Consider the following 44,819-nt stretch of genomic DNA (forward strand, 5'->3'; position numbering starts at 1 on the left):
TAACAGCGTGTAGAGTATTAATTGGGCGTAAGGGAGAATGGTGTTCACTGTTCTCATCAATGTTTTTCCACGCCCTTTTTCTCATATTTTCAACCCCTTGAATAGTAGAGCTAATATACTAGTGCAAGATGTGAGTATATCCAGCCACAGCAAGAGATTCCTGCACATCGACATCCCCAGGGACAAGACACCTGGACGATTTTGGCTGGGCGCGGCGAATACTATCTCGATCTAGATGGCACGACAAAATCGATCGAGACGGGGGATATCGTCATCGCGCCAACTGGCTCCGTACATGGTGTATTTAACAACGCCGATGAAGCCCTAATTTTTATATCGGTCGTTTCGCCCCTAGATGCAGGTTATGAGCTGGTGGAGGGTAGAGGGTAGCGATGCGCGATACGTAGGGTTCCCCGAGGGTTAAGCGCATCAAGACAGAGGGTAGAGGATGGTGGATGGTGGATGGTGAATTTGGACGCTTACATCTTTTTTCATGTCTCCCAGTCCCCCGTCCCTTGTAACAAAACTTATCTTTTTTTTAATATTTGCGCCTCAATCCCCTACGATCTTTGATAGACCAAATTTATAGTTTAATTGCTACACACTTCTTCATAAACACGTTAGCGACGAGCGAAACGTTTTAATCTGAAAGCTGTCCTGGTGTTGCTAATGACAATTTTCAGCTCCAGGGAAAATGAGACTAGATATCTCAATAGCCTTGATTATTCAAACTGCGATCGAGTTAGACCAGCGATATTACCCTAGTGGTAGACAATGTGAGTGGGCGCGATCTTTGGCTGAAAATCCTCGGATTGACAACCGATCCCCGAATCCATCCTCACGCCAGCGAGTTCAAAACCCGAACGCTAGCTCGATTAGGCTTAACACAGTAAAAAAATATTCGGTTGGGAGATTTAAGATCTAATGAGTGTTAAGGCAAGTGGTGGCGGCTCTCTATCCCGTCCAAATTTATATCAAACACTGCCAGTTGCGACCATTTCGCAAGCGGAACAGCAAGATCGGTTTCCCGCAATGGGTGAACTGAGCGAGTTAAACAGCTACTTTCAGTCTGGAGCAAAGCGGATTGAAATTGCCAAGATTATTAGCGATAATTCTGAGCTGATCGTCTCTCGTGCGGCTAACCGGATTTTTACTGGTGGTTCGCCGATGGCATTTTTGGAAAAGCCCGCAGTAGTAGCCGAGCCAAAGGTAGCCAGAACCTTTGCTAGTGGCACCCAGCAGAGTGAATCGACACTGGGGACTGTCACCTTCGTCGAAACAAAAGGTAACTTTTTTTCTAACATTGCCTCCCTGTTTACAGCGTCTGGTGGTGCTGGGCTGATTCCCGCTGGCTTTCAGCCGATCAATATCTCCCTGTACGGGCCTGCAAATATGCAGAAGTCGCTACGGGATATGAGTTGGTTTCTCCGCTACGTGACTTATGCGATCGTCGCTGGCGATCCCAACATCATCACGGTGAATGTACGAGGATTGAGAGAAATCATCCAAAAAGCTTGCTCGGTACCTGCAACCATTGTCGCACTCCAAGAGATGCGCGCTGGTTCGATCGGCTACTTTACCAAAGACAAGGAAGCTCTAGAAATCGTCACTCAATACTTTGACGTGACGATCGGTGAGTTCAAAGCCTCTGCGCCAGCCAACAAACTGCGCCAACGGAACTCTGACGACCAACAGGGGCTAGAGCTGCCCCAGATCTACAACGCCGCAGCCGAACGTCGCGTCAAGTACGCGATGAAACCAGGCTTGTCGGGAGTTGAGAAAAATGATGTCATCAAAGCGGCTTATCGCCAAATCTTTGAACGAGACATCACTCGCGCTTACAGCTTATCGGTTTCCGATTTGGAATCAAAAGTCAAAAACGGCGAAATCTCGATGAAGGAATTCGTCCGCCGCTTGGCAAAATCGCCCCTGTATCAGAAGAACTTCTTCCAACCCTACATCAACAGTCGCGCACTAGAACTCGCCTTCAAGCATATTTTGGGTCGGGGGCCTTCCTCACGGGAAGAGGTGCAGAAGTACTTCAGTATCGTCTCTGCTAAGGGCTTGAGTGGGCTGGTAGACGCCCTAGTAGACTCCAATGAGTATGCAGACTACTTCGGCGAAGAAACCGTGCCTTATATCCGAGGTTTGGGTCAAGAGGCTCAAGAGTGTCGCAACTGGGGACCGCAGCAAGACTTATTCAACTACAGCGCACCGTTCCGCAAGATTCCCCAATTCATCACTACCTTTGCGGCTTACGAGCAGCCATTACCCGACCAACACGTCTACGGTTCGGGCAACGATCCGCTCGAAATCCAGTTTGGGGCGATCTTCCCGAAAGAAACTCGCAATCCCAGCAACTCACCAGCACCATTTAGCAAGAATACGCGGCGAATTCTGATCGCGCAAGGCCCTGGCATCAATAACCAAGTCAGCAATCCTGGCGCGAGGGGGATGACACCTGGCACATTGGGAGCCAAAACCTTCAAACTGGATCAATTACCTGGCTTTACTGGGATTGGTAAGAAATCCAAATCTAGCCAAGGTGTAAGTACTTCATTCACCGAAAGTTCTACCCAAGCAGTAATTAAAGCAATTTACCTGCAAGTGATGGGACGAGAGGTATATGAGGGTCAACGGCTCAAAGTCCAGGAAATCAAACTCGAAAACGGTGATATCTCCGTCCGCGAATTTGTCCGCGATTTAGCCAAATCCGACCTATTCCGCAATACTTACTGGACGAAACTCTATGTAACCAAAGCGATCGAATTCATCCACCGTCGTCTACTCGGTCGTCCGACTTACGGGCGTCAAGAGATGAACAAATACTTCGATCTCGCTGCCAAAAAAGGCTTCTACGCGATCGTCGATGCGATGATCGACTCGGCTGAATATAGTGAGAGCTTCAATGAGGATATGGTGCCTTATACCCGCTATCTCACCCCAGCAGGTGTCAGCGGTCAAAATCTCCGCGTCGGTAGCATCGGTGATACTGGCGTCGGGATCTTGACGGAGGCTAAGTCCGAAGCAACACCACGATTTGTCGAACTCGGTGCGGTCGAAAACAACCGTTCCCAACCCGATATCGAGTTCCGCGTCAATCAAGGTGTCACCAAGAAGCGCGAACAAACCAAAACCTTCAAGCTCACTCAAGCTGGTGACAAAACCCAGCTCAAAACTGTCATTCGGGCGGCTTATCGTCAAGTCTTCGAGCGGGATATCGAACCCTATATCGTCGCAAATGAATTCCGTGCCCTCGAAAGCAAACTCGGTAACTCCGAAATCAACCTCAAAGAGTTCATCGAAGGACTCGGCTGCTCTGGCTTGTACCTCAAAGAGTTCTACACTCCTTATCCCAACACCAAAGTGATCGAACTAGGTACCAAACACTTCCTCGGACGTGCGCCCCTAGATCAAGCCGAAATCCGTAAATATAACCAAATCCTCGCGACCGCAGGGATTAAAGCCTTCATCGGCGCAATGGTCAACGGTGCCGAGTATTCCCAAGTGTTTGGTGAAGATGTAGTCCCCTACAACCGCTTCCTGACGCTACCTGCTGCCAACTATCCCAATACTCAAACCCTGTACAACAAACTCACCAAACAGGATAAGCAAGTGGTCGTGCCGAGTTTTGATACCATCAAACCCCGGATGGATATGGCGAAACTCCCGATGACTGGTAAAGCGATCGCGGATAATAACGCCGCTGCTGCCCTTCAGAAGGAGCCTGAGCTAGTGTCGTTGGGTCGCTCTTCTAGTTTGACGATGAGCGAGGCTACCGTGGCTACCACCGCCAATATCACCCGCGAGTCAGCCCGAATTTTTCGGATCGACGCGAGTACGAGCGAAGCAGAAGCGACACTGGGGATCGCAGCTTTATACATCCAAGTGATGGACATCAGTAACGGTCAAATTCCCGAACAGTTCCGCCGTCTGGACTTAGAAAGCAAAATCTGCAATGGTGTCATCACCACCCGCGAATTTGTCACTACTCTTGCCAGCTCCGACGCTTATATCGATCGGTTCTACACTCCATATCCCAATCATAAGGCGATCGAATTTTTATTCCGTCACCTCTTGGGTCGCGCACCGCTAAACTCAGCAGAGATCGCTGATTACCAGCGAGTTATCGCCGAACGTGGTTTCACCGCAGCGGTAAATCTGATGGTCGATAGTGTGGAATATGCCCGCTATTTTGGTGTTGATGTAGTGCCTTACCATCGTTCGCCTTCTTTACCCGCAGGCAACTAGCAAGCTGGATTGAATAGATCGATCGATGCGATCGCCACAGAGGACAGGTAAGATGAATTTCTTGCCTGTCCTTTTCTCTCCAGGTGTGTTTGGGCTGGATCGATCCCAAATTAAATTGAATAAATGACAGATTAGCTCCAACAATGTACGTCCTGAACCAATTTGAAACCCCGATTGTCGATGCACTGCAAGAGTGGATATCTAAATACCACGCGCCTTTTTATACCCCAGGACATAAGCGCGGTAGCGGGATGAATCCGCTGTTAAAAAATGATTGGGGCACGCAGGTGTTTGGCTGGGATTTGCCAGAACTGCCAGGATTGGACAATCTCCACGCTCCCTCAGGCATCATCGCCGCTGCCCAAGTTCTCGCCGCCGAAGTATTTGGCGCACAACAGACCTGGTTTTTGGTCAATGGTTCGACTGCTGGAGTCATCGCCGCAATTTTGGCGACTTGTGGGGAAGGGGAAAAGATTATTTTGCCGCGCAATATCCATTCTTCCGCCATTTCCGGCATCATTCATGCGGGTGCAGTGCCGATTTTTATCGATCCAGAATACGATCGAGCCGTGGATATCACTCACAGCATTACGCCAGAGTCGGTTAAATTTGCCCTCCAGCAGCACCCCGACGCCAAAGCTGTGATGATGGTCTATCCGACTTATTACGGCGTAGGTGGCGATCTGGCAGCCATTGCGGAGATCGTCCACAGTTATGATTTGCCGTTGCTAGTAGATGAGGCTCATGGAGCGCATTTTGGTTTTCATGCCGATCTACCACCTGCGGCAGTGACGATGGGTGCAGATCTAGCGATCCAATCAACACACAAGTTATTAGGTGCGTTGACCCAATCAGCGATGCTACATGTCAACAGTCACCGGATCGATCGCGATCGTCTCAGTCGATCTTTACGGCTAATTCAAACAACTAGTCCGAGCTATTTGCTACTAGCGTCCCTCGATGCTGCGCGTCAACAAATGGCAGTGGATGGTGAAGAGTTGATGTCTCGAACCATCGAGTTAGCCACAAGTGCTCGATCGCAAATCGCGCAGATCGACCGACTAGCGGTGATGGAATTAGACACGCCCACTTCCGGCTCCAAATATCTCGATCCGACGCGTCTAACGGTGACAGTAACGGGTTTAAATCTGACTGGATTTGCCGCCGATGAAATTTTGACCGAGCAGTTGGGAGTCGTCGCCGAATTACCTTCGCTGCGACATTTGACATTTATTATTAGCCTGGGCAATACATCAGCAGATATCGATCGCTTAGTAGCCGCATTTACCCAACTAGCTGCAAATTATGCCAATTCCCAACCACTTAAATTACGATCGATCGATCCACCAGCTCGACTGCTTACAAAGATGGCAATGACACCGCGCCAAGCCGATCGATCGCGTCATACTAGTGTGTCGATCGAGGACGCGATCGGTAAAATCAGTGCTGAATCGATCTGTCCTTATCCGCCAGGAATTCCAGTCCTAGTGCCTGGTGAAACGATCGCCATTGAGGCTCTGGATTACTTGCGGCAGGTGCTCGACTTTGGTGGTGAAATTGTCGGTTGTAGCGATCCAGATTTAGCGACTATTAAAGTAGTCGATCGTTAAGTCAAAAAACGGCTGGCAACTTTACACATTTGCATAGATCCTACCATCAGGCATCTTCGCACCAATGAGGATCGTACCGATCGTACTGGCACTGCTCATCTCAGCACGCATGAGATTGGCACCTGTTAGATTGGCATCTTCCAGATCGGTTTTGGCTAGATGTGCCTCGATCAATTCGACATTAATCATGGTGGAGTAGCACAAAATCGTCCGCGTAAGATCGGCATGGTGCATCCGCGCATCAGTCAGATTGGCATAGCTCAAGTTAGTATTTGCCAACTTGACTTTGGACATGATCGCTTTACTGAGGTTTGCCCCAGTCATATCACAGGCTGTCAAGATCGCCCGTTCGAGTTTGGCTAGAGATAGATCTGCGTGTGGTAGATGTGCTTCGTGCAAATTTGCTTCGGTAAGGATCGCATTATTCAATTTGGCACCTGTCAAATTTGCGCCAGTGAGATCTACTCCCTTCAAGTTTGCTTCTGTCAGGTTGGCATAGCTGAGATCGACTTTTGATAAATTCGCTCCTGCCATGTTCGCGTTGCGGAGATCGGCGCGACAGAGTTTGGCACTGCGGAGATTGGAACTATAGCTCCGTTTTTCTTCTCGAAAATTGGCGGCGCGCAAACAAGCACCGCTGAGATTGGCACCACTGAGGTTGACATTTCGCAAGTCAGCATCCATCAGATTGGCATCGAGGAGATTTACCCATGTCATATCTGCCCCCCGAAAATCGGCAGATTGGAGACTGGCTCCATGCAGATCGGCATCCCGCAGATTGGCACCTTGGAGATCGGCACCGATCAGTGTCGTGCCGCCTAGCTTACAGCTAGAGAGGTTACTCTTGACTAGCTGGGCGCGATTGAGATAGGCGAAAGTGAGATTGCTTTTGCGTAAATCGGCTTGGTTGAGGATGATATCGATCAAGTCTTGAGAGACTAAACTAAATCCACTCAGATCGACTGCGGTAAAATCCCGTTCGCCACCACGATATCGCCACAATAGTTCGTCCGCATCCATAAGTTAGCCAATGCTGTGTTGATGATGTCTTGCTTATTGTTCCCGCATTTACGATCTTTGTTACTGTTCGATCGAGATTATCAGACTACGCTCGGTTGCTAGCAAGACTTCACCACTGTCATAGTTCTGGTGTAATATGAGCGCGATCGACTACTTCGAGTAAATAGGTTGGTAAAATGATTCGGAACATCAATTGCGCCTGAAACCTTTGTGGTGGGCAGTGCCCACCCTACTGGCGTGACTGAAACCCTTGTGGTGGGCAGTGCCCACCCTACACCTATCAACTATTTCCATCGTTGCCATACCTCGAACAGATTGAAGCGGAATAAGGCTGAAACTAGCTTGAGCGTGGCTAATTCCGGCGGTGGCGATGGTAGTCGCTCTGCCATCTCAAAGGCGGTTTCAGCGGCTTGTGGTTGCCAATTATACAGTCTGACAACGCCCAAGTACATCCAAGCATGAGGGTTGTGGGGATCTTGGTGGGAGATGGTTGTCAATGTACTCAGCAATGGTGCGATCTGACGCTGCAAGACTTGAGTGAGCGCGAGGGTGTATTTAAGATCCAACTGCGATTCGCCGCGTGCGATCCGATAGTTGAGGGCTTGTTGTGCTTGAATTAAATAATTCTGGGTCGGATCGTATTGGTTCAAGGTATTCAGTTGACTAAATACTGAATCGATTTTACCTTGAGCAAATAACTTACTTAACTGTTGGAGTTTAGCAATTGGATCTGGCTCGAATAGATTGGTTGCTGTCGATCGCACTTCGATTTTGGGTACTGATAATGGGAATGTCTTTCCAGTTTGGCGATCGAGATAAGTGGCGGTGAGTTGGTATGCTGCTAGTGGCAACTTGACTGGTGGGAGCATCACTGAATTTTCAGTTACGCGAAAACTGTGAATATCTGAATGCTGTAAATATAAGTTGCCCAATCCGATCGCGCGATCGTGCTGCCAGGTACGATCTGCACTCTGCCATGTTAGTAACAATAACCCATGTTGCAGTGAGTCGCGATCGCCGCTAAGTTGATAAGTCGTATTGACTCCTAGCTCGGCAGATGGGGAGATCGTAATTTTCTCCAATTGTATTTTCTGGATATTTGCTGTCAAAGGTGCGACTGAAATTGGCAGATTTTTTCGCTTGTACAACTTAACGATACTGCGATCGGGCATTTGCCACGTCTGCTCTAGTTGAGCTTGGGGGTTTTGCTCGATCGCTGGTAATATTTTCGGATTGATATAGCCATTATTCCCAGTTTTGGTAATATACCAATTGAGCGATTTGAGATCTTTCTCGATGAGAGCTGGTTTGTCAGTAGTACTATTGACAAAATACCGAGCATATACCTGGAAATCTGCCAAGGAGCCGTATAAGTTTAAGTTTTCGGCATTGAGATCGGGACTAGATGCTAGTACGCCAATAGTCGATCGCAGATACGGTTGCTCCTTGACGATCTCTTGAATGATTTGGTGGTGTGGAAATGATTTGAGTTCGATCCGATGAATTAAATTATAGCCAATATAGGGAATTTTCAGGATATTATCTACTCTAGCTCCTCCAAATAGATTGAGCGAGATGAGGAATCCAGTTATTCCCACTGTTACCCATCTTAATTTGCTTGCCCAGGTAGTTTGAAACAAGTTGAAACTAGCCGCTATAAATATCCCGATGACTGGAAATATTGGTAAAATAAATCGCGAATCTTTATTAGTTGCGAGACTACAAAAAAAGTACCCCCCGCAGCAGTAGATGAGCAGCCATAGCGCATGACGATTTCTGAACAGATTACTAATTAGCTGTCTTTTAAATATCCACAGGAGCGTAAATCCAGTTGTCGTAATTAGGATCGGTAAAGAAATTAAGTCTGGTAATATCCTGACATAGTAAAGCCAACCTGCTAAAGTACCGCCACCAGGATCGCCTTCAGCTTTGCCCATCGCATTGGCTCCCAGTGCTGAAGTAATTACTGTCAGCCAATTTTGACTAAACCAACTGCCATAAATCGACCAAGAAATAATTATCACTACTCCGAACTGGAGTATTCCCAGCCAGTTACGCGCACGTATAAATGAGCCTAATAAGTAAATAATCGGAACAAGTAAAAATAGGAATCCAGTAGGTTTGCTCAACATCAAGCAACCAAATGTTATCCCAAAAATCAAGCACCGTTGCCAACTCTGTCGCTGCGTATCCGCATCTTTCCACCGTGTCAGTGTCAAAAATGTCAAACAAGACATGCTCACAACTCCATAGTCGAGCAGATACATAGTCTGGACATTGAGTAACGCGGGAAACATCAAGACCAAGCCAGATGCCCATAAACTAATTTGAGTATTGAAAGCACTCTTGCTCAGGGCATAAATTGTGAAGACAAGAATGATAATAAATAGGATATTTACGAGTATTGCTGAATTAACAGCTTTACCAAAAATAGCTAAAAATGGAACCGTGAGAATATAAATAAATGGAGCAGTATATGAGGGTGATTGTGCCCAGAGTTCGTGCCACCAATCAGCTAAAAATAGATGAGCATGACTAATAACTCTATGGTAATTGAGTGCATTAGTCAAATGAGAAGCATCATCCCAAGTCGGCATAGATCGATCGAGTATCAACCAAGTTAGCTGAATAGTAATCGCGATCGCTATAATTGCAGCGAGGATCGATCGCTCTGAATTTAGCTTGATGTTGAAAAGTTGTTTTGTCATAACAATATCTTAAACGATCGCCCTATTTATTTATTAATAAATAGATAAACATTACCTTGATGATATTCAAGCTGACATCATCCTCATATCTCCACCTCAGACTCACTGGATGTGATTTAGTTACATCGATCGCTAAATTTTTAAAAACCAGCGTTGACGATACATCAGATACGAGACGCCAAACCAGAGTAAGACAGTTGCGATCGCGAATATTAAGCCACTATTAAGTGTACCTGCCCATCCAAATAACTGAGTGTTTACGAAATCATAGATCGATCGAGCTTGTTTTTCACTACCAATTTTATTTACCATTAGCAGCTTAATTAACACGATCGAAGCAACATAAATAAAAATAGCATTCAAACCCATAATTTCAAATGGTTTGAACCACCGCCGATATTTACGGACATCTACCAATTCATAACAGCCAGCCAACGTCATTAAACTCCAGCCAGTTGTAAACATCACAAACGAACTCGTCCACAGTTTCTTGTTAATTGGGAAAAATCCATTCCAAACCAACCCAATTACTACAGCCGCCAATCCAAACATCAACAGATTGATACTAGTACGAGTCGCTACAGGCTGCCGTTTCAACCACATGCCAGTTAGATAGCCAAATAAGATATTGACAATCGCGGGTAAAGTACTAAATAACCCTTCTGGATCGCTGAGATTTTGAGAACCTTTATGTAAATGTGCTGGCGTAATAATTAATCGATCGATATAAGCTCCAAAGTTACCTGCTTTGCTAAATACGCCATCGCCATTATCTAAAGCGGGAATAAAAGCCAAAACTAGCCAATATCCAACCAAAATCGCGATCGCCAATATCCATAATCCTCGTTGCTTCAGAACTAAAACTGCGATCGCAGCCAAGAAAAAAGCAATTCCAATCCGCTGCAATACGCCCATGATTCGCAAGTTTTCGAGGTTGGCAAAAAATTTGGGATCGGTGAGGTGATAATTCCATACTAAATTATTTAACAATAAACCCAATCCAACTAAGATCGCGCTCCTGCGGATGATTTGCCAGTAAACCTGCTTGGTTATTGGCACATCTCCACTTGTATATTTGGCAAACGAAAAAGCCATCGACACGCCGATAATATAGAGGAAAAATGGAAAAACCACATCGGCGATCGTGTAGCCATGCCAAGCAGCATGATCGAGCCATAGATATTTTGCGCCCTCGTCAGGAAGACTAGCCATATTCACCAAAATCATCATCATCATGGTTAACCCCCGAAAGACATCCAATGAGGTTAAACGCATCGTTGATTTGTTCATAAATAATCTCAGTTTGGGATAAGAGTTGCCTGGAGACTGAAGTCTCGGCTAACAATACTAAGTCCGCCTGCGCGGACTAATTAGTTAGTCCGCTCGGGCGGACTTTGCAGCACAAGCGACGATTTTAATCGTTGGTGATACTGGAATCAAGTAAATGTCCTCAACCCAAACTGATGTTAAATAAGGGCTAGGTGAAATGCTAATTTCGACCGATCGCATCAACAGAAAAGCAGCACTGGAATTACCGAGATTAGAGAAAATCGCCACCGTCAGCAGCAGCCAATACTCCCCACTCAGCTTGGGCAGATCTCGCCAATAGATCGGGCTGTAACTCGGCGATTACGCCCATCGACAACGAAGTCTGACTAATTTTTGATTTTTCCTTCTTTTACCAATGCTTCATAGATCAGAGCTGCGGCATCGGCGCGGGTGGCATTTTGGGCGGGCTTGAGCCGATCTGCGGTGCCATCTTTGATTGTCAATCCTGAATCTACTGCGGCTGCCATTTTTTCGCGCGCGTAGGTGGGCATTTGAGCAGCATCGGGGAATTTGCTCAATACCTGCTCGGCACTAGTCGGGATGGGAAGTTGCAATCCTTTGGCGAGGGAAATCTGCAACTGATAGCGCGGAATCGATTGGTTGGGGGCAAATTTTGTGGGTGAATAGCCCGCCATGAACCCTAGTTGTACCGATTTGTCTACCGCTTCTTTGCGGGGATAATCGGCGGGAATATCGTTGAAGTTGACGGCTGTGGCGGTGGTTGGTCGATCGGCAAAGGCTCGATCGAGCATTTTGGCGTACTCCCCTCTCGTAATCTGCTTGCTCGGATCGAATCGATCGCTACCGAAGTCGTCGAGGATACCCCGCTTTCGCAGTTCGGTGATATAAGTTGCACCCCAAAACTGCTGGGGGACATCGGTAAATACTGGTGTTGTGGCGATGGGTACTGGTACTGGCACGATCGCGGGAGTAGTCACACCTGGAGCTGTCTGCACGGGAGCTGCCGGAACTTCGGTTTGGATAGTTGGGGGTGGACTGACGATTGTCGTCGGAGCTGGATTCTGCCTGTCGCGGGCGATACTCTCGATCGGTTGTCGCCCTGGTTCATTGCTGCCAGTCTTACCGCCGATCGCCCCAGTTTGACGGTTAATGGTATTGTCACCACCCAGACTAGCAATGCTGCGCTCGAACATCGGCTGATACTTTTGACCGATTCCCCAGAAAAACACCGTCCCAATTCCGGCAAGGGCAACACCGATCGCGATTAATTCATCCGCAGTCAAGCGGCGACGGCGGTTTGGATTGGGAGTAGGCGGTGGTGAATTAGTCATATTTTTTACCTGGGTACGAGATTTAGCTAATGCAACAGATATACATCCGCTCTTTACTGGCGATTCACAGAGTTAGCGATCGTTCAAAAGTTGATTAAATCACTAAAATTTGAGATGATTTTAGTTAGAATTATCGCATTAATTGTCTTTCTTTACCAAAACATTGAATTGCTAGTCCTCGATCGGTGTTGTTTCAGTCCAGAGCCATTTTGCCTGAATTAATAGCGACTGAATCTCGGTCTGAATCGCTGCTTCAGAGCGATCGGCATCGATCCGGACGATCCGATCTGGATAGTTAGTTGCTAACTCTTGATAGCCCTGTCTGACGCGGTGATGAAAATCCACACTTGCCTGTTCGATCCGATCGGGTTTGCCGCGCCCGCCAACTCGCTGCAACCCGATCGTGACATCCAGATCGAGCCAGAAAGTCAGATCGCTCTGCAATCCACCTGTCGCTAAGTGATTGACTTTATCGATCTCAGATCGATCGAACCCACGTCCATAGCCCTGATAAGCGATCGTCGAATCGGTAAAGCGATCGCACAAGACAATATTGCCGCGATCGAGTTGGGGCTGGATTACTGCTGCGACATGCTGGGCGCGATCGGCACCGTAAAGCAATAATTCGGTTCGATTACTTACCCAACTGTCCGACTCCTCTAGCAGGATCTGGCGAATCTTTAGCCCCAATTTTGTCCCCCCTGGTTCGCGGGTAGTAATTATCGATCGATCCTGGCTACACCTGCCTTGGAGCCAAGTTGCTGTCTGCTGAATTTGGGTCGTTTTACCCGCTCCTTCAACCCCTTCAAATACAATAAATTTACCGCTCATTTCCCCACCAATCGGATAGATATTCACTATAAATAAGTGAGTAAGTCTGATAATATGTCAAAATAATTTGCAGTTTCCTCAACTTTAGTTTTTAAAAATTACTCACTATGTCTCGTTATGTTTGCGATTTTTTGGTCAACCTTTCACCACAGCATGTGCGCTCTCCACTCCGAAAAATATTAGCAGCTTGCGGTCTAGAACCGATCTACGATCTCGAAGATTATCTCATGGCGCGCGAGATTCCTGGTCGAGTCTCATTTACACGACTAGTTACAGCAGAAGTACTCATTGATACTACCAATGCCACAGACGCGGCTGTCAAGCTCAGCTTTGTGCTCAAGAATGAGGAATTACCACTCAACGCCAACAACCATTGCCGTCAAGTTTTCGATCTGTTGCGGTTGACTATTGCCCATGAGGATGAGTGGCAACCTCTCAATAGCTTACAATCAAACTCACCATTTACCAAAGCGATCGCTTCCTCGGCGGCAGAGTCAGTCACATCACCAATCGCCGCTGCGCGTAGTGCCATTTTGAATTAAGTTCGATTCCAGTCTGACAACTGCCAATTTTACCCGTCAGCGACAGCAATTTCTTAAACCCCGACCGCTTCAGCTCGATATTTATACCAGTAGTATTTTGTGACTGCTATTGAAAAACGAGATCATTCCGTTTACAGTTAGTTGTGATATCAATCTTACATTAATAGGAAAATTATTAGATGGCTCTGGCTGTAGGCACAAAGGCTCCTGATTTTAACGTTAAAGATACTAATGGCAATGTAGTAACTCTGGCTGGGTTGGCTGGCAAGCAAGTTGTCATGTATTTCTATCCCAAAGACGATACCCCAGGCTGTACCAAGCAAGCTTGCAGTTTTCGTGATAACTACAGTGTGTACCAAGATAAAGGCATTGTGATTTTGGGCGTGAGCAAAGATAGTGAATCCGATCACCAAGCCTTCACTGAGAAGTTCGATCTCCCTTTCCCACTCCTCGCCGATACTACTGGCTCACTCATTGCGGCTTATGATGTCGATGGTGGTGGCTACGCCAAACGTGTCACCTATGCGATCGATGGGACTGGTAACATCGTCCATGTGGATGCCAGTGTCAAAACCGACACTCACGCTACCGATATCCTCAAGGCTTTAGGTTACTAGGGACATCTCGGAGGGTGGGCACTCCCCACCATCTAGATCTGGTACGATCGCGCTTGCGCTAACGCACCCTACGATTTAGCCGTTCATAATGACTTCGCTGTCAACTGTCAACTGTCAACTGTATAACCCTTCATTCAACCTATCGGTACTCGTACTTAACCACCATCGGTTTGACGGATTCTGGAGCGATCGAATCGATCCGATCTGCGGAGATTTCGTGCGTAAATGGCTTAGATTTACCAGGCTCGATATCAATGTTTAGCGGAATTATCGCTTGTTTGATCGAGACATCTTTGGCAATGAACTTAGCGACAACGTAGTAAACATAGTGAGTCCGATCGCTCCGATTCTCGATCGAGCCTGTGACGGTGAGTAGCGATTTATCCGAACTAGTTCGAGTGATGGAGATATCTTGTAATCTTAAATCTTTATTAACATCAGCATTGCTGGTGTTACCCGCTAGATTCTGAGCTAGAATTTGGGGATGCCGAGCTGAGGACTCGATCGCCGTGGGATTTACCACTGGCAATTCCAAGTTAAAGCCGCGAGCTGGAGACTGAGCATCTAAGGAAATCCAGATAGCACTGAGAAATATAACCGCCGCCAAATGTTTGCTGGCGTTCGGGCAATGTGTCTGGGTGAGAGCTGTGCGTCTTAGCATGATGATTATTCTAATCTGTTTACTCTGGCAATCGGGGCAGTTGAGTCTAGCTTCCGCCTTTTGGCTTCAGCTAGATCTATGACAAAAGTGTTGATGTCCGAGCGATCTCAGCAGACAAATTCATGACAACTGTGTTCTCTTATTTGTACCCATTTAGACAGAAGGAATTGCTATCATTGGCTAAAATTAGCAATGTATTGCTCGATCGGTAGATCGACTTTGATTGGATATCTACTCGATCGCAGCGACAACTGCTAAAGTTACCGATGATGTCGATCTATTTAGATCCGCAGGGCGCAACGGCGTAAGACGCAAACCCCCCGCTTGTAAAGACATTGTGGAGAAAATTGTGCCGATCGACCACGGTAGGTCACAATAAGAGATTGAGGAATTAATTGCCGAGGAAGTTTATTGATGCAGCCGATACGTACATTCAACGTTTCTCCGTCCCTACCAGCCTCCCTCGAACCCCTAAGGCAGCTTGCTTACAATCTGTACTGGGATTGGAATACGGAGATTAAGGAACTATTCAGAAGACTCGATCGGGATTTGTGGGAATCTACCCGTCACAATCCAGTCGCCCTCCTAGCTAGAGTCAGTCAGTCTCGCTTGCAAGAAGTTGCGACTGATGATGGGTTCCTAGCACACATGGAACGGGCGATGGGAGAACTCAACGCCTATCTACACGATCGCAGTTGGTACAAACAGCAACGTGCGAACACCCCGAACAAAGAATGCTTTGCATACTTTTGTGCCGAATTTGGATTGGTAGACTGTCTGCCGATCTATTCAGGTGGCTTGGGCGTACTGGCTGGAGATCATCTCAAATCTGCCAGTGACTTGGGGTTACCCCTAGTTGCAGTAGGACTTCTATATCAAAAAGGATATTTTGCCCAGTATCTCAATGCCGAAGGCTGGCAACAGGAACGTTATCCAATTAACGATTTTCATAATATCCCCGTCCAGCTAGAGCGCAAACCTGATGGTACCGAGCTACGGGTAGCGGTAGAGTACCCAGGGCGAATGGTATATGCCCGAGTTTGGCGCGTGCAAGTGGGTGTCGTACCCCTGTATCTATTGGATACCAATATCGAGCCAAATAGCCCCTACGATCAAGATATTACCGATGCTCTATATGGTGGCGATCTCGATACGCGGATTCATCAGGAAATCATGTTGGGCATCGGCGGCTTCCGTGCCCTAGAGGCTCTAGGGCACAAGCCGACCGTCTATCATATGAATGAAGGGCACTCTGGCTTTCTGATCCTCGAACACATGCGCGTACTGATGCAGCAAGACAAGTTGTCATTTGTCGAGGCCAAGCAAGTCGCCCAATCTACGCAGATTTTTACGACACATACGCCTGTGAGTGCAGGATTCGATCTGTTCCCCCCAGACAAGACGATGTACTATGTCGGACATTATGCTGATGTCTATGGGCTGGACAAGGATGACTTCATGGGCTTGGGACGCGAAAATGTTGCGGATCTGGATTCGCCGTTTAGCATGGCAGCTCTAGCGATGAAAACTTCGAGCTTTGTCAACGGTGTAGCGAAGCTGCATGGCGTTGTCTCGCGGGAAATGTTCCAAAATATGTGGAAGGATGTACCCATTGATGAAGTGCCGATTACGTCAGTCACCAATGGCGTCCACGCCCGCAGTTGTGTAGCCAAATCTGTGCAGGAACTATACGATCGCTACTTAGGGCCAGAATGGTCGGAAAAATCGATCGAAGACCCGATCTGGAACAAAATCGATGCCATTCCTGACGATGAACTCTGGCGCAATCACGAACATAGTCGCTCGGAAATGGTCGTCTACGTACGCGATCGGATTGTCGGCCATCTCAAAGAACGTGGCGCGACACTCGGTGAAATCAACCGCGCTCAAGAAGCACTCGATCCAGGCGTTCTGACGATCGGCTTTGCCCGCCGATTTGCCACTTATAAGCGCGCGACACTATTCCTGCGGAATCTCGATCGGATCAAACAGATCATGGTAGGGGATAAAGGGCGGAAAGTACAATTTGTGATCGCTGGTAAAGCTCACCCCAAGGATATCCCAGGCAAAGCCCTGATTCGCGATATCGTCCACTTCACCCGCACTGAAGGGATGACCTCTGTCGTATTTGTCCCCGACTATGATATCTATGTCTCGCGCGTGATGGTCGCTGGTTGCGACATCTGGCTAAATACGCCGCGTCGTCCCCATGAAGCCTCTGGTACTAGTGGGATGAAAGCCGCGATGAATGGATTGCCCAACCTGAGTATCCTCGATGGTTGGTGGGATGAAGCCGACTACGTACGGACAGGTTGGCCGATCGGACATGGGGAGCTGTACTCCGATGAAGCGTACCAAGATGAAGTCGAAGCCAATGCCTTCTACGACCTCTTGGAACAAGAAATCGTCCCCCTATTCTACGATCGCGATAAAGAAGGCCTTCCACGCAAATGGATTGCCAAGATGAAAGATGCCATCCGGCTCAATTGTCCGACCTTTAATACCGCTCGGATGCTGCGCGACTACGCTACGATCGGCTACTTCCCAGCTAGCGATCGTCACCAAGTAGTCACTGGCGACCAATACCAAGCAGGTAAAGATCTCGCCCACTGGAAAGAAAAGATGCTCAAACATTGGGGACATCTCAAAATCCATACCGTCGATGTCTCCGCTCCAGAAGATATCAATGTCAATCAATCGATCTCCGTCAAGAGTTTGATTGCGTTGGGTGACTTGGAACCGCATGATGTTCAGGTGGAGTTGTACAAAGGTGCCGTAGACACCAATGGTAAAATTACCAACGCAGACACCGCTGTGATGACCTACCAAGGTCGAGACAATGCTGGTAATAGTCTGTACACCAGTGAGATCGCTTACTCCGCTAGCGGCTTACAAGGCTTGTCTCTGCGCGTCCTGCCGCACAACGCACATCTGAGTAATCCTTATGAATTGGGATTGATTCAATGGGCTTAACATAAGCAAGAGCAATTAGGGAATAGGGGTTAGGGCAGAGATTTTGGCTCCCTAGCCCCTTTTTCTATGTCTATAGACCTATGCCAAATTACACTGGCAGACAGATAGAACGCCTAGATATATTAGTAAGTACCCACAACTTTGCCTGGAACCTTCCGTAATCTACTAGCGTCAAGATTGAGTAAGCGGGTAAACATTAAAACCGTAGGCTCGATCGGACAAAAGTCCGATTTGGAAATGCTTTTGTCGACTAAAGCAAGCTCCACAAGTTCGCGCAAACTAATCTACTTAAAACTGAAAAATCATCATGAAAAAAAATATTGTTGCCTTAGTAATGCTCTGTTCCTCCATCATGGCTCTGGGCACGGTCGCTCCAGCTAGAGCGCAATTGGGTAGAAATGTCATCGGTCCATCGCTGGCGATCGGTGGTGGACAGACATCAGTGGGGATCGATTCTAAGTTTGGTCTGAGTGACAATATCTCCTTGCGCCCATTTGTCTATTTTCCTAGTGCTGGTACTTATTTTGGTAGTGGCATCACCTATGATTTCAATCTCGTAAGTACTGGTGACAGAGTTCAAATTACTCCCTTTCTAGGTGGTCTAGTATCGATCGGTACTGGTAGCAGCATCAACAATACTACGACAATTGGACTCTTGGGTGGAGCTGATTTTGATGTCACCGATACCATTCAGTTGAAAGCGGCTTTGAACGTGCCAATTAGTAGCAATAACACATCCACTACTGTCAACATTGGTGCTGGTTTCAAATTTTAGAGCTTCATCAAGACAATGGCGAAACTCTGACATCAACCACAGTTTTACCTACAAATTAACAACCTTCCCAAACTCACGGGGAGGTTTTTTGTAAATGTCCGGTGGATATAGCAGTCGCCACATCGGTTAAGACACTCTAGATCTCAGTCCGCGTAGCGATGCGCGCTCCTCGGGTTCCCCGAGGGTTTAGCGCATCAAGACAGGCGGACTTTGCAGCACTAGCGGCGATTTTAATCGCTGTGCTGTCCTAACCGCCTTGGCGGTTGCTATAACTCTTGCCGATCGAGCGCGCTCGAACACGATCGTCACAATCGGCTCAAAACAGTTGCTGTCGCCGCAACACCATCAGTGTAGTTGCTAAAGTTGCGACCATCGTCAGGATCGTCCACCAGAAGCCGATCGGTTCCTGAGTCCACGGTACGCCACCAACGTTCATCCCAAAAATCCCAGTAACCAAAGTCACTGGGAGAAAGATCGTCGTCACGATCGAGAGGACATAGAGATTGCGATTGAGAGTCTCTTGCAGCCGTCCCGCCATCTCTTCCTGGAGGAGTCTAGCGCGCTCCTGAACCAGCTCCAAATCCTGCATGACTGCATCCAACCGTTCCAGATCGCGACGCAGCTCTACGACATCTGTGTCTCGGCACCAAATCGGTAAGCGGGGCAGCAAATACTGTGTGAGAGCCTGTCGATTGCCATTCAAGTGACGGCGCAACCGCGCCAGTCTGCGCCTAAGTATGCCGATCTCACTACGTTGTTCCTGGAAATCTCCGTTGAGCACCCGATCTTCGATCTCATCAACCACGGCGCGGAGATTGACAATGACATTACCAAATATCTCGGTAACATGTTGCAAAAAATGCACCATCAGATCCAATGACGTCTCGATTTGCGCTCCATGTAGGAGTGATACTCGCAATCGATCGATCGCTTTGAGTGGTCTACCGCGTACCGAAATTACCCAGCCTGGAGCGACATACATCCGTAGTAATCCGAGATTGTCTGGATCTGCATCAAAGTCATAATGCAAATCGCCCAGCACACTTACAAAACCCTCTGCAAGCACTTCTAGTTGAATGTGTGGCTCGGCGGTCAACAGCAGCTCCCTGGCTACTTGAGGAATGCGATCGCAGGTAGCGATCCAGTTGCGAGCGCGGACATCAGCGAGATTGAAGTGCAGCCACACTGTCTCATAAGGCTCTGTCAATGCTGCTGTCAAAGTTCTCCACTCTAGTTGCTGCGGCGGTAATTGAGAGCGTAATCCAAAACCACAGATTAAGCCATGATGATCTGGTAATTCGATCGGTGTCCGCATAGATGTTAGTGATAAGTAGCCAAGATCCCTGAAAATTTAATTACTACCGTACCTGTGACAAATTAGCGATCTAGGGTAGTGAGTGGATGGTGAATGGTGAATGGTGGGTGCGATTGTTTATTGATTGGGTTGTTCGGTAGTATCCGATCGATCGCTTTCGCTCCTAGTTGGTATCTCGGACGCATTGGCAACGATCGTCGATCGCTCTAACCAGGTAGTGTAGAGATCGGGACGTTTTGTCTGAGTGCGATCGAGTTGTTGTTGATGTCGCCAAGTCGCGATCTTCTCATGATTGCCAGACATCAACACCTCGGGCACCCGCCAGCCGCGAAATTCCGCCGGACGAGTGTAGTGGGGATAGTCGAGCAACCCATCTTCAAAACTATCAGCCTGAATCGACTCTGCTTTACCCACAGTCCCTGGCAAGAGACGGACAATCCCATTAATCAACGTCAGCGCAGGAATCTCGCCACAAGTCAAGACAAAATCGCCCAACGAAATCTCGCGATCGACAATATTCATCACGCGCTCATCGATCCCTTCATAATGACCGCAAATCAATACCAACTGGTCATAATCAGTGTGCAGCTCCTGAAACAAGGCGCGATCGATCTTTTCACCCTGAGGACTCATCAAGAGTACCTGTCGCCGTGGCAATATCGGCAGCGACTCTACCGCCGCAAAGATCGGTTCTGGCTTGATCACCATCCCCACCCCACCACCATAGGACTCGTCATCGACCTTGTGATGGCGATCGATCGTAAAATCGCGGGGGTTGATAATATGCACTGCTGCGATCTGTTTGGCTAAGGCTCTGCTCATCAAGCCACAACCGAGCGGGGATGTAAAAAAGTCTGGAAATAAGGTGATGATGTCAAACCGCATGACGCAAAAAAATCGAGCTTAGTGTGCTCATTTTAGTTGAGATCTCACACTAAGGTCGATTTTTTAGGGATTCTCAAAAGATCGCAGCAGATACTCGCCGCATCTTTGTAGCCCAAACAACTCCAAATTTTAAGATTAACCTTTTTTAGCAACGGACAATTTGCGTTTCAACATCACAATTGCCAATCCACCGAGGGCAGTGCCGATCAGATCCGAAGGTTCGGGGACAGCACTGGGATTGGTTGGAGGATTGACAACTGCACCATTTCTGGCATTGAATGTATAACGACCTAAGAGACCACCACTGTTGAGGCTGTTGGCGATCAAAGAGGTTCCGGCAGGTCCACCATCCAAGAATGCACCATTGACAGCAGAGCCAGCAAGCTCAAAAGACCTGTTAGCTGCACCGATAAGACCGTTGGAGTAGCCCACACGAGCAGAATTCCCACCTAAACCGTTAGAACCACCGCTACTAGCAGCACTGCCAGTTTCCCACTGAACCTGGTCGTAGTTGAACTCGATATCAAAGTTCCCAGCACCTGTGTCGGCACGATCGATCAGCACGATCTGAAAGTCGTTGATTTTGTCGGTTTCAGCATCGAAGTAACCGACGTTAATATAGTTGGCACCGAAAGCATTCCGACCATTGACTGTCCCTGTCCCGTAAGTAACCGGAGAAGTTCCCGCACCCGTGGTATCTACATCTGCGAAAAATGCAGCAATGATCGGTGTGCTAGCACCAGCAATACCGAAAGGTGTAAATTCGTCTAGCGGTCCATTGAACGTGATGTTACCGTTGTTATTAACATAAGCATTGCTATAGGTAGTACCAAAAAAATCGGCAGTAAAACCAAGCGCAGTCAAAGGACTAGAATCATCGTCATTGGCAGGAATAGTGTTGCTAGTAAACGATCCCATTCTGATGGCTGCGGCTGAAGCTGCTCCGGTCATTGCGACACTGAGCGCGATGGCAGACAAAACTGCCACAGAAATTCGGGCACCGAGACTTTTGGTAGACATCATAAAGAATTTTTGCACAATGAAGATTTACGCCTACATTCGGCAATACGCTTGAGCATATTACTTAGGAATATAGGTATGAACACAAGTATTGCATCACAGATAAATATTGACAAGAGTAATACTACTAGTCTGTGTTTGGGAAAGTCACAGTTGCTATCAGTGGTATTGCTGAATTGTTACTTCGGAGCTAAAAAATCTCAATAATAAGACTGCGAAGGATGATTCTGAAAAGATCGTTTCAACGTACCACAAAGCACGAGTGTTCTATCGATCGCTCTGAGTATCAGCATGAATAAGAGGCGCAATTTATATCAATTGACCTGAGTTTTAATAAATTTTACGATCGCGATCTTCAAACCGCAGTCAGTCCCACCGCAAGCTGTGGTAATAAGATCTCCAATTCTAGATTGGCGGCGGCGGCGGCTAAGGCGTCGAGATTGCGGAGATCGGGGAGATAGGGGAGACAGCCGAGTACGGGGGTGTTGGTGAGCGATTGAATTAATTCAGATGGAGCAAAATTAGCAATTTCGGTGCTAAATAGCGGCTGCGGACAGTTGAGGACGATCCCGCGCAGTTGGACATTGTACTGTCGGGCGAGAGCGACATTGGCTACAGCTAAACCGATCGCGCCGAGTTTGACTGGGACGACTAGGACTGCGGGTAGTCGCCAATCCCTAGCGATATCGGCGACGACTAGCTCGGCTGTCATCGGCGCACCCAAGCCACCGAGAGCTTCTACTAGTACAAAATCGTGCTGTTGCCGCATTTGTTGAAGAGCTTGCCAAGCCTTCGCCAGATCGATGTCTATGCCCGCTAGCACGGCGGCGATCGGTGGTGCTAATGGGTTGAACAAATAGATGGGATTGATATCTTCAACCGCTGTGCCAAACAACTCACTGTAGAACTCGCGATCGCCCGTACCGCACTGAATCGGCTTGAGAATACCCCAGTTTTGCTGTGGTAGATGTTTTTGAGCATACGCGGCTAATGCTGCGGTGAGGACGGTTTTACCCGCGTCTGTGTCGGTACTAGTGATGAGTAGCATTTAAGTTAATTGACTGTGAGGGAGCCGGAACTGGGATGATAGTCGATCGCGCTAATCTGGATCGCTGACCCCACTGTCTGGTGGTGGCTCTGTGCGCCGCTCGGGTGATGTGGTGTTTTTGGCAGCAGGGACGGGGATACCAACTGATGGCTCTGGTTGAGGTGCTGAGCTGGGCGCACTATCCCTGCTGTCGTTGTTGGGTGACGCTCCTGGCTGTGACTGGATTTCTAAATCGCGATTGCGGCGGCGGGTCGGTGTTGGCTCGGCGGGGGATTCTACTCGATTGCGACGACGACGGCGGGTCGGTGTTGACTCGGCTGTGGATGCTGCTCGATTGCGCTCCTCGACTTGGGGACTAGGTTCGACCTGCGTCCGTCTACGTCTGCGCCTACGGGGACGTTCCGATTCGGTCTGTGGAGGACTGGTGCGAGTTGTCGGCACCTCGATCGGAATTGGTGAAATAGCCGTACCACCGTTATTCTCGCTCGGGTTGACAGAACTGCCATTAATGCTATCACCGCCAATAGGGGCAGGAACGCCTGACGGTGGTGTCCCTTCAGCCGCAGGTAGACTAGTTGTTGGGGATGGTGAAGCAGTGACAGCGACTTGAGTGATGCTCAATTTGTAAGGAAACAGGCTACCTGCCAAACCTTTAATCGGACGCAACTCGATCGTGTAGTCCCCCGAAGCGGGTACTTGTCCCCGCCAAGTCACGACGCGATCGGCTCGATCGTCGATCGCGTTACCTGTCGGCGAGAGAATTGTCATCAATACTTGGGTGGCGGCGGTAGTCCCTAGCGAGATCGGTGGATTACTAGAGCTACTATCCGTGGCGGGACTAGGCGAGATCGGGGCGATCGGACTGGTGAGCTTGGTCGGATCGGTAGTTTGACTGAAACCAGAGACTAGCTGAATGTCCAAATTTTGACCAGCGAGGGCGGCGACTCGATAGCGGATCGGCGTATTGGGATCGACTGTCCCTTCTTTGACGATCGCGCGATTCATCTCTGGCTGAATCAAATCGTCAGTAACTGGGCTAGGGCTGATACTATCAGTTGGAATCGTGGGATTGCTGAAGTCGATTTGTTTGGGTGGGGTAGTTGCGACTTGCTCGTCCGACGCTTGACGGTGGAGGAGTTGGCTGACGCCAAACCACGAGCCAAGCCCCGCCAATAGGGAGATCAGCACTCCCAGTGGAATGAAAACTTGCGGTTTTTCCCAAATAGATTTGGGATGGTGCTGGGTAATGGCGGTGCGGACGCGCTCGGTGGCTGGAGTGGGGTGCTTGCCACCGATTACCGCTGTGGGGATTGTGGAGGGACGACTGGGGACTGCTTGCTCTGGTGATTGGAGCGGGGTGTCTAAAGAGCGCAGATCGCGCTCGACAGCGATCGCTGATTGATAACGCTCTGCTGGATTGAGACTCAACATCCGGCTGAGGACATTGGCGAAGCCGTCATCGATCTGCGTCCATCGCCGCCACCCCCAGTTCAGGCGATCGCCTGCAAACAAGGCACTGGGTTCTTTCCCTGTCAATAATACGATCGCTGTAACTGCCAGCGCGTAGAGATCGCTATGGGGAGCTAGTTGTCCGGTTTGACATTGCTCGATTGGTGCGTAGTCCGATTGACCGACTGCCAACTGTGGACTGGGTGAAGTAGCTTGCAATTTGTCAGCAAATTCACGGACGACCCCAAAGTCGATGAGTACGGGCAAGCCATCGCCATCGCGGCGAACGAGATGTTCTGGGGAGAGATCGCCATGGATGATGCCTTTGCTGTGGACGTAGCCAATGATTGGGAGCACTTGTAATAACAATGCGGTGACTTCGGCTGCGCTCAACGATTTGCCCAGATCGCGCTGTTCCTCTAATATACGTCCGTAAGTTTTTCCCGCTGTATAGTCTCGAACTAAAAATAGCCGATTTTGCTCTTCAAAGGTCGTCCAAAAGCGGGGAATCTGGGGGTGCTGTAGTTGGTAGAGGAGAGTAACTTCCTGTTTGAAAAATTCTTTGGCTCTGGTGACTGTGCTGGGATAGTCGGAGGGGATCAGTTCGGCGATCGCACAGTAGGCATCCTGACGATCGCGATCGATCGCCAGATATGTCCGCCCTAATGATCCCTCTTCGAGGATATTGAGGATGCGGTAGCGTTGCTGCAAAAGAGTCTCTGGGGCGATTGGTAACATACGGTGCGATCGCTCAAAATTACGGCGGCTCGAAACTCTGACTTAGCCATGCGGCTTGGGGTTAAGGATTGTCTCGGCGATGATTTAGTTCCGACTCTCTTTCTAGTGACAAATTAGAGATCTAGGGTAGTGAGTGGATAGTGAATGGTGAATGGTGGATAGGGAGTAGGTAGATCGATCGTCATTGTTTATAGTACTATTTTATGGACAATTGTGGTCGATCTAGCGATCGTCAGCTCCTCAAGATCGATCGTGCCATCCTGCTCCCTGTTGCACATCTGCACTCCCCCACCAACTTATTTAGGTATTCGTCGCCGTTGGATGATTTTCTCGATGCCGTGACGATCGACATAGGGGGCGAGCAGTTGGAGAGCTTGAGCGGGGAGCGGAGAATTGGTGATGTATGCGGTGGTGGTATTGGCTTGGACGATCCTCACTTTCCACGGTACATAGTTATTGCCTTGGGATTGAGAGCTAAAGATTACTGTTTGGCGATCGCGTTTGAGTCGAATTTCGATCGATGGGTAGTCATCGGTGCGGACGATCTGTGGTTGATAAGTCCCCACTTGGAGCGGGGTTTTCGATAACATGGCTAAAAACTTGGTGGTGACAGCCGCTGGAATGGCTATTCGGGTAGTCTGCTGTTGATGCACTCCTGCTGCACCATAGCCACCGATGGCAATGTGGGCGTTACCCACTAGTTTTTGATGTTCGACTCTGAGCTTATAGTGGCGTAAGACTGGGGTGATGTCTGAGTAGCCATTCCAGTCATGATGAATTTCCACTGTTTGGGCTTGCATCACTATTGTCAGCGGCGGTGGCTTTACCAGGGGCTGACTTTGTGCTGCTGGCGCGATCGGTGAGTGGATAGAGCCAACGTACGCTAGTGATAGTAATAGTGAGAGTTTTTTGTACATACACCAAATCCAGTTACTCGCCAGAATTGGCGATCGCCAGTCTGACTGATGCACCTACTGTCTCTGCGCTTGACTGCAACAGTAGGTGCCCAAATTTAGGCACCATCACCTCAACATTTAACAGTTGGTGTCAGACGGCGATCGATTGGATGCGTGACACTAATCTTCGGCAAAGATATAGCGACGCAGCTCACTGGGATCTGGTTCGGGACTATTTTCAGCAAATTCGACCGAATCATCAACCAGATCTTGGATCTCGCGATCGAGTGCGGTAAGTTCAGCTTGAGTCACCAAGTCTTCAGCTAGCAGGTAAGTTGCCAACTTGACGATCGGATCGCGGGCGAACCAAAATTCCTTTTCTTCCTTTGGTCTGAGTTCGTCTGGATCTGCCAAGGAGTGACCGCGAAAACGGTACGTCAGGGCTTCGATCAGCGTCGGCCCCTCCCCAGCCCGCGCACGGGCTACAGCCTCCTTCGCGACGCTGTAAACAGCCAGGACATCCATCCCATCGACCTGGACGCCGTGCATCCCAAAGGCAGCACCCTTGGTATAGATTTCTGGTACTGAAGTAGCACGTTCGTGGGACATGCCGATCGCCCATTTGTTGTTCTCGACGACATAGAGCATCGGTAACTTCCACAAAGCTGCCATGTTCAGGCATTCAAAGAACTGCCCATTGTTAGCGGCACCATCGCCAAAGAAACAAGCCGAGACGAGATCCGAATTTGCCTCACCCAGAGCTTCCCGCCGATACTTACTCGCAAAAGCCGCTCCTGTCGCCACCGGAATCCCTTCCGCCACAAACGCATAGCCGCCGAGTAACCGATGTTCCTTTGAGAACATGTGCATCGAGCCGCCGCGCCCTTTGCTACAGCCCGTCTCCTTCCCAAACAACTCTGCCATCACCTCGCGCGGCGGTACCCCAGCACTGAGGGCGTGAACGTGATCGCGATAAGTACTAGCAACATAGTCCTGTCCGGGGCGCATTGCTTTGATGACCCCCGAAGATACTGCTTCTTGACCGTTATATAGGTGGACAAAACCAAACATTTTGCCCCGATAGTACATCTCCGCACATTTATCCTCAAAACAGCGACCGAGGATCGTGTCACGGTACAACATCAAGCCTTCTGCTTTGGTGATTTCTCCCGACTTCGGCTCAAATGCGGGTAAAGTTCTCTCTTGAACCATTAGCTTGTTTTATCCACTTGTATGCGATCGATATTGTCTCCTATTTCGGTCGGGGTGGCTAGTCCCACTGTGGAAAAATTGTCGCAGCAGGGACGATTGACTTAAATAGTTGATAGTTGACAGTTGACAGTTGACAGCGGCTTGGAGCCGTTATGTTCAGTGCCAGCCGCTATCATCCACCATCCACCATCCACCATCCACCATCCACCATCCACCATCCACTACCAAAAGACTAGCAAAATCCTGTAGTTTTCCTGTCGAGAATGACGATCGCTAGCTGTGCGCGATTATGCTAATATAGCTCACAAGATCGAGTTCAGAATTGATAATTGTTAACTGTGTTATTCATGGTGTATAGGTGAACTGTGCGAATTCCGCTTGATTATTATCAGATTTTGGGTGTACCGGAGAGCGATCTATCGGGATTGGAGCAAGCATATCAGGATCGCTTGCTCCAGTTACCCCAGCAAGAATATTCCGCTGCGGCGATCGAATCTCGTAAGCGACTGATCGCTGTGGCTTATCAGGTATTGAGCGATCCGCTCCAGCGATCGCAATATGTGGCAACTCAGATGGCACCAGCAGTTGCCTCGGTCGAACAGACAGCAGACAATCCTAGCCCGCCATTGTTTTATTATCGTCCAGTGCTAGAGATCGGCCCCGAACACTTTCTTGGCGGACTGCTGATCCTGTTTGAGCTGGGTGAGTATGAAGAAATTAATAGTATTTGTATGCCCTATCTGGGCAACAATGGGCGCAGTAGCAACAGTGGTAGCCTCCATCCCCATCCGCCCGCCGTGCTGACTCCCAGCGGCAATCTACCGCCAGCAACAGAGCGGCGCGAGCCAGTGTCCTTCACCAAAACAAAGCAGACGGCGAATGGCTCCCAAATCGTTCCCCTCATCAAGCCAGATCTGATCCTGGCGATGGTGTCTTCCTTTTGGGAGCTAGGCGAACGCGAATGGCGCGACGGTTGTTATGAAGAAGCGGTAATTCATTATGAGACTGCCAAAAAAATTCTCGTCCAGGAGGATTTATTTCCGCAAATCCAAGGCGAATTAGATCGGCGGCTCGACAGGTTGCGTCCTTACCGGATCTCATCTTTAGTATCATTGCCACTCGATCGTCACGAACAGCGGCGGCAAGGGATTCAATTTCTCGAAGAATTGTTGGAAAATGCTTGCACGAATGAAGTCAAGTGCCAAGAGCGGTTCGCGCTCAATAGCGAAACTACCATTCCCTTCATTCATGAAACCTTGCCCCACTTGACGGCGGCAGAGCAGCGCAACTTATTTAGTCAGTCAGCCCGCGAATCTCACCAACTAGGTTCCAAGGCTTTGAATGTGATGCAATTGGCATGTACGTATCTCCACGTCCATGCGTCGATCGTCCAGGGATTTGCCTATCGCAATCCGCAGTTGATTTATACCGCGCAGCAAATCTTACAATATCGGCTTAGTCCACGCATCGATGTGACGATCGAGCAATCAATTTGCGCCCTCCTCCTCGGACAAACAGAAGAAGCCAACCAAATCCTCACCACAGCCACAGAATCAGCCGCATTACTCGCAATCCGTCAACAATCGCAGGGACTACCCAACCTCCTCAGAGGCTTGTGTTGGTATATCGAGTCGTGGTTAAAAGATGAAGCCTTTCCCTGTTTTCGCGATCTGACCGCCAGCGATCCGACACTAGAGGCTTATTTCAACGATCGCGATGTCCAAGATTTTGCCGATCGAGTGCCGACCAATGATGTCACCGTGACCAATTGGATGAATATCTCACCCCAACTGATCGACGTACCGCCATCAGGCGATCTCTCTGGCTCAGGACACTCTGATGAGCCAGACTTCGACGAGCTAGTATCGACTGCTGTCATCTTACCATCGCGATCTAGCAGCTTGAATGCAGGGCGACAAACCCCCGCAGATCGGCTAGGCGGAAGCAACATCACCCCAGCAGTGAGAGTAGACCAAACACCGCCCCCACCACCCCCAGAGCCACCGCCGAGCGACCAGACAGATCTCAACGGCAATGTGATCCAGTTGGAGAGCGAACGCCAACGTCGCCGCTCCGCGCCCACCGCCCGCACGATCGATGGACAGATCGCCGCAACAGATCTCGAAGAGCGGCAGCCAGCAGTCGCCCTCGAACATAGCAGTCAACTGCTGCCTCCGAGTACAGCCGGAAAATTGGCTCAAAGAAGCAGCGATCGATCGCATACCCTCACCCGTTCGCGCCGCACCCGCCGCAAGCCCAATATTCCCAGAATTTTATTAGTAGGTACGGGTGGACTAACCTGTCTATGGGGCGCACTGTGGCTGGCAGACGCTGGCATCAAGTCGCTCACGAGCACGACAACCACCGGATCGGTGCCGACATCTTTGCCTAGTCCGCAGATTAGTACTATCACCCCGAGTTTGGGACTCTCCTCGCCCCCACCACAACCATCGCCCACCCCAGCAGGATTGTTGACTACTGATGTCGCCGCACAAGTCATCAAAACATGGCTGAGCACGAAGACAAAATCGATGAGCCAAGAGTATCAGACCGCCCAGCTCGCGAATATTTTGGCAGAACCTGCTTTGTCTGGGGCGATCGATCGCGCTCAGACTGCCAAAACAGATGGCGTCCATTGGCAATACAAACATCAAAATGTTGCCATCTCATCGATCGCTCAAGCTAGTCCTCAAGCCAATACAGCGACCATTAAAGCCCAAGTTGAGGAAGATGCCCAGTATTATCAAGGAGCGCGACTGAATCCAGATCGCTCTTATTCCAAACAACTATTGGTGCGCTACGATCTCGTTCGCCAAAAAGATCGCTGGTACATTAAAGATATGGGCGTAATCAAATAATTCCACAGCCACCAGTGACTATTCATGCTCGATCGTCTCATTGACGCCTACACTCCGTTGATTTTCTGGACGGGGTTAGGTATTTTGGCTGTGCGGTTTTTACCCACTGCGTTTCCATATTGGTTGGGACGGGGGTTGTACTGGATCGGCGTACCGATCGAGATTTTTGCCCTAGCGCGCCAAACTACCTTTGACGAACGCGCCCGACTAGCTCCAGCGATTACCATTGGTTCGCTGCTCTTGGGTTTGGGGTTGGGCTGGCTCAGTCTCCAGGTGTGGCAAAGTTCGCAGCCAGCGCAGATCGCCACCACACCTGGCATCAAAGGGAGCCTTTTGCTCTGTTCGATGCTGGGAAATACGGGTTTTGTCGGTCTGGCGATCGTCCCATTTTTTGTGACCCAAACCGATCTCAGTTGGGCTGTTATTTACAGCGTCACGCAAAATGTCTTTGGTACTTATGGTTTGGGCGTACTCGTCTCCAGTTACTACAGCCGCCAAGATACGACTACCAATCGGTGGTGGATGCAGCTCCAAGATCTGCTCCGTGTCCCCTCGCTGTGGGGCTTTGCGCTCGGTTCGCTCACTCGCAACCTCCCCGTCCCCGTCGCGATCGAATCCAGCCTGCATGCGTCGCTATGGGTGGTAATTCCTGGGGCGTTTGTGCTGATGGGGATTCGCTTGAGTCAGATTCAGGGCTGGCAAAGTCTCAAACTGGCACTTTTACCCGCGATCCTCAAAACGATCGTTATGCCAGCGATTGTGGGGATCGCGATGACCATGATGGGACTGAGCGGCGATCCCCGCCTCGGTGTGGTCCTGATGTCGGGAATGCCATCGGCTTTTGCCGGACTAATTCTCGCGGAGGAGTACAGTCTCAATGGGAACCTAGTCGCTAGCAGTATTATTGTCAGTACACTGATGTTCTTGGTGATGCTGCCAGTCTGGTTATACTTTTATTAGCCTGATGTTCCACATTGTGGCGGGAGGTTGGCGAGGATGGATGTGCAACAGGCGATCGACTCAGCCAGAAGTACGAGCGGTATTTAGCCACTTCTGGGCAAATAATGGTTACGAAAGGTCCATCAATCGATCGATTAGCGATCTTTTAGCGAGTAAGTATGGTAACTTCTAGGAAATCATTTCAATGTAGCCGAATCGGTATAATTGACGATTCGGAAGATCTACCGCTTTTGATAGAGTAGTTAGTGGCTAACTGTTAAATTTCCAGGCATAGCAAGCTTAACTCGTTAATTCTAAATCTATGACTCAAACCAAAACACCCAATCTAGCACCAGTTCCCCAGTTACCCGTCAGCTCTGTTGCCGCCACCGAACTCCGCCCGTGGGGTTCTTTTACAATTCTAGAAGAGGGTCGAGGGCACAAGATCAAGCGGATCGAGGTCAAGCCTGGACATCGCCTCAGTCTCCAGATGCACTACCATCGCAGCGAACATTGGATCGTCGTCTGTGGGACAGCAATGGTAACTTGTGATGATAAAGAAGAGATTTTGCATAGCAATCAGTCCACTTATGTGCCTGCTTGCACCAAGCATCGACTCGAAAATCCTGGTGTGATTCCATTGGTGATCATCGAAGTGCAAAATGGTGAGTATTTAGGTGAAGATGATATTGTGCGGTTTGAAGATGACTACGCCAGAAATAGCGGCTAACAGTTGTGGAGAAAATCGCAGCCGATCCCGATAGCTCCCTCAATTGAGCGGGGCTAGGGATATTTTCGTTTAGGTATCATCAGTTCCAACATGATTGAAATTAGCAAGGCGGCAATCGCGGAGATCGCGAGAATGCGCTCGGTTCGCGATCGACTCGACAGTAAGTTGCGGATCGGGTTTAACAGTGGCGGGTGCGAAAGTTTTTACTATACGATCGATCTCGCCGATGCGATCGAGTCAACCGATTGTGTCTGTGAAGTTGATGGGATATCGGTCGTAATCGATCGTCAACACTTAGCATACTTGGACGCTCTCAAGTTGGATTACGCCGAAGATCTCATGGGTGGGGGTTTCCGGTTTGAAAACCCCATCGCTACTACTGTTTGTGGTTGTGGTAACTCATTTGCGATCGCTACTGTTGAGTCGGAACGCTGGCAATTGCCGACTTAGGAAGTAGGGAGTAGGGGCTAGTAAATTATCGAGAACGTCAGCGTTCTACCCTCTACCCTCTACCCTCTACCCCCAAGCAACATAAGGCAATTTACCAGCAGTAACCTGCGTCTGAGCTAGATTGGCTACTAGTTGTCCGCAGGCATCCCAGGTACCATTGGTGAGTTGCTGGCGGGAGGCTTCACCGATCGAGACTAAGGTGGTAAACTTGCCACATCTGATTCGTAAGGCATTGAGATCGACGGTGATGGGGACTTGCGGATTGTCCCGTACCATCTCTTGCAGCTCCATGATGGTAGCTGCATCAGCATTAAGACAGGGAATTCCCATGGCGACGCAGTTGCCGAAGAAGATTTCGGAAAAGCTCTCGCCGATAACTACTTGAATACCCCATTTCGCCAGAGCTTGGGGCGCATGTTCGCGACTGGAGCCGCAGCCGAAGTTGCTATTGACAATCAGGATGTTCGCGCCTTGGAATTGGGGCAAGTCAAAGGGGTGTGTACCTTTGAGCTGGCGGCGATCGTCTTCAAATACACTAGCACCTAAGCCGTCAAAGGTGACGCAACGCAGGAAGCGGGCGGGGATAATGCGATCGGTATCGATGTCGTTGCCTGTCAGGGGGATGGCGGTACCGGAAATGGTGGAGATTTGGCTATTCATGTGGTTATTTTGGGTTGTTGGCTTGCGGCGGGTGAGGGTTAAGCTAATGACTAATCCTGCACGATCGCTTCAGCTTCGATTTCGACTAAAATATCGGGAGCAATCAGACGGCTGACTTCTACCAATGCCATCGCAGGGCGGATCTCACTGAAGAATTCGCCGTGGGCTTTGCCGATGAGTTCCCATTCGTCGATGTTGGTACAGTAAATTCGGGTGCGAACGACATCTGTGAGGCTGGCTCCAGCAAGCTGGAGGGCGGATTCGATATTGAGGATGATTTGTTTGGTTTGGGCGTAGACATCGCCAATTCCGACGAGTTCGCCTGCGGTATTGGAAGCAGTGGTACCAGCAACATGGATTGTGTTACCGACTTTGACGGCGCGGGAGTAACCGAGGATGGGTTCCCATTTGGAGCCTGTGGAGATATTTTGACGTTGTGACACGATTTCTAGTTAGTGAATAGTGGATAGTGGATAGTGGATAGTTTAATTTTGGAATTCACTCATTAGCCATTTACCGATTTGAGATTGGTCTTGCTCTTTGCTGAGATTTAATGCTCTTGTTATGGTGTCGATCGATAGTTGTGGCAATACCAAGGAAGTATCGATTCTGCGGCTACCTCGATCGATTATTTCAAAAGCATAAATTAGAGTATTCTGGACATCTACAATCCAATATTCCGAAATACCCATTTCTTCATATAGGAAACGTTTCGCACCGAGATCGTCATTAATAGTAGTGTTAGAAATCTCAATTACTAAATCTGGAGTAGCTTGCTCATCTGAGTTGATGACGGATGTACTTACAGGTGCTAATCTTGCTTTTTCTCCACAGTAATAAGATAGATCGGGTTGGCATTCTCTGATTCCAATTTTACGATAGGTACAATTATCAAATCCGTTAATTGCAATTCCCCCGATCGTACAAAATAGATTGATGGCATTTGCCACAAGTAAGTGATATCGAGAGTGGTTTGCACCTGTTGGCATATCCTCAATCCTCATGTAGCCGTTATAATAATAGCTCTTGTTATTTTCTCGATCGGGAGACTCGATCGTATTTATATATGTATCCCAATCAGTTTTCATCCAAGTATTAGTTATCAGTTTTTCCTGTAGTTGAATCATCGTCATTATCAATGCCACCTTTCAATTTGATAAATCTTTCAATTGAGTTTCCAGTGCAGATTACTTATTCTATTCCTACTAGAGCCTCGATCTCGATAATCTTAGATCTCCGCCGCGTGCGATTTCCTCAAATCGATCGTCTAATTCAACAAACACATCCCAATAATCCTGGTGCAATATTTGGGCTGCTTTGGAGATAGTGAGATGTTCGAGTTCGACATTGCGCTTTCCTTTCCATAAGCAATCTGCCAGCGCAACAACTAATTCTTCAAAGCTACATTCTATTCGATCCCATTGTCCATGAGAGCGACAACATCGAGCAATTTTTGGATCTATTCCCCGATTGAGTAACAACTGTTCGCCTGCTAATTCATGCTTATTTCCGCGCTCGATCAGTTCGATTGGATATAATATTTTACCAGTATCATGAAAAGCAACGCCTAGCCTAACCCATTCTGGGTCGAAGGAAAGATTAATTTGTTGAAATTGTAAAATTAAGATTTCGGCTGCTTCAGCAACTAGTTTCACATGCTGAATCAAGTGATGCGATGCGTCTAAATCTTGAAGGATTTTATAAGTATCTTCAATATAATCAAAAGTTTTAAATTGTTGTTTCATCTTTGAAATTTAGAGAGATTGCTCTCCATTCTTTATCTAAATTGCGGTACTAGATAGAATTGCTAAGATTTTATCGATTTCTTTGATATAGTAATCATTAGAATCAATAAAGGCAATTTGTCCTTGTAGCTTTAAAAACTTCCAATCCGTCCCAGTGGTAACTGCACCATATAGAATCTCAGTTGAATTGCCTTCTCTTTGATTGAATAAACGGGCTGCAATCATCGTAGCGATACATTGTCCTAATCCACTAGGAATACTTTCATTTTTTGCTTCGACGATCGTCAGCACAGGGCTATCAATATAATACTGTTCTGGCGATCGACTCAAAATAAAATCACAACGTCCATCTAAACCTTGACTCGGATCGACTTCAAAGCTGCTGCCAGAGAAGATCGAAATTTGGTTTTTAAGTAATCGTCGAACTTCCATTGAAATTGGCATGATGACTAGTTCCGAGCGTGCTTTCTCGGTATTAATCGCACTAGCTAACGGAATTTGATCTTTGAATACGAGTGAAAGCAGATCGCTGGGTTGAATTGGGGTAATTTCCGCAAACAAATCTTGCGTTTCATCTGTGATAATTGCAAAGTCGGATTTAACTTTACTCAGTGTGAAATTACTATACGCCATATTGATTCCACTCGATATTTTGAAATTTGATGGATTAGATCGATCAAGAAAAACTATTTTGGCTCGTATTCCGCACGATTGAAATCGTCGCTAGTGTTTCAAAACCCGCCTACGCGGGTTCGATATCTTAGTCCGCGTAGGCGGACTTTGCATCATGAGCGGCGGTTTCAACCGCTGATTATTTACAACCTGCGAAATACTATTTTACCCCATCAATTCCCGTACATCGGTAACCTTCCCCGTCACCGCCGCCGCAATTACCATCACAGGCGACATCAATAATGTCCGACCGGATGAAGAACCTTGACGACCTTTGAAATTACGATTGGAAGATGATGCACTCAGTTGTCGTCCGACTAATTTGTCGGGATTCATCGCCAAACACATCGAGCAACCAGCCTCGCGCCATTCAAAGCCTGCGTTTTTAAAAACCACATCTAACCCTTCGGCTTCGGCTTGTTTTTTCACCCGCTCGGAGCCAGGGACGATGAAGGCTTTGACTCCAATGGCGACTTGTTTTCCGGCGGCGAATTTGGCGGCTTCGCGTAAGTCGGTGATGCGTCCGTTGGTGCAACTTCCGACGAAGCAAACATCGACTTTGGTGCCGATAATTGGTGCGCCTGGAGCGAGATCCATATACTGGTATGCTTCTTCGGCGATCGCGCGTTCGTCTACAGGCATTTGTGCTACTGTCGGGATGGGTTCGTCTACGCCGATCCCTTGAGCGGGGGTAATTCCCCAGGTGATTGTCGGCGCGATTTCGGCAGCATCGAAGATGACGACATCATCATACTGGGCATCTTTATCGCTGCGGAGGCTTTCCCACCAAGCGACGGCTTTATCCCAATCCTGTTCTTTGGGTGCAAAATCCAGCCCTTTGAGATAATCATACGTCACTCGATCGGGGTTAATATAGCCACAGCGCGCACCACCTTCGATCGCCATGTTACAGACGGTCATGCGGGCTTCCATATCCATTTGCTCGAAGGTGGTGCCAGCGAACTCGTAGGCATAGCCTACGCCACCTTTAACACCGAGTTTGCGGATGATATGTAGAATTACATCCTTGGCATATACTCCTGGCTGGAGAGTGCCGTTGACTTCAATTTTGCGAACTTTTAATTTACCTAAAGCTAGTGTTTGAGAGGCTAAAACATCCCGCACCTGAGAGGTGCCAATTCCGAACGCTATGGCTCCAAATGCGCCGTGGGTAGAGGTGTGACTATCTCCACACGCGATCGTCATTCCTGGCTGTGTTAGCCCTTGCTCAGGGGCGATTACGTGGACGATTCCTTGGCTGCCGGAACCGACGTTATAGAATCTAATGCCATGCTCTTTGGTGTTATTTTCGAGATGTTGCATCATCTCTTCAGCGAGGCTATCGGCGAGGGGGCGCGATTGGTCTTCGGTGGGTACGATATGATCGACAGTGGCAACGGTACGTTCTGGATAAGGGACTTTCAATCCTCGATCGCGCATCATGGCAAAGGCTTGGGGGCTGGTGACTTCATGAATTAGGTGCAAGCCGATAAATAGTTGGGTTTGTCCTGAAGGTAATGTGGTGACGGTATGTGCGTCCCAGACTCGATCGAATAATGTATTTTTGCTCATGGTTTTAATATTTAGAGGGTAGTTTAGGTTGAATTATCAAGTCGTTAATAAATTTAAATAGTACTTACACCTGCTAAGTTGAGTGGGAGTTTTATGGAATTTTACTTAGCAGATATTGAGAAAACTTTTACCATCATTCTCAGAGGAAGTTCGCAGCAATTTTAATATTTCTGGAGTAAGAACGGGCGATTCTTTCAATCGTAATAGATCTTCATTCTCTTTTTCAATCTCCCTCAATACCAAGCAATGATTTTTAATAATTGCTGATATTTTTTTACTGTGCTCTCGATCGTAGTCATCTGGATCTGAGTACTGATTGTATAGCTTTCTAAATTGTAAGATATGAGTTGTATCTATAACCTCTGGATTTCTTGGTTCTTTTCCTTCGCTATCATCATCTAGGCTTGCATATATAATGTATTGCAAGTAGATATCTAGAGAAGAATGGACACAATAAATTACCATTTTAACTATAGCTTCACTCGGCTCGAGACATAAATCGAGAGTGTGACTCAAGCAAGCTGCTGCTTTTTGGGCTTCGTAATTAAACCCTGAATAATTATTATCCTCATCATCTGGAATTATATCTTCGCAATTCAAGGATAATTCTCTAATTTGTTCTCTATCGATATTACTTCCTGATAAAAATGACCAGATCGTGTCGAGAGATTCTCGGAGGATGGGAGCAGTCTCTAAGTTAGATTCTCTGGCAAAGATATTATAATTAGGTATTATTCTCTCGCACACTGATGCACAGAAGGCAAGCTGATGAAAATGAGAGATATCTCTGAAAATTCTCCCGATTCCATTAACATCATAATATTTAATATCCATTTTTGATATTCTCTAGAACCTACAATATTTTCTCTGAAGCTTCTTAGATGGTAGTTTGAGTTGAGAAATAAAACCCAAACCACGGATTTTCTAATCGTTGATAGACGATCCGAAATCGTCTTGGAGAACCCGACTCTAAGGTATCGATAAAATCTTCAAAAGATACTTGAGTCAATCCGGTGGTGGTAAATCTAGTCAATTCATCTTTAGTGAGAGGAAATGGTAAATTTTCGCAAGGATCTTCAGGATTGCGCCCGCGACAGACGACTAATAATTTGCCATTAGGGGCGACAAAATTACCGATCGAATCGATCGCATTGGGGCGAATATTTGCAGGTAATGCTTGAATTGTATAAATTTCAATAACGAGATCGAAACTTAATTTCCACTCGGTTGGGACGGTAAATAAATCGACAACTTGATAATTTACCTGCGAGTCTGGGAATCTCTTATGACACCAATCAATTGCAGTTTGAGATAAATCGAATGCTGTTACTTTAGCACCGAGTTTAGCTAGATATTCGGCATCATCGCCCAACCCACAACCGACAACTAATACCTGTCGATCTTGCACGACTACGTTAGATTTTTCAATCCAGTCTGACAACCAATAATTCAAACCCCGATCTGCCCAAGGGATTGCATCGGCATTTCCATTTGCTTCAGCATATAGAGCTTCAAACCAGCCAGTATAATCTCCCTGCTGATAAGATGCTTGTGATAATTCGCGAACTCGCGTTCTAGAGTTAGTCATAAGTTGTGTTTCCTAATAATATTTAAACTAGCTGCGAATGAAAAAATATATTGTCATACTTATCGCAACAATCGATACAAACCGTCGAATAATTATTGATGGAATCTGGCGGGCAAAGTTGGCAATAAAATAACCACCAAGCGCACCACCGATCGCCATAATAATTGTTTGATGCCAAGCGATGATACCTGCAAATATAAAAGGCACAATCGCGATGCCATTGATACAGGTTCCGAGCCATGTCTTTAGGGCATTCATCGCATGAATATTTCTAATGTTGAAAAAAGTCAGACTTGCCAACATCAAAATTCCAATACCTGCGCCGAAGAAGCCACCATAGATCGCGACTATGAGTTGAGCGACAACTAAATATATTAGCCGTGGCGACTTGGGTGTATCCGCTCGACTGAAAGATTGTAGCCATTGTTTGAAAGATTCACCGAAGATAAATACAACAGTTGCAAGTAATAATAAATAGGGAATTAACTTTTTAAAAACATCTCCAGATGTATAGAGTAACAAAATCGAGCCGAGCAATCCACCGACTAGACTAACGATACTCAAAATTAGCATAGTTCGTCGATCGACATCCAAATCGCGACGATACGCGCCAGCACTTGCCAAACTAGCCACCCATAAGGCAGTATTATTGGTAGCATTAGCCGCGATCGGCGATACTCCAGTAAAGATCAGTGTCGGAAAGCTGATAAAACTCCCCCCACCAGCCACAGCATTCAATCCACCAGCGATAAAAGCGGTTGCAAATAATAAGAAACCATTGAGATATGTGAGTGGCGGTGCGCTCGGCATGATGTTAAAAAATACCTACGATTGAAATCGTGGCTACTATTGCAAAGTCCGCCTTCGCGGACTGGGATATTAGTCCGCGAAGGCGGACTTTGCATCATGAGCGGCGGTTTCTAACCGCTGTGGTTATCGGTAATAATCTAAATTATTCGATTGCGATCGATCTCTATTAATTTGACTTAATCCCGACTAATAAAGCCAACTCTAACCATTTCCAATAACAATCTACATCATCAAATCCAATCTCTCGGAGATAACCTAGCTGAGTTTCGACATCGAGTAACTTATTCGACGGATCTTCATTTTCAGATGTATAACCGATTTTAGTTAGAAACTGAATATGAATATTTTGATTGGGTGAGGCGACGTGTTCGAGATTGGCAAATACACCGCCAGGAGTTAATAAATTAAATATTTCTGCATATAGAGATCGCTTACGATCGTGAGTGACATGATGAATGGCAAAACTCGAAACTATCGCATCAAACTTACCGAGATCTGGTAATCGATCGTCTAAATTGTGACTAACGATCTCGATCGAATTATCACCCTTAAATCTATCCCTAGCTTTTTCCAGCATCACTGGTGAAAAGTCTATGGCAATTCCCGTCGCTGAAGGTCGATCGATTTTTAGTAATGCCATCAGTCTTCCGTCACCAGTTCCCAAATCGAGGATGCGCTGGGCAGATTTGGGGATATAGTCTAGTAATACAGCTTCGCCTTCGGTGCGATGGGGAATACTATCTGCTTTGGCTAGATAACCTAGTGCGTGTGTGGTTGTAGACCAGAGATTCACCATATTGGCTGATGTCAGTAATAAATGGTTGCGGCTGTGTATCTACACTATAGACAAGGTTGTTTGTGCTTGTCCAATATCTATTCCGATTGTTATTAATATTTTAAAAGTATCAATGACGGTGGTAGTCCCGATCGTTATGTTCAGATAGGATTGTGAGAGTGAAACTTATGAATATTAAATCCCCCTAGTCTGTAAAAACTAGAGGGAAGATATGGTGTTCAGACCAACTATTAACCAAAATTATTACAACAACTTATCGACATTCTTAGCGACTTCAAAGAAGTGGGCGACATTTTCTTCAGGTACAGTGGGTAAAACACCATGCCCGAGATTCATGATATGTCCGGTTTTGCCCGCTTTGCGAACCGTATCGACGATCCGATCGCGGATAAAATCATGGGAACCGTACAATGCACAGGGGTCCATATTGCCTTGGACGCCCAAATGAGTGCCAATCCGCTGTCTGCCTACTGCCATATCAACCGTCCAATCGAGACTGACGATATCTACGCCCGATTTACCCATTAGTTCGAGGACGCCTGAGCTACCACTGATATAGAGGATCAGTGGGGTATCGGGATGGGTGGCTTTGACTTGTTGGACTACCCGCTGTTGATAGGGGAGGGCAAAGGTTTCATAGTCTTGGGGACTGAGTTGTCCCGCCCAAGAGTCGAACATCTGGACGACTTGGGCACCACAATCGATCTGATAGCGAACGTAAACCGCGATCGCATCGGCGATTTTGGCGAGTAAACTATGGAGCATCTGGGGTTCGCGGAATGCCATCCCTTTGATGTTGGCGTAGTCTTTGGAGCTTTTGCCTTCGATCGCATAAGCTGCTAATGTCCAAGGTGCGCCGACAAATCCGAGGACGGTGGATTTATTGCCGACTTCGCGCCGGAGGGTGCCGAGGATTTCTTTGATGAAGGGAAGTGACGCTTCGGGATCGAGGGGATGAAGTGCGTCGATTTGTGCCTGAGAGCGAATTGCTGGCTCGATGATCGGCCCTTTGCTCTCGATGATATCGAAGGGGATCCCCACGCCTGGGAGGGGCGTCAGGATATCGGAAAACATGATGACGCCATCGGGTGCAAAGGCGCGCCAGGGCTGGAGGGAGATTTCGATCGCGAGTTCGGCTTTTTCGGAGCGATCGCGAAATGAGGGATATTTGTCCCGCAAATCTCGGTAGACTTTCATATAGCGTCCGGCTTGACGCATCATCCAGACTGGTGGTCGATCGAGTGTGGCACCTTTAGCGGCACGCAACAATAATGGTTCTTGACTGAGATCGGTCATTTGTTAATTTATGGTAATTTTATATAAATTTACTGAGGATGAGTAGGGATAAAACCCGCTCCTACCTTGGATCTATGTACATAGCTCGATCGGCATAACCTCCACAATAGCAAACTAGCTACCCCTTTGTCTTAGAAGCTGTTGCCAATCTTGACGATCGATCTTGCTTTTGTTAGCTGGCTAGTGAGGCTGGGCATACTAAAGCCATCTATCTTGCTAAGTACGATGACAATGCTGACGAAAGATCGACCCCCAATTACTCACGAATGTCCCAGATGTAGTCATAGTCAAGTTTGCCGCGCTCATCGCGTCGGTGGCTGGGATCGAGTCCTCTCTATGCTCAATATCTATCCCTATCGTTGTCGTCAATACTTCTGCAAAAATCGCTTCTACCGTTTTGGCAAAAGTATTTAAATATTAGGTTTGTCAATTCCAAAATCGGGATCGGGCAACTGATGAACTTCGCCTAACCCGATTTTTGCTATGGCAATCGCTAGAGCGGTTAGGACGTTTGGCGAGAATAGATCCCCAACTTCTCCGACTCGACTTTGTCCATTAGAGGCTCTCTTCCGAGAGAGCCTCTAATGGCTGCTCCGACTCACTTGTTGTCGATCGAACTCAAATCTCTCGATCGCTTACAGAGCAATGATTTGGAATTAAACCCGAGCGCCAAACAGAGATAGTCCGTTTTAATATCAGCCCGATTTCTTGAACTCTTACTGCCGCCCAAACGGAGCAAACTTGTAAATGGTCAAAGTCGAGTCCGAGAAGTCGGGGATCTGATATGTTCTAACAACCTAATTATCAATTCTCAATTCTCAATTCTCAACTATCTAATAACTATCAGTCGGATTAACTAGTCTGAGTAACTTCTGCTTGATTTGATTGTCGAAGACTTCCCACTTCATCTTGGAAAACTCACTGTTGTCATTGAATCCGCACAGGAAGCCGACGGGGATCTCAAAACCACCAGCAGTAAATCGTCCGCCACCAAAGAAACGTCCCTCACTATTTTTGCCAAATGCTTCTTTGATAAACTCATCTGGATCGAGAGTTAATTTGGACGTGCGGAGGGAACCAATCACTAATTCGACTTCATCATCCTCATCCCGAACGATGCCGTAGACAACCGCCGTATGGACGTTTTCCTCTGTAACTAGGAAATCTGCTGCTTGGGGAATTGCATCGCGATCTTCGTAGCGTAGATAGCCGACACCTGCGATCGAAAAGTTATTCTGGACGACGCGATTGGTGAGCGATCGCTGGATCACTTCCATCACCCGTTTCGATCGATGTACCTGTAAGATCGCATTGAGCAATTGTGCATCATAGAAGCGACTCAGATACCCAGCGGCTAAGAAGTCCTCTTCCTGTGCCTGCATCAGGCGATTGGTATCCGATCGCAAGCCGTGCATTAGTGCTGTAGCACATTTGACATGTTCGCTGATACTGCTATCGAGCTTGAGCAATCCCGCCTGGAGATATTGAGTCAGGATGGTGGCTGTTGCTCGCGTCGAGGGGCGAATATCGACAAATTCGGCATTGAGATCCTCTTGAAGACTATGATGGTCGATGATGACCGTAATTGGAATTCCTGCCTGACGGACTATTTCTAATAATTGACAGGTAGTACCTTGGTTGTCGATCAGCACGCAGCCCTGATAATTAGCAAGATCTTTTTCCTTGAGATTGGCAGCGGCAATCTTTTTGGTGGGCAATCCTGTCAGTTTGACAAGGGCGATGTTTTCCTGGTGACTGAGTGCGCCAGCATAGACTAAATCGCAGTTAATGTTGTATTGCTTGGCGATGAGTTGATATGCCCAAGCTCCCGACAGCGCATCTGGGTCGGGAAAGTCTTGCAATAGCACCAGTTGACGTTCGCCGCGATGACGTTCTAATGTCGCTTTGAGGGCTGCTACGCGGATATCCTCTGTCGGCAAATCGCTACGGGTGTCGATCGCGGTTGCTCCATTGGTAGCAGATGGCGCGAACTTGGTGGCGACCGCACTTACATTACTACCTTCACTATCTAATCTCAGTTGTGGCGGCTCGACATCTGGATCTGTCAGCTTTGTCATTTCTAGCAAACCACGCACAGAATTCAGATCCATGCCAGCAGCTTGACCATTGAGAGGCTTAATCGAATTTAAAGACATCTAATTCAGCAGAGGTATAATATCTCTAACTAACTATCATAGACAACTGCGATCGGATTGGCAATTAGCGATTTTACCTAACTTGACCGCTGAGGCGATCGACTCTTTGCCTAGCAATAGTCGTGAGGATTGGAACGCTACCGCTACAGCGATTCACGTCCGACCTGTTATCACATCAGTATTTAGATCGCTTTGGTTAAATAAAGCACATCCTCTCACTATAGCCGTTGCAGTAAATTCAATCCATGCGTATCTGTGCCACATGTATGTAATAAGTTGTAACTATTACCCAAGCGTTTGACTGTTTCTGTCTGCTCAAAGCTAGAAATCCACGGGCTAGGATTGTTGTAGGCGTAGTAAGTTTCCACACCATCAATGCCCAATGATACGGCGGTCGGGATCAGTTCTTCTGGCGATCGACGGTACCGAGATGGGTGCGCCAAGACGACGATCGCGCCAGCCTGATGTAGTGCGGCAATTACCCGTTCGGCTCTAGCATCTACGCCCCGAGGTTCGCGCCCAGTCAGATATGGGGCTAGACTTGGTTCTAGCGGATCGAAGCCATAACCGAGAATATGGACATCGACAGGGGGCAGATACGCCGTAATTTCGATGCCCGTCCACAAATGCGGGGCGGTGTTTGCCAGACTGGAACTGCGCTCGGACGAGCGCAGTTCCAACCATTTAGCCGCACGATAGTAACCATCTAGACAGTGATGATCGGTAATCGCCATCCCCTGCAACCCAATCTCTACCGCCTGCGTCATCAGAGCTTCTGGTGTCAGTTTGCCATCAGAGCAATTGGTGTGCATGTGAAAGTTGTAATGCCTCGGACAACTATCCGCCTGAATGTTGGTGAAGACTTGTCGCAGTAAGGTGGTGTTTTGTGCTGAGTGCTGATGCTCCATAACTGGGGATGTACGATGGTACTTACCGATGCTGGTCGAGGTGGTTGCTATAAAAGTGTGCTGTCTATATATCTCAAGATTACCCCAATCGTTGCAAAACTTTATGAGAATAGCCGCAATCGCTCTCTCAGAATTTGCCAAATTTCCAACAATACTCCTTTAATTGTAACGGTCTGTGGGCGATTGAGTGCGGACTACTGTCGATCGCCACAGCGATCGATCCGTTACCTGGCAACGGATGTGGAGCTTTACTAGATCTTTTTTAAGTTGCGTTCGCTAAGTTTAAGGATGTTTTAAGATTTCTTACAGGTTTGAGTGGTTCCAAGCTTACTAACCTGAGTTCGATGAAGTTTTGTCTCCTCAAACTCAGGCATTTCAACACTTTTAGGCTAACAGCAGAATTTTTTCAATTTTTGGCACATTAAAATCCACCATCAATATCATTAATAGTTGAAAAAACATTGATT

Annotated in this window: 39 protein-coding genes and 1 pseudogene; 14 read left to right on the forward strand and 26 right to left on the reverse strand. The window is 47.8% G+C overall.

What is annotated here, in order from left to right:
* Positions 1–135: 135 nt before the first annotated feature.
* The 3 genes and pseudogenes from ACEW9I_RS02435 to ACEW9I_RS02445 form a co-directional block, all read left to right on the forward strand.
* A pseudogene (locus ACEW9I_RS02435) lies at positions 136–390 on the forward strand (cupin domain-containing protein); the annotation flags it as partial.
* Positions 391–924: 534 nt separating this feature from the next.
* A complete protein-coding gene (locus ACEW9I_RS02440; RefSeq protein ID WP_373538786.1) occupies positions 925–4,251 on the forward strand; it encodes a phycobilisome rod-core linker polypeptide in 3,327 nt (1,108 codons plus the stop codon).
* Positions 4,252–4,394: 143 nt separating this feature from the next.
* Complete coding sequence (locus ACEW9I_RS02445) at positions 4,395–5,861, forward strand: aminotransferase class I/II-fold pyridoxal phosphate-dependent enzyme (RefSeq protein WP_373538787.1); 1,467 nt, start codon at positions 4,395–4,397, stop codon at positions 5,859–5,861.
* Between the two features lie 21 nt (positions 5,862–5,882).
* Here the strand turns inward: ACEW9I_RS02445 and ACEW9I_RS02450 are convergent, their stop codons facing one another.
* From ACEW9I_RS02450 to tmk, 5 genes are all read right to left on the reverse strand, one after another.
* Positions 5,883–6,881: a pentapeptide repeat-containing protein gene (locus ACEW9I_RS02450; protein WP_373538788.1), complete on the reverse strand. Its 999-nt coding sequence runs from the start codon at positions 6,879–6,881 to the stop codon at positions 5,883–5,885.
* Between the two features lie 284 nt (positions 6,882–7,165).
* Positions 7,166–9,589: a glycosyltransferase family 39 protein gene (locus ACEW9I_RS02455; protein ID WP_373538789.1), complete on the reverse strand. Its 2,424-nt coding sequence runs from the start codon at positions 9,587–9,589 to the stop codon at positions 7,166–7,168.
* Between the two features lie 132 nt (positions 9,590–9,721).
* Positions 9,722–10,864 carry an acyltransferase family protein gene (locus tag ACEW9I_RS02460; RefSeq protein ID WP_373538824.1) on the reverse strand — a complete coding sequence of 381 codons (1,143 nt, stop codon included), beginning with the start codon at positions 10,862–10,864 and terminating at the stop codon, positions 9,722–9,724.
* 380 nt (positions 10,865–11,244) lie between these two features.
* Positions 11,245–12,210, reverse strand: a complete 966-nt coding sequence (locus ACEW9I_RS02465; RefSeq protein WP_373538790.1) for an S-layer homology domain-containing protein — start codon at positions 12,208–12,210, stop codon at positions 11,245–11,247.
* A 171-nt stretch (positions 12,211–12,381) separates the two neighbouring features.
* Positions 12,382–13,068, reverse strand: a complete 687-nt coding sequence (gene tmk, locus ACEW9I_RS02470; protein ID WP_373538791.1) for a dTMP kinase — start codon at positions 13,066–13,068, stop codon at positions 12,382–12,384.
* 80 nt (positions 13,069–13,148) lie between these two features.
* On the opposite strand from tmk, the gene ACEW9I_RS02475 reads away from it, so the two are divergent.
* Entirely contained in the window at positions 13,149–13,583 is a 435-nt protein-coding gene (locus tag ACEW9I_RS02475) for a hypothetical protein (protein WP_373538792.1), read from the forward strand.
* A gap of 179 nt (positions 13,584–13,762) precedes the next feature.
* Positions 13,763–14,200 (forward strand): peroxiredoxin, encoded by a 438-nt coding sequence (locus ACEW9I_RS02480; protein WP_373538793.1) that lies wholly within the window; start codon positions 13,763–13,765, stop codon positions 14,198–14,200.
* 139 nt (positions 14,201–14,339) lie between these two features.
* Here ACEW9I_RS02480 and ACEW9I_RS02485 read toward each other — a convergent pair whose 3' ends face one another.
* The gene (locus ACEW9I_RS02485; protein ID WP_373538794.1) at positions 14,340–14,861 is read right to left on the reverse strand and encodes a hypothetical protein; all 522 of its coding nucleotides are present in this window, start codon (positions 14,859–14,861) and stop codon (positions 14,340–14,342) included.
* 223 nt (positions 14,862–15,084) lie between these two features.
* Between ACEW9I_RS02485 and ACEW9I_RS02490 the strand changes: the two genes are divergently transcribed.
* The 3 genes from ACEW9I_RS02490 (at position 15,085) to ACEW9I_RS02500 (ending at position 18,609) form a co-directional block, all read left to right on the forward strand.
* Positions 15,085–15,240 (forward strand): hypothetical protein, encoded by a 156-nt coding sequence (locus ACEW9I_RS02490; RefSeq protein WP_373538795.1) that lies wholly within the window; start codon positions 15,085–15,087, stop codon positions 15,238–15,240.
* Positions 15,241–15,275: 35 nt separating this feature from the next.
* Positions 15,276–17,834, forward strand: a complete 2,559-nt coding sequence (gene glgP / locus ACEW9I_RS02495; RefSeq protein WP_373538796.1) for an alpha-glucan family phosphorylase — start codon at positions 15,276–15,278, stop codon at positions 17,832–17,834.
* Between the two features lie 307 nt (positions 17,835–18,141).
* Positions 18,142–18,609: a hypothetical protein gene (locus tag ACEW9I_RS02500; protein ID WP_373538797.1), complete on the forward strand. Its 468-nt coding sequence runs from the start codon at positions 18,142–18,144 to the stop codon at positions 18,607–18,609.
* A 316-nt stretch (positions 18,610–18,925) separates the two neighbouring features.
* Here the strand turns inward: ACEW9I_RS02500 and ACEW9I_RS02505 are convergent, their stop codons facing one another.
* From ACEW9I_RS02505 to pdhA, 7 genes are all read right to left on the reverse strand, one after another.
* Positions 18,926–19,924 (reverse strand): CorA family divalent cation transporter, encoded by a 999-nt coding sequence (locus ACEW9I_RS02505; protein ID WP_373538798.1) that lies wholly within the window; start codon positions 19,922–19,924, stop codon positions 18,926–18,928.
* A 117-nt stretch (positions 19,925–20,041) separates the two neighbouring features.
* Positions 20,042–20,809: a tRNA (guanosine(37)-N1)-methyltransferase TrmD gene (gene trmD, locus ACEW9I_RS02510; RefSeq protein WP_373538799.1), complete on the reverse strand. Its 768-nt coding sequence runs from the start codon at positions 20,807–20,809 to the stop codon at positions 20,042–20,044.
* A 135-nt stretch (positions 20,810–20,944) separates the two neighbouring features.
* The gene (locus tag ACEW9I_RS02515) at positions 20,945–21,832 is read right to left on the reverse strand and encodes a nidogen-like domain-containing protein (RefSeq protein WP_373538800.1); all 888 of its coding nucleotides are present in this window, start codon (positions 21,830–21,832) and stop codon (positions 20,945–20,947) included.
* 352 nt (positions 21,833–22,184) lie between these two features.
* Positions 22,185–22,877, reverse strand: coding sequence for a dethiobiotin synthase (gene bioD, locus ACEW9I_RS02520; RefSeq protein WP_373538801.1), 693 nt, complete (start codon positions 22,875–22,877; stop codon positions 22,185–22,187).
* Positions 22,878–22,928: 51 nt separating this feature from the next.
* Complete coding sequence (locus ACEW9I_RS02525) at positions 22,929–25,064, reverse strand: protein kinase (protein WP_373538802.1); 2,136 nt, start codon at positions 25,062–25,064, stop codon at positions 22,929–22,931.
* Between the two features lie 296 nt (positions 25,065–25,360).
* Positions 25,361–25,981, reverse strand: coding sequence for a hypothetical protein (locus ACEW9I_RS02530; protein ID WP_373538803.1), 621 nt, complete (start codon positions 25,979–25,981; stop codon positions 25,361–25,363).
* 159 nt (positions 25,982–26,140) lie between these two features.
* Positions 26,141–27,172, reverse strand: coding sequence for a pyruvate dehydrogenase (acetyl-transferring) E1 component subunit alpha (gene pdhA / locus ACEW9I_RS02535; protein ID WP_373538804.1), 1,032 nt, complete (start codon positions 27,170–27,172; stop codon positions 26,141–26,143).
* A gap of 365 nt (positions 27,173–27,537) precedes the next feature.
* Here pdhA and ACEW9I_RS02540 point away from each other — a divergent pair, with 365 nt between their 5' ends.
* From ACEW9I_RS02540 to ACEW9I_RS02555, 4 genes are all read left to right on the forward strand, one after another.
* Positions 27,538–30,030 carry an IMS domain-containing protein gene (locus ACEW9I_RS02540; protein ID WP_373538805.1) on the forward strand — a complete coding sequence of 831 codons (2,493 nt, stop codon included), beginning with the start codon at positions 27,538–27,540 and terminating at the stop codon, positions 30,028–30,030.
* A gap of 24 nt (positions 30,031–30,054) precedes the next feature.
* Complete coding sequence (locus ACEW9I_RS02545) at positions 30,055–30,990, forward strand: AEC family transporter (protein WP_373538806.1); 936 nt, start codon at positions 30,055–30,057, stop codon at positions 30,988–30,990.
* Between the two features lie 301 nt (positions 30,991–31,291).
* A complete protein-coding gene (locus ACEW9I_RS02550) occupies positions 31,292–31,699 on the forward strand; it encodes a phosphomannose isomerase type II C-terminal cupin domain (RefSeq protein WP_373538807.1) in 408 nt (135 codons plus the stop codon).
* Between the two features lie 90 nt (positions 31,700–31,789).
* The gene (locus ACEW9I_RS02555; protein ID WP_373538808.1) at positions 31,790–32,149 is read left to right on the forward strand and encodes a HesB/IscA family protein; all 360 of its coding nucleotides are present in this window, start codon (positions 31,790–31,792) and stop codon (positions 32,147–32,149) included.
* A 66-nt stretch (positions 32,150–32,215) separates the two neighbouring features.
* Here the strand turns inward: ACEW9I_RS02555 and leuD are convergent, their stop codons facing one another.
* The 11 genes from leuD to hemE form a co-directional block, all read right to left on the reverse strand.
* A complete protein-coding gene (leuD, locus tag ACEW9I_RS02560; RefSeq protein WP_373538809.1) occupies positions 32,216–32,809 on the reverse strand; it encodes a 3-isopropylmalate dehydratase small subunit in 594 nt (197 codons plus the stop codon).
* Positions 32,810–32,859: 50 nt separating this feature from the next.
* A complete protein-coding gene (locus tag ACEW9I_RS02565) occupies positions 32,860–33,252 on the reverse strand; it encodes a RidA family protein (protein ID WP_373538810.1) in 393 nt (130 codons plus the stop codon).
* A 42-nt stretch (positions 33,253–33,294) separates the two neighbouring features.
* Positions 33,295–33,936, reverse strand: coding sequence for a Uma2 family endonuclease (locus ACEW9I_RS02570; protein ID WP_373538811.1), 642 nt, complete (start codon positions 33,934–33,936; stop codon positions 33,295–33,297).
* Between the two features lie 78 nt (positions 33,937–34,014).
* The gene (locus ACEW9I_RS02575; RefSeq protein ID WP_373538812.1) at positions 34,015–34,554 is read right to left on the reverse strand and encodes an HD domain-containing protein; all 540 of its coding nucleotides are present in this window, start codon (positions 34,552–34,554) and stop codon (positions 34,015–34,017) included.
* Between the two features lie 36 nt (positions 34,555–34,590).
* Positions 34,591–35,187, reverse strand: a complete 597-nt coding sequence (locus ACEW9I_RS02580) for a hypothetical protein (RefSeq protein WP_373538813.1) — start codon at positions 35,185–35,187, stop codon at positions 34,591–34,593.
* 204 nt (positions 35,188–35,391) lie between these two features.
* Positions 35,392–36,798, reverse strand: coding sequence for a 3-isopropylmalate dehydratase large subunit (gene leuC / locus ACEW9I_RS02585; RefSeq protein ID WP_373538814.1), 1,407 nt, complete (start codon positions 36,796–36,798; stop codon positions 35,392–35,394).
* A 105-nt stretch (positions 36,799–36,903) separates the two neighbouring features.
* Positions 36,904–37,632, reverse strand: a complete 729-nt coding sequence (locus tag ACEW9I_RS02590; protein WP_373538815.1) for a DUF416 family protein — start codon at positions 37,630–37,632, stop codon at positions 36,904–36,906.
* Between the two features lie 43 nt (positions 37,633–37,675).
* The gene (locus ACEW9I_RS02595; protein WP_373538816.1) at positions 37,676–38,386 is read right to left on the reverse strand and encodes a class I SAM-dependent methyltransferase; all 711 of its coding nucleotides are present in this window, start codon (positions 38,384–38,386) and stop codon (positions 37,676–37,678) included.
* Positions 38,387–38,413: 27 nt separating this feature from the next.
* The gene (locus ACEW9I_RS02600) at positions 38,414–39,196 is read right to left on the reverse strand and encodes a sulfite exporter TauE/SafE family protein (protein ID WP_373538817.1); all 783 of its coding nucleotides are present in this window, start codon (positions 39,194–39,196) and stop codon (positions 38,414–38,416) included.
* A gap of 166 nt (positions 39,197–39,362) precedes the next feature.
* Entirely contained in the window at positions 39,363–39,992 is a 630-nt protein-coding gene (locus tag ACEW9I_RS02605; RefSeq protein ID WP_373538818.1) for a methyltransferase domain-containing protein, read from the reverse strand.
* A 243-nt stretch (positions 39,993–40,235) separates the two neighbouring features.
* Positions 40,236–41,288, reverse strand: a complete 1,053-nt coding sequence (hemE, locus tag ACEW9I_RS02610; RefSeq protein WP_373538819.1) for a uroporphyrinogen decarboxylase — start codon at positions 41,286–41,288, stop codon at positions 40,236–40,238.
* 225 nt (positions 41,289–41,513) lie between these two features.
* Between hemE and ACEW9I_RS02615 the strand changes: the two genes are divergently transcribed.
* On the forward strand, positions 41,514–41,702 hold the full coding sequence (locus ACEW9I_RS02615) for a hypothetical protein (RefSeq protein ID WP_373538820.1): 189 nt from the start codon (positions 41,514–41,516) through the stop codon (positions 41,700–41,702).
* A 419-nt stretch (positions 41,703–42,121) separates the two neighbouring features.
* Here the strand turns inward: ACEW9I_RS02615 and ACEW9I_RS02620 are convergent, their stop codons facing one another.
* Positions 42,122–43,444, reverse strand: a complete 1,323-nt coding sequence (locus ACEW9I_RS02620; protein WP_373538821.1) for a bifunctional oligoribonuclease/PAP phosphatase NrnA — start codon at positions 43,442–43,444, stop codon at positions 42,122–42,124.
* A gap of 218 nt (positions 43,445–43,662) precedes the next feature.
* Positions 43,663–44,352 carry a PHP domain-containing protein gene (locus tag ACEW9I_RS02625; RefSeq protein WP_373538822.1) on the reverse strand — a complete coding sequence of 230 codons (690 nt, stop codon included), beginning with the start codon at positions 44,350–44,352 and terminating at the stop codon, positions 43,663–43,665.
* Here ACEW9I_RS02625 and ACEW9I_RS02630 point away from each other — a divergent pair.
* Positions 44,344–44,607 carry a hypothetical protein gene (locus ACEW9I_RS02630; RefSeq protein WP_373538823.1) on the forward strand — a complete coding sequence of 88 codons (264 nt, stop codon included), beginning with the start codon at positions 44,344–44,346 and terminating at the stop codon, positions 44,605–44,607. The genes ACEW9I_RS02625 and ACEW9I_RS02630 overlap by 9 nt on opposite strands.
* Positions 44,608–44,819 lie beyond the last annotated feature (212 nt).

The sequence above is a fragment of the Chamaesiphon sp. genome (assembly GCF_041738855.1).
In the GTDB taxonomy this organism is placed as follows: domain Bacteria; phylum Cyanobacteriota; class Cyanobacteriia; order Cyanobacteriales; family Chamaesiphonaceae; genus Chamaesiphon.

Coding starts and splice junctions, on each gene's coding strand:
- ACEW9I_RS02605 (WP_373538818.1), bottom strand. CDS start 39,992: ATGGTGAATCTCTGGTCTACAACCACACACGCACTAGGTTATCTAGCC.
- ACEW9I_RS02465 (WP_373538790.1), bottom strand. CDS start 12,210: ATGACTAATTCACCACCGCCTACTCCCAATCCAAACCGCCGTCGCCGC.
- ACEW9I_RS02475 (WP_373538792.1), top strand. CDS start 13,149: ATGTCTCGTTATGTTTGCGATTTTTTGGTCAACCTTTCACCACAGCAT.
- ACEW9I_RS02590 (WP_373538815.1), bottom strand. CDS start 37,632: ATGGATATTAAATATTATGATGTTAATGGAATCGGGAGAATTTTCAGA.
- ACEW9I_RS02480 (WP_373538793.1), top strand. CDS start 13,763: ATGGCTCTGGCTGTAGGCACAAAGGCTCCTGATTTTAACGTTAAAGAT.
- glgP (WP_373538796.1), top strand. CDS start 15,276: ATGCAGCCGATACGTACATTCAACGTTTCTCCGTCCCTACCAGCCTCC.
- ACEW9I_RS02515 (WP_373538800.1), bottom strand. CDS start 21,832: ATGATGTCTACCAAAAGTCTCGGTGCCCGAATTTCTGTGGCAGTTTTG.
- ACEW9I_RS02525 (WP_373538802.1), bottom strand. CDS start 25,064: ATGTTACCAATCGCCCCAGAGACTCTTTTGCAGCAACGCTACCGCATC.
- ACEW9I_RS02580 (WP_373538813.1), bottom strand. CDS start 35,187: ATGGCGTATAGTAATTTCACACTGAGTAAAGTTAAATCCGACTTTGCA.
- ACEW9I_RS02485 (WP_373538794.1), bottom strand. CDS start 14,861: ATGCTAAGACGCACAGCTCTCACCCAGACACATTGCCCGAACGCCAGC.
- ACEW9I_RS02550 (WP_373538807.1), top strand. CDS start 31,292: ATGACTCAAACCAAAACACCCAATCTAGCACCAGTTCCCCAGTTACCC.
- bioD (WP_373538801.1), bottom strand. CDS start 22,877: ATGCTACTCATCACTAGTACCGACACAGACGCGGGTAAAACCGTCCTC.
- hemE (WP_373538819.1), bottom strand. CDS start 41,288: ATGACCGATCTCAGTCAAGAACCATTATTGTTGCGTGCCGCTAAAGGT.
- ACEW9I_RS02440 (WP_373538786.1), top strand. CDS start 925: ATGAGTGTTAAGGCAAGTGGTGGCGGCTCTCTATCCCGTCCAAATTTA.
- ACEW9I_RS02620 (WP_373538821.1), bottom strand. CDS start 43,444: ATGTCTTTAAATTCGATTAAGCCTCTCAATGGTCAAGCTGCTGGCATG.
- leuD (WP_373538809.1), bottom strand. CDS start 32,809: ATGAATAGCCAAATCTCCACCATTTCCGGTACCGCCATCCCCCTGACA.
- ACEW9I_RS02595 (WP_373538816.1), bottom strand. CDS start 38,386: ATGACTAACTCTAGAACGCGAGTTCGCGAATTATCACAAGCATCTTAT.
- ACEW9I_RS02630 (WP_373538823.1), top strand. CDS start 44,344: ATGCTCCATAACTGGGGATGTACGATGGTACTTACCGATGCTGGTCGA.
- pdhA (WP_373538804.1), bottom strand. CDS start 27,172: ATGGTTCAAGAGAGAACTTTACCCGCATTTGAGCCGAAGTCGGGAGAA.
- ACEW9I_RS02575 (WP_373538812.1), bottom strand. CDS start 34,554: ATGAAACAACAATTTAAAACTTTTGATTATATTGAAGATACTTATAAA.
- ACEW9I_RS02625 (WP_373538822.1), bottom strand. CDS start 44,352: ATGGAGCATCAGCACTCAGCACAAAACACCACCTTACTGCGACAAGTC.
- ACEW9I_RS02570 (WP_373538811.1), bottom strand. CDS start 33,936: ATGATTCAACTACAGGAAAAACTGATAACTAATACTTGGATGAAAACT.
- ACEW9I_RS02445 (WP_373538787.1), top strand. CDS start 4,395: ATGTACGTCCTGAACCAATTTGAAACCCCGATTGTCGATGCACTGCAA.
- ACEW9I_RS02450 (WP_373538788.1), bottom strand. CDS start 6,881: ATGGATGCGGACGAACTATTGTGGCGATATCGTGGTGGCGAACGGGAT.
- ACEW9I_RS02530 (WP_373538803.1), bottom strand. CDS start 25,981: ATGTACAAAAAACTCTCACTATTACTATCACTAGCGTACGTTGGCTCT.
- ACEW9I_RS02555 (WP_373538808.1), top strand. CDS start 31,790: ATGATTGAAATTAGCAAGGCGGCAATCGCGGAGATCGCGAGAATGCGC.
- ACEW9I_RS02505 (WP_373538798.1), bottom strand. CDS start 19,924: ATGCGGACACCGATCGAATTACCAGATCATCATGGCTTAATCTGTGGT.
- trmD (WP_373538799.1), bottom strand. CDS start 20,809: ATGCGGTTTGACATCATCACCTTATTTCCAGACTTTTTTACATCCCCG.
- ACEW9I_RS02455 (WP_373538789.1), bottom strand. CDS start 9,589: ATGACAAAACAACTTTTCAACATCAAGCTAAATTCAGAGCGATCGATC.
- ACEW9I_RS02615 (WP_373538820.1), top strand. CDS start 41,514: ATGACAATGCTGACGAAAGATCGACCCCCAATTACTCACGAATGTCCC.
- ACEW9I_RS02545 (WP_373538806.1), top strand. CDS start 30,055: ATGCTCGATCGTCTCATTGACGCCTACACTCCGTTGATTTTCTGGACG.
- ACEW9I_RS02500 (WP_373538797.1), top strand. CDS start 18,142: ATGAAAAAAAATATTGTTGCCTTAGTAATGCTCTGTTCCTCCATCATG.
- leuC (WP_373538814.1), bottom strand. CDS start 36,798: ATGAGCAAAAATACATTATTCGATCGAGTCTGGGACGCACATACCGTC.
- ACEW9I_RS02600 (WP_373538817.1), bottom strand. CDS start 39,196: ATGCCGAGCGCACCGCCACTCACATATCTCAATGGTTTCTTATTATTT.
- ACEW9I_RS02460 (WP_373538824.1), bottom strand. CDS start 10,864: ATGCGTTTAACCTCATTGGATGTCTTTCGGGGGTTAACCATGATGATG.